The sequence below is a fragment of the Spirochaetota bacterium genome, from assembly GCA_035477215.1.
Classification (GTDB): Bacteria; Spirochaetota; UBA4802; order UBA4802; family UBA5368; genus MVZN01.
Genome location: DATIKU010000008.1, coordinates 1 through 57671, shown reverse-complemented (window position 1 = coordinate 57671; position 57671 = coordinate 1). Strand labels below are relative to the sequence as shown.

General features: G+C 57.1%; 53 protein-coding genes (1 of these 53 running past the window's edge). 38 read left to right on the top strand and 15 right to left on the bottom strand.

Annotated features, from left to right (window positions below; genetic code table 11):
• The 22 genes from VLM75_01225 to folD all read left to right on the top strand — a co-directional run.
• A protein-coding gene (locus VLM75_01225; protein ID HSV95534.1) for a VOC family protein crosses the window boundary here: on the top strand, window positions 1-181 show its end. 194 nt of this gene lie to the left of the window's left edge; the window shows 181 of its 375 coding nt (coding positions 195-375); its start codon lies beyond the left edge, outside the window; the stop codon is at window positions 179-181.
• A 10-nt stretch (window positions 182-191) separates the two neighbouring features.
• Entirely contained in the window at window positions 192-830 is a 639-nt protein-coding gene (locus VLM75_01220; GenBank protein ID HSV95533.1) for a bifunctional 4-hydroxy-2-oxoglutarate aldolase/2-dehydro-3-deoxy-phosphogluconate aldolase, read from the top strand.
• Between the two features lie 27 nt (window positions 831-857).
• Complete coding sequence (locus tag VLM75_01215) at window positions 858-1811, top strand: class I SAM-dependent methyltransferase (GenBank protein ID HSV95532.1); 954 nt, start codon at window positions 858-860, stop codon at window positions 1809-1811.
• A gap of 143 nt (window positions 1812-1954) precedes the next feature.
• Window positions 1955-2689 carry a hypothetical protein gene (locus tag VLM75_01210; GenBank protein HSV95531.1) on the top strand — a complete coding sequence of 245 codons (735 nt, stop codon included), beginning with the start codon at window positions 1955-1957 and terminating at the stop codon, window positions 2687-2689.
• Between the two features lie 2 nt (window positions 2690-2691).
• The gene (locus VLM75_01205; protein ID HSV95530.1) at window positions 2692-3690 is read left to right on the top strand and encodes a hypothetical protein; all 999 of its coding nucleotides are present in this window, start codon (window positions 2692-2694) and stop codon (window positions 3688-3690) included.
• Between the two features lie 415 nt (window positions 3691-4105).
• On the top strand, window positions 4106-5128 hold the full coding sequence (locus tag VLM75_01200; GenBank protein HSV95529.1) for a rod shape-determining protein: 1023 nt from the start codon (window positions 4106-4108) through the stop codon (window positions 5126-5128).
• 66 nt (window positions 5129-5194) lie between these two features.
• Window positions 5195-6061: a rod shape-determining protein MreC gene (mreC, locus tag VLM75_01195; GenBank protein HSV95528.1), complete on the top strand. Its 867-nt coding sequence runs from the start codon at window positions 5195-5197 to the stop codon at window positions 6059-6061.
• Complete coding sequence (gene mreD, locus VLM75_01190; GenBank protein HSV95527.1) at window positions 6058-6558, top strand: rod shape-determining protein MreD; 501 nt, start codon at window positions 6058-6060, stop codon at window positions 6556-6558. Before mreC ends, mreD begins: the two co-directional genes overlap by 4 nt.
• Before the next feature lie 3 nt (window positions 6559-6561).
• Complete coding sequence (gene mrdA / locus VLM75_01185; protein HSV95526.1) at window positions 6562-8388, top strand: penicillin-binding protein 2; 1827 nt, start codon at window positions 6562-6564, stop codon at window positions 8386-8388.
• A complete protein-coding gene (gene rodA / locus VLM75_01180) occupies window positions 8388-9704 on the top strand; it encodes a rod shape-determining protein RodA (GenBank protein HSV95525.1) in 1317 nt (438 codons plus the stop codon). Before mrdA ends, rodA begins: the two co-directional genes overlap by 1 nt.
• Window positions 9705-10065: 361 nt before the next feature.
• Window positions 10066-10524 (top strand): hypothetical protein, encoded by a 459-nt coding sequence (locus VLM75_01175; protein HSV95524.1) that lies wholly within the window; start codon window positions 10066-10068, stop codon window positions 10522-10524.
• Between the two features lie 153 nt (window positions 10525-10677).
• Entirely contained in the window at window positions 10678-10926 is a 249-nt protein-coding gene (locus tag VLM75_01170) for a hypothetical protein (GenBank protein ID HSV95523.1), read from the top strand.
• Window positions 10927-10936: 10 nt separating this feature from the next.
• Window positions 10937-11629, top strand: coding sequence for a 7-cyano-7-deazaguanine synthase QueC (gene queC, locus VLM75_01165; GenBank protein HSV95522.1), 693 nt, complete (start codon window positions 10937-10939; stop codon window positions 11627-11629).
• Window positions 11626-12363, top strand: coding sequence for a ComF family protein (locus VLM75_01160; protein ID HSV95521.1), 738 nt, complete (start codon window positions 11626-11628; stop codon window positions 12361-12363). The genes queC and VLM75_01160 overlap by 4 nt, the downstream gene beginning before the upstream one ends.
• 75 nt (window positions 12364-12438) lie before the next feature.
• Window positions 12439-12768, top strand: coding sequence for an STAS domain-containing protein (locus VLM75_01155; GenBank protein HSV95520.1), 330 nt, complete (start codon window positions 12439-12441; stop codon window positions 12766-12768).
• Between the two features lie 17 nt (window positions 12769-12785).
• Window positions 12786-13772, top strand: coding sequence for a polyprenyl synthetase family protein (locus VLM75_01150; GenBank protein HSV95519.1), 987 nt, complete (start codon window positions 12786-12788; stop codon window positions 13770-13772).
• Between the two features lie 77 nt (window positions 13773-13849).
• Window positions 13850-14071, top strand: coding sequence for a tetratricopeptide repeat protein (locus VLM75_01145; GenBank protein ID HSV95518.1), 222 nt, complete (start codon window positions 13850-13852; stop codon window positions 14069-14071).
• Window positions 14072-14084: 13 nt separating this feature from the next.
• The gene (locus tag VLM75_01140; protein ID HSV95517.1) at window positions 14085-14501 is read left to right on the top strand and encodes a polymer-forming cytoskeletal protein; all 417 of its coding nucleotides are present in this window, start codon (window positions 14085-14087) and stop codon (window positions 14499-14501) included.
• Between the two features lie 103 nt (window positions 14502-14604).
• Complete coding sequence (gene amrS, locus VLM75_01135; protein HSV95516.1) at window positions 14605-15600, top strand: AmmeMemoRadiSam system radical SAM enzyme; 996 nt, start codon at window positions 14605-14607, stop codon at window positions 15598-15600.
• 54 nt (window positions 15601-15654) lie between these two features.
• Window positions 15655-17109 (top strand): RtcB family protein, encoded by a 1455-nt coding sequence (locus VLM75_01130; GenBank protein HSV95515.1) that lies wholly within the window; start codon window positions 15655-15657, stop codon window positions 17107-17109.
• Window positions 17110-17114: 5 nt separating this feature from the next.
• Window positions 17115-17546 carry an archease gene (locus VLM75_01125; GenBank protein HSV95514.1) on the top strand — a complete coding sequence of 144 codons (432 nt, stop codon included), beginning with the start codon at window positions 17115-17117 and terminating at the stop codon, window positions 17544-17546.
• Window positions 17547-17661: 115 nt separating this feature from the next.
• Window positions 17662-18552, top strand: coding sequence for a bifunctional methylenetetrahydrofolate dehydrogenase/methenyltetrahydrofolate cyclohydrolase FolD (gene folD / locus VLM75_01120; protein HSV95513.1), 891 nt, complete (start codon window positions 17662-17664; stop codon window positions 18550-18552).
• A 364-nt stretch (window positions 18553-18916) separates the two neighbouring features.
• Here folD and nrfD read toward each other — a convergent pair whose 3' ends face one another.
• The 10 genes from nrfD to VLM75_01070 all read right to left on the bottom strand — a co-directional run bounded on the left by nrfD (window position 18917) and on the right by VLM75_01070 (window position 35075).
• Window positions 18917-20167, bottom strand: coding sequence for an NrfD/PsrC family molybdoenzyme membrane anchor subunit (gene nrfD, locus VLM75_01115; GenBank protein HSV95512.1), 1251 nt, complete (start codon window positions 20165-20167; stop codon window positions 18917-18919).
• Window positions 20168-20190: 23 nt separating this feature from the next.
• Entirely contained in the window at window positions 20191-21051 is an 861-nt protein-coding gene (locus VLM75_01110) for a 4Fe-4S dicluster domain-containing protein (GenBank protein ID HSV95511.1), read from the bottom strand.
• 14 nt (window positions 21052-21065) lie between these two features.
• The gene (locus tag VLM75_01105) at window positions 21066-23030 is read right to left on the bottom strand and encodes a molybdopterin-dependent oxidoreductase (GenBank protein ID HSV95510.1); all 1965 of its coding nucleotides are present in this window, start codon (window positions 23028-23030) and stop codon (window positions 21066-21068) included.
• Between the two features lie 48 nt (window positions 23031-23078).
• Window positions 23079-23597: a hypothetical protein gene (locus tag VLM75_01100; GenBank protein ID HSV95509.1), complete on the bottom strand. Its 519-nt coding sequence runs from the start codon at window positions 23595-23597 to the stop codon at window positions 23079-23081.
• A gap of 250 nt (window positions 23598-23847) precedes the next feature.
• A complete protein-coding gene (locus VLM75_01095; protein ID HSV95508.1) occupies window positions 23848-26268 on the bottom strand; it encodes a homocysteine S-methyltransferase family protein in 2421 nt (806 codons plus the stop codon).
• A gap of 99 nt (window positions 26269-26367) precedes the next feature.
• Window positions 26368-27942 (bottom strand): right-handed parallel beta-helix repeat-containing protein, encoded by a 1575-nt coding sequence (locus VLM75_01090; GenBank protein HSV95507.1) that lies wholly within the window; start codon window positions 27940-27942, stop codon window positions 26368-26370.
• A 19-nt stretch (window positions 27943-27961) separates the two neighbouring features.
• The gene (locus VLM75_01085) at window positions 27962-28651 is read right to left on the bottom strand and encodes a hypothetical protein (protein HSV95506.1); all 690 of its coding nucleotides are present in this window, start codon (window positions 28649-28651) and stop codon (window positions 27962-27964) included.
• Window positions 28652-28734: 83 nt separating this feature from the next.
• On the bottom strand, window positions 28735-30132 hold the full coding sequence (locus VLM75_01080) for a hypothetical protein (GenBank protein HSV95505.1): 1398 nt from the start codon (window positions 30130-30132) through the stop codon (window positions 28735-28737).
• Window positions 30122-32257 carry a FecR domain-containing protein gene (locus VLM75_01075; GenBank protein HSV95504.1) on the bottom strand — a complete coding sequence of 712 codons (2136 nt, stop codon included), beginning with the start codon at window positions 32255-32257 and terminating at the stop codon, window positions 30122-30124. The genes VLM75_01080 and VLM75_01075 overlap by 11 nt, the downstream gene beginning before the upstream one ends.
• Entirely contained in the window at window positions 32238-35075 is a 2838-nt protein-coding gene (locus VLM75_01070; protein ID HSV95503.1) for an adenylate/guanylate cyclase domain-containing protein, read from the bottom strand. The genes VLM75_01075 and VLM75_01070 overlap by 20 nt, the downstream gene beginning before the upstream one ends.
• Before the next feature lie 400 nt (window positions 35076-35475).
• On the opposite strand from VLM75_01070, the gene VLM75_01065 reads away from it, so the two are divergent.
• Window positions 35476-37029, top strand: a complete 1554-nt coding sequence (locus tag VLM75_01065) for a sigma 54-interacting transcriptional regulator (protein ID HSV95502.1) — start codon at window positions 35476-35478, stop codon at window positions 37027-37029.
• 13 nt (window positions 37030-37042) lie between these two features.
• Here VLM75_01065 and VLM75_01060 read toward each other — a convergent pair whose 3' ends face one another.
• Entirely contained in the window at window positions 37043-38077 is a 1035-nt protein-coding gene (locus VLM75_01060) for a hypothetical protein (protein ID HSV95501.1), read from the bottom strand.
• Window positions 38078-38335: 258 nt separating this feature from the next.
• On the opposite strand from VLM75_01060, the gene VLM75_01055 reads away from it, so the two are divergent.
• Together VLM75_01055 and VLM75_01050 are read left to right on the top strand one after the other, a co-directional pair.
• Window positions 38336-38707, top strand: coding sequence for a LysR family transcriptional regulator (locus VLM75_01055; protein ID HSV95500.1), 372 nt, complete (start codon window positions 38336-38338; stop codon window positions 38705-38707).
• A 33-nt stretch (window positions 38708-38740) separates the two neighbouring features.
• Window positions 38741-38980: a LysR substrate-binding domain-containing protein gene (locus tag VLM75_01050; GenBank protein ID HSV95499.1), complete on the top strand. Its 240-nt coding sequence runs from the start codon at window positions 38741-38743 to the stop codon at window positions 38978-38980.
• 131 nt (window positions 38981-39111) lie between these two features.
• On the opposite strand, the gene VLM75_01045 is transcribed toward VLM75_01050, so the two are convergent.
• Both VLM75_01045 and VLM75_01040 read right to left on the bottom strand, forming a co-directional pair.
• On the bottom strand, window positions 39112-39693 hold the full coding sequence (locus VLM75_01045) for a hypothetical protein (protein HSV95498.1): 582 nt from the start codon (window positions 39691-39693) through the stop codon (window positions 39112-39114).
• An 81-nt stretch (window positions 39694-39774) separates the two neighbouring features.
• Window positions 39775-41277: a sodium:proton antiporter gene (locus VLM75_01040; protein ID HSV95497.1), complete on the bottom strand. Its 1503-nt coding sequence runs from the start codon at window positions 41275-41277 to the stop codon at window positions 39775-39777.
• 921 nt (window positions 41278-42198) lie between these two features.
• Between VLM75_01040 and VLM75_01035 the strand changes: the two genes are divergently transcribed.
• The 7 genes from VLM75_01035 (at window position 42199) to VLM75_01005 (ending at window position 50794) form a co-directional block, all read left to right on the top strand.
• Window positions 42199-43047: a flagellin gene (locus tag VLM75_01035; protein HSV95496.1), complete on the top strand. Its 849-nt coding sequence runs from the start codon at window positions 42199-42201 to the stop codon at window positions 43045-43047.
• A gap of 318 nt (window positions 43048-43365) precedes the next feature.
• Window positions 43366-44208 (top strand): flagellin, encoded by an 843-nt coding sequence (locus VLM75_01030; protein ID HSV95495.1) that lies wholly within the window; start codon window positions 43366-43368, stop codon window positions 44206-44208.
• 165 nt (window positions 44209-44373) lie between these two features.
• A complete protein-coding gene (locus tag VLM75_01025) occupies window positions 44374-44718 on the top strand; it encodes a flagellar protein FlaG (GenBank protein HSV95494.1) in 345 nt (114 codons plus the stop codon).
• A 159-nt stretch (window positions 44719-44877) separates the two neighbouring features.
• Window positions 44878-46905 (top strand): flagellar filament capping protein FliD, encoded by a 2028-nt coding sequence (gene fliD, locus VLM75_01020; GenBank protein HSV95493.1) that lies wholly within the window; start codon window positions 44878-44880, stop codon window positions 46903-46905.
• Between the two features lie 28 nt (window positions 46906-46933).
• Window positions 46934-47935 carry a hypothetical protein gene (locus VLM75_01015; GenBank protein HSV95492.1) on the top strand — a complete coding sequence of 334 codons (1002 nt, stop codon included), beginning with the start codon at window positions 46934-46936 and terminating at the stop codon, window positions 47933-47935.
• A 758-nt stretch (window positions 47936-48693) separates the two neighbouring features.
• Window positions 48694-50106 (top strand): argininosuccinate lyase, encoded by a 1413-nt coding sequence (gene argH, locus VLM75_01010; GenBank protein ID HSV95491.1) that lies wholly within the window; start codon window positions 48694-48696, stop codon window positions 50104-50106.
• Window positions 50099-50794 (top strand): MgtC/SapB family protein, encoded by a 696-nt coding sequence (locus tag VLM75_01005; protein ID HSV95490.1) that lies wholly within the window; start codon window positions 50099-50101, stop codon window positions 50792-50794. The genes argH and VLM75_01005 overlap by 8 nt, the downstream gene beginning before the upstream one ends.
• Window positions 50795-50866: 72 nt before the next feature.
• Here the strand turns inward: VLM75_01005 and ispD are convergent, their stop codons facing one another.
• Complete coding sequence (gene ispD / locus VLM75_01000) at window positions 50867-51589, bottom strand: 2-C-methyl-D-erythritol 4-phosphate cytidylyltransferase (protein ID HSV95489.1); 723 nt, start codon at window positions 51587-51589, stop codon at window positions 50867-50869.
• Between the two features lie 344 nt (window positions 51590-51933).
• Here ispD and VLM75_00995 point away from each other — a divergent pair, with 344 nt between their 5' ends.
• Window positions 51934-52155, top strand: a complete 222-nt coding sequence (locus VLM75_00995) for a hypothetical protein (protein ID HSV95488.1) — start codon at window positions 51934-51936, stop codon at window positions 52153-52155.
• Entirely contained in the window at window positions 52152-52670 is a 519-nt protein-coding gene (locus VLM75_00990; GenBank protein HSV95487.1) for a nucleotidyl transferase AbiEii/AbiGii toxin family protein, read from the top strand. The genes VLM75_00995 and VLM75_00990 overlap by 4 nt, the downstream gene beginning before the upstream one ends.
• A gap of 33 nt (window positions 52671-52703) precedes the next feature.
• On the opposite strand, the gene VLM75_00985 is transcribed toward VLM75_00990, so the two are convergent.
• The gene (locus tag VLM75_00985; protein HSV95486.1) at window positions 52704-54188 is read right to left on the bottom strand and encodes a flippase; all 1485 of its coding nucleotides are present in this window, start codon (window positions 54186-54188) and stop codon (window positions 52704-52706) included.
• Between the two features lie 165 nt (window positions 54189-54353).
• Between VLM75_00985 and VLM75_00980 the strand changes: the two genes are divergently transcribed.
• From VLM75_00980 to gmd, 4 genes are all read left to right on the top strand, one after another.
• Window positions 54354-54548 (top strand): hypothetical protein, encoded by a 195-nt coding sequence (locus VLM75_00980; protein HSV95485.1) that lies wholly within the window; start codon window positions 54354-54356, stop codon window positions 54546-54548.
• Window positions 54549-54639: 91 nt separating this feature from the next.
• Complete coding sequence (locus tag VLM75_00975; GenBank protein ID HSV95484.1) at window positions 54640-55953, top strand: ATP-binding protein; 1314 nt, start codon at window positions 54640-54642, stop codon at window positions 55951-55953.
• Window positions 55954-56317: 364 nt separating this feature from the next.
• A complete protein-coding gene (locus VLM75_00970; GenBank protein HSV95483.1) occupies window positions 56318-56488 on the top strand; it encodes a hypothetical protein in 171 nt (56 codons plus the stop codon).
• A 234-nt stretch (window positions 56489-56722) separates the two neighbouring features.
• Window positions 56723-57671, top strand: a 949-nt coding sequence (gene gmd / locus VLM75_00965; GenBank protein HSV95482.1) for a GDP-mannose 4,6-dehydratase, incomplete at its 3' end; no start/stop codon positions are given.

Sequence of the window (57671 nt, the reverse complement as noted above, 5' to 3'; positions counted from 1 at the left end):
CAAGAATCATATCAGCCTCTTTCTCGACGAGGAGGATTTCGATGACGCGGTAGACGAACTGAGAGAAAACGATATAACCATCGTATTCGGCCCGGATAATCTTCGCGGGGGCAAGTCGGTGGTATTCCTGGATCCCGACGGCAATCAGGTCGAACTCTGTTACCCGCGGATGAACGTATAGGCGCGATAACATGGAAGCCCGGATAAGAGATTTATTCCAAAAGACGAAAATTATTCCGGTCGCCGTTTTCGGGGACACGGACGGCGCCCTGCGGGCGGTCGGGCTCCTCGAGGAGGCCGACATTCCCCTGGTGGAGGTGACGCTTCGCACCGAGGCCGCCTTCAGCTGTATCAAAGAGATCGTTAAGCGCCACCCTGGGGTAATGGTCGGGGCGGGAAGCGTACTGTCGGTGGAATCTTTAAAAAAGGCCGCGGATGTCGGAGCGGTCTTTTTTGTCGCGCCCTGTCTCGATTCCGAAGTGATCGAATACGCCTCGGCCCTCGCCCTCAGCTTTATTCCGGGAGTCGCCACCCCGTCGGAACTCAACCAGGCACTCAGGGCCGGATGCGATGTCGTCAAGATATTTCCAGCCGGGGTTCTCGGCGGTGTTAAATACATCGATGCGGTCACGGCGCCTTTTAAAACCCGGCGCTTCGGGCTCATACCCACCGGCGGCATCGACGATACGAATGTAGCGGAATACCTCAACAATCCCTTCGTTATCGCCTGCGGCGCCTCGTCGATAGTCGACCAGTCCCTGATCGGTAGCGGGGATTACGAGGCGCTTGCACGGAAGATCAGGAGCATGAAAATAGCCGTGGGCGCCTGAGCCGCTGACGTTTCCACCGAAATTAAAATGACCCTGCCCGAAACATTTAGTCGCGCTTTCGAGCGAAGGGACGGGTTGTACGGAAGCAAGGGCGACGACAGCTTCAGGCTTTTCAACGCCGCCGGCGACGGCATCGACGGGCTCACCGTCGACCGTTACGGCGATTATCTGCTGGTTCAGTTCTATTTCGATCATATATTCAACCGCGAGGCCGAGTTGCTGTCCGCCATGGAGACCGCGATTGCCCGGCTTCCGCGGCGTCCGCTGGGGCTCCTTGTCAAAGACAGGCGAAAAATCAATGACGGCGACGGTTATACCGCCCGGCGGTCGAGCGAAATCGCCTGGGGAGACGGTCCGCCCGCGGGATATGGTGTGCGTCATAACGGGGTTACGGTTATCGTCGATCTGGTGCACGGCCAGCATACGGGACTTTTCCTCGATATGCGCGAAATACGGCGGGCACTCGAACAGTATTATCCGGCGGTGGAGCGTCTGCTCAACCTCTTCTCGTATACGGCCGTTTTTTCCGTACACGCGCTGGCCCGGGGGGTCCGCTCGGCGGTGAACGTAGACCTTTCGGCGCCGGCGCTCGAGCGGGCGCGGGAAAACTACCGTGCCAACGGCCTTGACTGTGACGACAGGGACTTCGTACGCGGCGATTCGTTCGACTGGCTGAGGCGATTTAACAGGAAAAACAGACGTTTTGACCTCGTCATCCTCGATCCACCAACCTTCTCGCGAAAAAAACAGCGGAGCTTCTCGGTTAAAACGGATTATCGCGCCGCTCTCGAAGCCATAGGTTCGTGCGCGCCGGGAGGACTTGCACTCTCGACCGTCAACGCGTACTCGGTCTCCGAGGAGAAATACCGGTCCTTTCATCCCCCTGGCTGGAAGCTCGTTTATTATGCAAACGAATCTGCCGATTATGTTTATAAAACAAAGCCATATTTAAAAGCAGGGCTGTGGAGAATTCCATCCTGAATGCGACTGTTTCTCCGCCAAGGCCGGGGGAGCGTTAAACCCGAGCACAAACAAGGCGCGATCCGGGGCGAGGAAATAAAATTCTTGACATCGATGTTAATCACCATAGGATACAGCGATTAAAGTGGGGTAAGATTTAATCCATGTTCTATCTTTCGCTGATACTCATCGCTACCGGAATTTTCCTGGTCGTGTCCTCCATATTCTTTACGCAGGACGTGCAACGCGGCATTCATGTCAGCGACCGTTACATTCCCAACGAAGATTTCCAATCCGGCCCGAATCAGCGCCCCATGACCGGCCGGCGCGGACGGTCAAGCGGCGGCAAAAGTCCCCGGACCGCGCGGAGTGACGCCGACAAGGGTTTTGTTGAATCCACCGCAACCGGCCCGCTTGGGGACTTTCGCGGCGAGGATGAGGAGCCGGCGGAAGTTATTTCAACCGGACAGGCGGGAATTTTAGACGAACTTGACGCCAGTTTTAACGATAATAATAGTGATGGGGTCCGGGAGGTTGCGGGTGTTCCCCGGGAAGGACGCTCATCGGGCGATGCGGTGCTCTTTGAGGACGCGTCGGGCCTGGTGGATTATGAAGGCGGCGAAAGCAGCATAGACCCTTCGCTGCAGGCGTACAATAATCTGAAAAGAGTCGGAAGCGGTGATGTTGAAATAGCGAGTGAAGGCCTGATTATCAGGATGGGCAGAGCGACTCACCGGTTCGACTTCTACAAGGTGCAAGATTACCGGGTCGGCGATAATTATATCGCACTCTACCTCAAGGGCAGCCGCGCGGTGAGGCTCTTTCTCGTGGACGGCAACCCGGATCTCAGATTCAAAATACAGGCGGCCGTAGAGGATTATTTCCGCGGTGCGAGTTGATAATGTACTCCCATTATAAAACCAGAAAAAGAAACAGCGGTCTTTTCAGGATTATCGGTGTCGCGGTCGCGGCCGCCGCGGTCGTTTTTCTGTTTGTAAATTTAAAGCAGTATATATTCTTCTGGAAATACACCCAGCACCGGATTGCCCGCGAAATCTCCATTGCGGTGAATACACGCTCCCCGGAAGAACGCGAAAAACTTCTTAAAAACATCGCGTCCAATTGCGAGGACCTCGACGGGGACAATCAGCTTTCGGCGGAGGCGTTTTTCCTGGCGGGGGAGGCCCACTACCTGCTTGGCGAAGCGGTAATGGGCAGGTCGTTTTCCGAAGCGGTTATCTACAACGGTGTATCCACGGCGACGTGCGAGCCGGCACGGCCGCATTTCCTCTCGGCTATACGCTGCATAAACAAGGGTCGTGCGCTCTCCGGCGCCATGGAGCCCCGGCATACCCTCATCCTGGCGAAGGCCGCTTTTTACGCCGGCTATTACAGCGGGCAACAGCTTTTCTCCTTCGCCCGGGATATCGGCCCGGTATCCGCGCTGCGCACGGTCGACGACGTTCGTTTCTGCGCTCTCATGCATGTTCTGGCGGGGAAAAGCGAAGAGGGTTTCGAAATTCTTGCCGAACACGGCAAGACCTCCGATACGCTTGAGGGGAGGCTTTTTCAGGCGACGCTCCACGCCATTTCAAAACAGTATACCAGCGCCATCCTCAATTACCAGGAAGTTCTGCGAAAAACTTCAGACAGCGCCGTTCTCAAGCTGACGCATATTAACCTGGGCAAGCTCTACTACAACCGGTCACTGTTCAACGAATCTCTCGGACATTTCACGCGCGCCCTCGCAATCGATGAGCGCGACAACCAGCTCAAGATATGGATCGGGAAAAATTATTCGGCACTCGGGAACAAGGCGAAGGCCCGGGCCGTTTGGAGCGAGGTTCTGGTCATCGACGCAGGGAACGAAGAGGTGAAAAAGCTGTTAAATCCGATGTAGGGGCGTTTTAGGGCGGGTAAATTTTATTTTAAGATATTATCGCTTGACAAATAATTCCATTGTAATAAGTCAAAAGAGACGGACCTGCAGGTGTCGCGTTCGCGGATGTTGGATCCTGTAATACCGTAAAATAATCAATCCCTCGGGAGTCTTTACGGGAGTTATGGCCGTGAATAATGCGATTTTTCACAGATGATCAGCGGCATTGGCCCGCTTTCGGCGGAGACAAAAATGATCGAACTGTGCATTGCCGAATTATTCATGGTTGAACGCGACGGGCTGTTTCGAGGGGGCTTGCCGCAAACCGGAATAACGATGATTTTGCCCTCCGCATCCATGCAGGGGGCCCGCGGTAACGCCGGCATGCGTGACGCCATAATTTATTCGGGGTGACAGGGAAGAGGAGATCGGCGCTATGTTCAGTTCTATATATGGATTGTTTTCAAATGACATGGGGATCGACCTGGGGACGTCAAACACGCTCGTTCATGTAAAAGGTCAGGGAATCGTCCTGAGCGAGCCCTCGGTAGTGGCGGTCCAGAGCGGCACGGGCAAGGTGCTCGCCGTGGGGCACGAGGCCAAGCGTATGCTTGGAAGGACCCCGGGGGATATCGTGGCGATCAGGCCCATGAAGGACGGCGTTATTGCCGACTTCGAAACGGTTGAAAAGATGATCCGTTATTTCATCACCAGGGTCCACAAGCGCAGGACGCTGGTGAGGCCGCGGGTGGTCATAGGCGTCCCCTCCGGGATCACAGAGGTCGAGAAGCGTGCAGTGCGTGAGTCGGCCGAGCAGGCCGGGGCCCGCGAGATTTTTCTGATTGAGGAGGCCCTCGCTGCGGCGATAGGCGCCAATATACCCATTCATGAGCCGGCGGGTCACATGATTGTCGACATCGGCGGCGGGACGACGGAAATCGCCGTTATCTCTCTCGGCGGACTGGTCACCGCGGACTCCGTGCGCGTAGCCGGAGATGAATTCGACGAGGCGATCATCAAATACATGCGTACCCAGTACAACCTCGTGATAGGTGAACGCATGGCCGAAGAGGTTAAATTCAGGCTGGGCAACGCCTTCCCGGAAAAGAAGGCGGAGTCCATGGAGCTGAAAGGCCGCGACGCGATTTCGGGTCTGCCTCGTAACCTCGAAATAGACAACTCTGAGATACGCAAGGCGCTCAAAGAGCCGGTGGATCAGATTCTGGACGCAATCAAGCGTATCCTCGAAAAAACCCCGCCGGAGCTCGCGGCGGACATAATCGAGAGGGGTATCGTCATGACGGGAGGAGGCTCCCTTCTAAAGGGGCTCGACAAGTTTATAAGCAAGGAGACGGGGGTGCCGGTCATTCGGGCCGAGAATCCGCTGACATGCGTCGTGCTGGGGGCGGGAAAGTTTCTCGAAGAATTGAAGAACCTGTACCGATCAAACCTTAAATAACATCGAACAGCAACCGGCGGCCCGAAGGGGCCGCTCGTTAATTATGGGGACAGGTGAACGATCCCATTGGAATTTCTGGTCAGACATAAATCGATTATCGCGTTTTTAGCGTTTTCGCTCTTCTGTTTCGTTTCGTTATCGATCAGGTCTTCCGCGCTGACGTTCAGTTTTGAGGGGATTGGAAGTCTCGCGCTCACGCCCTTCCAGAAAGGTTATTACAGCGTACAGCGGGGGGTCCACATGCTCTGGGCCGGCTTCACGGAGCTCGGCGATGTGAGGGAGGAGCTTGTTCGGACAAGGGATAAGCTGCAGCATTACGAAGCCATGGCGGAAGAGCTGGGCGAGATAAAAAGGGAAAACGACAGGCTGCGTCAGCTTCTGGACATGCAGCAGCGTGTCGAATACCAGTCGATACCAGCAACCATCATCTCCAAGGACCCCGATAACTGGTTCAGGACAATAGTCATTAATCGCGGTTCGATCGACGGCATTAAAGTTAACATGCCGGTGATCGCGTTCAGGGGGGATGAGAAGGCGGTGGTGGGCAAGGTTATTGAGGTAAGGGGCAGGATATCGCGCATTCTTCCCATCATCTCAACCGATATGAAACTTGGCGCATTGTTCCAGGAGAACAGGTTCCCGGGGCTTTGCTTTGGGTACGCTCCCAGTTCGACCCTCGTGCTCATGGATTATATCAGCAAGTCCGCGACGATCAAGTTCGGCGATGTCATTATAACATCGGGACAGGGGGGCGTGTTTCCGCAGGGGCTCCTGGTCGGTAAGGTTATCAAGACACTGGTTACCGATACGAGCGCGTACCAGAAGGCTCTGGTGCGACCGATCATCGATTTCAACCAGGTCGAAATGGTCTACGTCATCAAGAAAGAACTGGATCCCGAGCTCTCCAAAATGCTCGAATCAGAGGAACCATGATCGTCACCTATATTCTGACCGCGGCGCTTGTGCTCGCTTCGCTTATTGTGCAGGGTCATTCCTCTTTTGAGATTCTGCGCATAGCGGGCTGCAAACCGGACATTGTATTCATCGTCGTAGTATATATGGCCTATAATTTCGGATCGTTTTATGGAGAGACAACAGGCTTTATCGCCGGTCTTTTTCATGACGCCATTTCCAACTCACCCCTGGGCCTGCTCGCCTTTCCCAAAATGATGCTCGGTTATGTGGTCGGGTTTTTCGGCAGGTCGGTATTCAGGCAGAATATTTTTACGATCACCCTGCTTATCTTCCTTTCGTCATTGCTGAAAGGAATAGTGACCCTCTTTCTCAGCTATCTCTTTCATACGGCTTCCGTCTCCTCGGTGATAAATGTAATTTTCCCCGAATCATTTTACAATGCGCTGCTGGCGCCGCCCCTCTTCTTTCTGTTTGACAAGCTTTTTGAAAAGGAACTGGCAGGGGAGGGGTACTGACCCATGTCCCAGACGTCTCTTCGAACCAGAATGCTGGAGGCGTTCAGGCGCCGGATGGTTTTCTTCATAGGTCTTATTTTATCGGTATTCGTAATCCTGCTCTTACAGACCATCAACCTGCAGTTGATCCAGGGGGAGACCTATAAGCAAAGGGCCCGGATGAACATGGAGAACTACATTCCCATACCAGCGTCGAGGGGGGAAATGTACGACCGCAATTTCAAGATAGGCGGGCGAAACATCGTTATCGTTTCAAACAGGCCGTCGTTTAATATCACCACAATCCCCGCCGGCTTCAAGAGCAAAGAGGAGATGGCGGCGGTGATCAGGCCGCTGTGCCGGCTGCTAAAGATTTCCTACGACGATGTAATGAGCGATATACGTTCCAGGAACCCATGGGAACGGATTGTGATTCGCGAGGACATCGGATTCGATACCATCGTCGTTATTGCGTCAAATCAGCATCTTTTTCCCAATATAGACTGGGAAGATGCGCCGGTACGGGTCTATAACTACGGGAATATGTTCTCGCACGCGGTGGGGTATATCGGGACGATCAGCCCTGCCGAGTACAAAAGACTGCGCGACTCGGGTTACCGCCATTACCAGAAGATCGGCAAGTCGGGGCTGGAGGGTGAGTACGACAGCCTCCTGCGCGGAGTGGACGGTCATTACCGGCGCGTTGTCGACGTGCGCAACCGCATCGAGGGCGAGGAAGTGGGTCTTCAGGCGGTCGCCGGTAACAATGTTGTTCTTTCAATCGATTTCGAGGTGCAAAAGGCCGCATGGGAAGCCATGCAGGACCTAAAGGGGAGCTGTGTAGTGGTGAAGCCCCATACCGGCGAGATTATCGCGCTGATGAGCAGGCCCGATTTCGATCCGAACCTGGTTATATCGAAGAACAATGCCAAAATCATTGAAGAGCTCAGTGCCGACAAAAACAAGCCTTTTCTCAACCGGGCCATTCAGTCGAAGTATCCGCCGGCATCGACATTCAAGATCGTCACATCGATTGCCGCGCTCGAGGAAGACAAGTGGAACCCCAATTTTACGTTCCACTGTCCGGGTAAATATACGCTTAAGGGCTTCATCGACAAGGATTTTTACTGTTATGAGACACACGGTACGCTTGACATGTACGGGGCGATTGCGAAATCGTGCAGTGTGTATTTCTACCAGCTCGGCTACAAGATCGGCCCGACGATTATTTTAAAGTACGCCGAGTATTTAGGGCTTTCCGACAAAACTGGGATCGACCTGCCGGGAGAAACGCAGGGCTTTCTACCAACGAAAAAGTGGAAACTCAAGACCTTCGACCAGCAATGGTTCGACGGCGACACGGTGAACCTTTCGATAGGGCAGGGATTCGTGAGCGTCACCCCCATCGAAATGGTGAACCTGGTCGCAGGTATAGTTAACAATGGTATAATCATGCAGCCCCATGTGGTTAATAAGGTCCTTTCTCCGGATAACAAAAAGGTGCTCATGAAGACCGAGCTCCGGAAGCTCAAGGAGATTCCCCTATCGCCGATGACGCTCGATACGCTGCGGCAGGGTATGCGGCTTGCGGTCAAGAGTGGTACATCCCGAAGGCTTTCCTACCTCAAGGTGCCGATTGCGGGTAAAACCGGCACCGCCCAGACGCGTTCCAGGAGAAAGGAGGACCATTCCCAGCATGCGTGGTTCGTCGGCTACGCCCCCTTCGACGGTCCGGTCGAAAATGCCGTTGCGGTCGTCGTTATGACAGAGTACGGAGTCGCCGGAGCGGTCGGCGCCGTGCCGATCGCCGAAAAGGTTTTTTCGAAGATGATCTCCCTGGGGTATTTCTGATGCTGAGAAAAAATGAGATTTATAGAATAGACTACGTGCTGGTGTCGGCGGTAATGGCGGTGATCATAATCGGCATCCTCATGATATACTCCGCCGGCTTTGACCCGATCGACCGCACGAATAGCGGGCTTTACAAGCGTCAGATCGTCTGGTTTTTAGTTGGCTTTATTCTCATGCTTATAATGACGTTCGTACGTTATAAATCGCTCGGCGACTATTGCCTGTACATCTATTTTTTTATACTGCTGTTTCTCATATTCGCAACGTTTTTCGGTACGCCGATCCGCAATACCCGAGCCTGGCTTAATTTCGGCTATTTCTCGATTCAACCGTCCGAGTTTATGAAACTTGCGGTGGTCATTGTACTCGCCAAGTACCTCGAGCTCCGGGAGCGCGACATCCGGCACCTCCGGGAACTTCTCGTGCCGACCGCGGCCGTGGCCGTTCCCGTTCTGTTCATACTCTTGCAGCCTGATTTCGGCACGGCGATGGTCTTTATACCGGTACTGTTCGCCATGCTCTTTGTCGGCGGCGCCGATGTCTCGCACCTCGTTGCGGTAATAAGCATCGCCGCCATCGCGCTGATCTTCCCGATGGCGCTCACCTACAGGGAATGGGTGGCCGCGCAGGACGAAAGCATCATCGCAAGCTTCTTCAAGGATTACAGTCTGCTGTTTTCAGTCGCCGGTTTCCTGTTGCTGGTGGCGATCATCACATATGTGCTCCACTTCTTCCTGATAAAAAAGATATTCCGGAAGATATACATTCCATCAATCGTCATGTCGCTCGGGCTTTTCTTCTCAGTGGTGATCATGCGTTTCATCAAAGATTACCAGAAGAAGAGGATACTCGTATTTCTGAATCCGGACCTCGATCCGCACGGATCGGGATATAACGTTATCCAGTCCAAGATCGCGATAGGATCGGGGGGATTTTTCGGGAAGGGGTTTCTCAACGGCTCTCAGGCCCAGCTCGGATTTTTGCCGGAAAAATCCTCCGATTTTATCTTTCCCGTTATCGCGGAGGAATGGGGCTTCGCCGGGGCTGTCATACTGCTTGGCCTCCTGTGCCTCATCGTTTTGCGCGGTGCGCAGATCGCCCTCGAAGCGAAAGATAAATTCGGCGCGCTCCTCGCCGCAGGCATATCATCGATATTCTTGTTCCACATACTCATCAACGTGGGGATGGTGCTGGGAATCATGCCGGTTACCGGTATCCCGCTCACCTTCGTATCCTATGGCGGATCGAACCTTCTCATGGGGATGGTTTCCGTCGGCATACTCATCAATATTCGCATGAACAAGTTCGTCTACTGAGAAGCGTCAACACCTCGCATCTGGTCAGGCTGCTCCTGTGCGCCTGAAGCCTGTCACTGTTCCGGTGCACTGTAATTGACATGTCGCCAGGATGGAAAACCCCGAGGTTCCTTTACTCCGCGCGCGGGTGAAATCATAGAGACCCCGGACTGCCGGGCGGCACCGGTGTGATACTTTAACATCGTACATGCCGCATGATTTAATGTAAAAAAGGATTGAAACTTCTCGAATTAACGTCATTATTAAAAAAATTTCGACAGGGATCGGAGAAAAGGGTCTTAGGCCGTATTGAGCCGGCCAGCAAATCGTATTATCCCGTTGTGGGAGCGGGCGCGCGCATTCTTCTACTAAAGGACGGGGCATGGTAATACGGATTATTTTATTGCTGTTGCAAATATCCTTCACCGCGCACATATATTTTCTTATTCAGTACGTGCTCAGGAGAGAAGGGAAGTCTCTGCGGCGCTTTATCAACACCGCCATAAGCAACATCGTGCTTGCCGGGGCACTGACTGTGGTGGCAATATTCCGCCCGGATTTTATCCGCAACGTGAACCTTCTGTTTCTTCTGTGGATGATGGCGGGCCTCATCATGGTAATCATGGTCATGATCAAAGTCACCATCCTCAGAAACATGTATCGCCGCTCCCAGGACCCTGCAAATTATCATTTTAATTTTTTCGGAAAAAAAGTGCTTCACGCGAAGGTCGTTTTGCAGGAGGAAATTTACATATTTCTTTTTACGATACCATTTTTTCTTTTCTGCGGTGCGTATTTTTTCGCGCGCCTGGTCAATCTGCTGATGTTCGGGCAGCTATGACGGTCCGGGTCGCGGATGAGCGGCGTGCTGCCGTTCCTTGCGGCGCGCGGAGCAAGAGAGGGTCGGTGGGTTAGCGCGGTGGCAAAATATTAGTGGATTTTTTCCCATGAACAAAATAGGTTGTATATAAAGTATACCACACGGAGGGTTGCCATGCCATTGATTACCGACAAAGTAAAGGAAAACGCCGAAAAGTGCAAGCGTTGTGCTTTTCTTAAGATTAGAAATATCAAGATCGACAGGAACAGCGTCCTTTTCGACGAAGCTGTAATTACCATGGAAGGGATTTATCGCGCGACCTGCACCATGTGTCCGTTCGTAAAGGATTTCGAAAAGGTGTTCGGGATGAAACCGTACGACTATTTCCCGATGAAGAACGTCGTAATCAAAGACCAGGCGTGACGGTCCATGATTGGATAATGAAAATGCCGTAATACTGCTTAGTGGCGGTCTCGACTCGGCGACCGCCGCCGCCGTGGCGGTAAGGGATTCCTCCGCCTGCTCGGCTATAACGTTCAGATACGGACAGCGCCACAAGGTTGAAGTGGAATCCGCACGGAAGCTATCGGCGTTTTTCGGCATCGGAAGGCATCTTATAATCGATATTCCCGTCGACGTTTTTCAGCGAAACGCGCTGAATCCGTCTTCGGGGATCGATGTGCCGAAAAACAGGGATTTGAGTCGAACGGATGCCGTTCCTGACACGTATGTGCCGGCACGGAACACCCTTTTCCTCGCCTACGCTCTCGCGTTCGCTGAGTCATCCGGAATCCGATTGATTTATATCGGAGTAAACGCTCTCGACTATAGCGGGTATCCAGACTGCAGGCCCGGGTATATAGCCGCCTTCGAGCGGATGGCCAACCTGGGGACAAGGGAGGGGGTGGAAGGAAGGGGCTTCTCCATCAGGGCTCCGCTGATATCGATGAGCAAATCGGACATTATTCGGCTGGGACGGGATCTCGGCGTGGATTATTCGCTTACACACAGCTGTTACGACCCCGGCGAGGACGGTGTGTCGTGCGGCGAATGCGACAGCTGCGTTTTGCGAAGGCGGGGATTCATTGAGGCGGGCGTGGCCGATCCAACCAGGTACAGGAAATGAGAAGGAGAGCGCTCTCCCTGCTCGGGGAGATTTTCCCGGCCGCGGTTGATGTACTCTTCCCATCTCACTGCGTTGCGTGCGGGGCGGTCGTCCCCTATTCAGCGCACCTTTTATGCGCGTGCTGCCGCGGAAGGATCGAACCGGTGCGGGACCGATGTCCGCGTTGTTCGGGCATTTTGGCCGGCGACGGGTGTACGCTGTGCGGCAACAGGCGGTTTTATCCCTCGCGGCACATAGCTGTCGCCGAATACGAGGGGTCGCTTGAGAAGGCGCTGCATGCCCTGAAGTTTATGGGCCGCCGGAGGCTTCACCGGCCGCTTGCCGGGCTTTTGCACGCCGCGCTGGCCGAAACCGCCTCGGGGGTGGAAATAGTCACCGCCGTGCCGATGAACCGGGATAAAAAATGGAAAAGGGGCTTCAACCAGTCCGAGCTGATGGCACGACTCCTCGCCCGACGGCTTGGCCGGCCGTATATCGCCCTTCTGGCGGAAAACCCGCGCTCGGCAACGCAAAGAAAGCTCCATTCGCGCGACCGATATCTCAATGTTCTGGGACGGTACAGTGTGATTAACCCGGCCGCAACATCCGGGAAGAGGGTGCTTCTGGTGGACGACGTGCTTACCACGGGGGCGACCATCAACGAGTGCGCCAGAATGCTTATCTCGTGCGGTGCGGCTGACGTAATCTCGGTTACGGTTGCGCGGGCGGGAATAAAAAAACTTGAAAACATCTGACTGTGGTATATTATAAGTGACCGCCACCGGCCCTCCGGCTGCGCCATTTTTTAATCAAAGAGGAGATATCCACCCATGAAGCGGATTTCACATGAGAGTGCGGAAATAATTGTCCTGGACGGAAGAATAGACCAGGACGCCTCGGAAGAGCTTGAAACGGCGTTGCAGGAATGCATAAAAAGCGGCGAATACAACATCTGCATCGACATGATAAATGTTAAGCACATATGCAGCTCGGCCCTTGGCGTGCTCGTGGCCGTCAAGAGGAAGATAAAGGACAAGGACGGAGACATCAAACTCGTCATTGTCAATGACAACCTGCTCAAACTTTTCCAAACAACAATGCTTGACAGGGTATTCGAGATATTCGAATCTCAGCGGGAGTGCATGAATGCCTTTGATTAATTGTTCCGGCCGGGGATATGCAGAAGCGACTTAAATCCGATCTTACGCGGATTCTTGAGCCAATCGAACCCTACCTAAAAAAGGTCGATGATCAGATCAGGGAAAAGTTGTCGACGGGCGTGCCGCTCATCGACGAAAGCGCGATGTATCTTTTCGAGGGGGGGGGAAAGAAGATTCGGGCCTCTCTGGTGATCCTCAGTTCCGGATTGAAGGCCGAGCCCTCGGACGATGCCATCGGTCTGGCGGCCGCCGCCGAAATTGTCCATTGTGCGAGTCTTATTCACGACGATATCATCGACCAGTCGCTGCTCCGCCGCGGCGTGCCGACGGTTTCCCGGAAGTGGGGAAGCAGGGTGGCCGTGCTGGTGGGGGATTACATGTACACCACGGCGCTACGGGTTGCGGTGGGCGAGGGAGCGCGAAGCATGTTCCCGGTCCTGGTGGCGGCCACAAGCGACATGGTGAAGGGCGAGCTCTATCAGCTCGAATACTCCGGGATAGACCGCATCGACAAGCGCCATTATTTCACCATTATCGAGCTTAAAACCGCGCGTTTTATGGCGGCCTGCATGAAGATGGGAGGAGTGAAAGGAGGTCTCTCCGATGATGAGAGCGATATTCTATATATCGCGGGCTTAAACCTGGGATTCGCCTTCCAAATCGTCGATGACGCGCTGGACGTAATTGACGACAGCGCCACGACCGGCAAGGACGGGGGAAACGACTTCCTTGAAGGCAAGGTGACGCTGCCCTTTCTGCACCTTCTGGAAAACGTGGACGGGGGTGAAAGGTCGAAGCTGACGGAATATGCGAAGAACCCGACTCCCGAGGGATGGGAGTATGTTAAGAGGCGGATACGGGAGGCGGGAGCGGTGGAGTATTCGATTGATGTAGCCCTGGGCTACAACCGTAAACTCGTTGAATCGATGGGCGCGTTTCCATCATCGCCCTGCCGGGATATTATTCTGGACCTTTCGAAATTTTTGGTTGAAAGAAATTACTGAGCCTGCGATCATTATCGGGACGGCGCGTGCCATGGGGCCGCCCGGTGCGTTGTTTACGGAACCCGGAGGGAGGGCGCATGATAACCAGGGAGAAGCGGGAAGTCCTGAACCATTATAACGCCGGGCTTGCGGCGTACAAGCAGCGCAAGTGGGACGAAGCCATCAGGGCCTTCGAGAAGGCATTGCAGTTCGATCCGAACGACGGTCCATCGGCGCTGTATCTCGACAGATCGAAGAAATACAAGGAAGTTCCTCCTCCCGCCGACTGGGATGGTGTTTTCATTATGACCACGAAGTAGAAGAAGGAAGGGTATGACGAAAAAGATCATCCAGGTCAACACAAACCCCGTCTATGAAAACGGGATGATCGGCACCGTGTTCGCAAAGGACACGGAATTCATCGGTGACCTCGTATTCAAGAAATCACTCCAGATCAACGGGTATTTCGAGGGCGAGATCGTATCGGAGGGTTTTCTCGTAGTGGGAGAGGGCGCCGTGGTAAAGGCGAACGTAAAGGCCCGTGCGGTGATAATACACGGAACGGTCCATGGAAACATCGAGGCCCTTGATCGGCTCGAAATACAGTCCAGCGGCAAGCTGTACGGCAATATCAGGACTTCAAAGCTTAAAATAGCCGACGGCGTCGTCTTCGAGGGAAAATGCGAGATGGTCAAGTCACCCACCGGGACCGCCCGGAAGGATGAAGATGTTAAGCTGGAGACGGCATAGCCATCCTTCCCCTCCATGTTCCCCGGGCGGCGACTGATAATCGCCGCCTTTTGACTTTTAAGGCCGGCAAGCGCCGTATCCGGCGTAAGGGAGGTGGTTGGTCGTGAAACGCACCGAAGCTCGGCATTATACTAAAGGGCGGGATGGCAGGCTCGAGTGTGCGCTCTGCCCGCACAACTGCTCGTTAACGGACGGAAAGAGCGGTATTTGTGGAGTTCGCACCAACATCGGCGGAACGCTCTTTTCGGACAACTACGCCCGGGTAAGCTCGATTGCCATGGACCCGATCGAGAAGAAGCCCCTGTATCATTTCCATCCCGGAAGCTCCATACTCTCCATCGGCACCGTCGGCTGCAATATGAAATGCTCCTACTGCCAGAACTGGCACATCTCACAAAACACCGCGGCGTCAACGTCGTATTACGAGCCTTCGGCGGTCGTGCGGAGCGCCGCGCGGCAAGGTTCTGTCGGCATCGCCTATACCTACTCCGAGCCCATCGTCTGGTTCGAGTACGTGATGGACTGCGCGAAGGAGGCCCGTAAGGCCGGGCTTAAAAACGTGCTGGTCACCAACGGCTTTATCAATCCCGGGCCGCTCGACGAGCTTCTCGGCCTGGTAGATGCCATGAACATCGACCTGAAGACCTTCCGGGACGAGACCTATAAAAAGTACCAGAGGGGAAGGCTCCAGCCCGTGCTCGACGCCATAACAGGCGCGCACGGGCGCTGCCACATCGAGCTTACGACGCTAATCGTTACCGGCATCAACGACGACATCGAGGAAATGCGCGACATCATGGACTGGATCGCCTCGGTAGACCGAAAAATGCCCTGGCACGTATCGAGGTACTATCCCAATTGCCGGCACGACGCCCCTGCGACCGGGGTCGGGTTCATCATGGACGTATGCGAGGAGGCCCGCCGGAAACTCGATTTCGTGTACTGCGGCAACATCCCCGGCGGCCGTAACGGTAGCGATACCCTGTGCCCCTCATGCGGCGGGATTGTCATCGGTCGCAACGGCTATTCGACGCGGATCATCGCGCTCGATGACGGCCGCTGCGGGCGATGCGGGGCCGACCTGGGGGTCCGGCATTAAAGTGACAGGACTGACCATCGAAAACGGCGGGAATGCGCCCCGTGGCGGATTACCATGAAACCAGAACAACTCCAAAATATTTCTGAGTACTGTTACGAAATACCGAAAAGCGCGCGCAAGGGAATGCGCGTACCGGCCCGCATCTACGCAAACGCCGAGCTCATCCGGTCCATGGACGACGCGGTGTTCGAGCAGTCGGTGAACGTGGCCATGCTTCCCGGTATCCGGAAGTACGCGCTCTGCATGCCCGACGGCCATTCCGGCTACGGCTTCCCGGTCGGCGGAGTCGCGGCTATCGATCCCGAGGATGGCGGTGTCATCTCGCCGGGGGGCATAGGGTTCGATATCAACTGCGGCATTCGCCTTATGGCCACCTCGCTTACGCTTGGCGAGGTGAGGGAGCACATCCAGCCGCTCGTGGACCGGCTCTTCGCGCGCGTGCCGTCGGGCGTCGGCGCCGCCGGGGAGATCGTGCTGAAGGGATCGAAGCTCGACGAGGCCATGGTAAAAGGGGCGCGCTGGGCCGTGCAGAACGGGTATGGCGATCAGGAGGACCTGGAATACTGCGAGGAAAACGGCTGCATGGACGGCGCCGACCCGCAGGCGGTGTCGCAGAAGGCCCGCGAGCGCGGAAAAAACCAGACCGGCACCCTGGGATCGGGCAACCATTTTCTCGAGATACAGGTCGCGAAGAAGGCGGGCATACACGACGAGAAAACAGCGCGGGCGTTCGGCGTCGACCGCGACGACCAGATACTGGTGATGATACACTCGGGCAGCCGTGCCACAGGGCACCAGATCGCCACGGATTATCTCCAGCGTTTTCTTTCTGTACAGCAGCGCTACGGGATAAGTCTGCCCGACCGCGAACTGGCCTGTGCGCCGCTTCATTCCGACGAGGGGCAAGCGTACTTCGGGGCCATGAACTGCGCCATCAACATCGCCTTTCTCAACCGCCAGCTCATCATGCACCGTGTGCGGGAGGTATTTGCCGATCATTTCAATAAGAGCCCGCGCGAGCTCGGGCTGCGGCTCATCTACGATGTATGCCACAATACCGCCAAGCTCGAAAACCATGAGATGGAGGGTAAAACGCTAAAGCTCCTGGTGCATCGCAAAGGCGCCACGCGCGCCTTCGCTCCCGGCATGAAGGGGGTGCCCGAACGCTACATGCCGTACGGCCAGCCGGTCATCGTCGGAGGCAGCATGGAGACGGGATCATATCTCTGTACCGGGACAGCCCCGGCACGGGAAAGCTTTTATTCAACGGTGCACGGAAGCGGAAGGCTCATGTCGCGGACCCAGGCGCGAAGGCGGTTTAACGGCCGCGACCTGCAGCGCTCCCTGAGCGAACGGGGGATACATATCCGTACGGCGTCGTTTTCGGGCCTCGCCGAGGAGGCCGGCGGCGCATACAAGGACATCGACGCGGTGGTCGGCGCGGCATTCGGCGCCGGGCTCTGCGCCCCCGTCGCGCGCCTTGTGCCTCTGGGCAGTGTAAAGGGGTAGGCCGCGTGCCCTTCGAAGAGTTAGAGGACGTAACCAGCGCCGACATCGCGCTCAGGATTTTCGGCGGCACGGTCGGTGAGCTTTTCGTCTCGGCGGGCGAGGCCCTGCGGGCGGTAATGCTCGGGGGCGCCGCTCGTCGCGCCGAAGGCATGGAAATATCATTCGAGCTGCGCGCCGAATCCATCGAGATGCTGCTTTTTTCCTTTCTCAATGAGCTCCTGTTTCATAAAGATTCGTCGGCCCTGCTCGTCAGCCCGACGGTAGTGGACGTGGATCATGGCCCCGGCGGTGCCTCATTGCGATGCGCCGCGGTCGCTGAGCGGATTGAACCCGCACTCCATGATTTTATCGTCGATATCAAGGCGGTCACCATGCATCGGTTTTCGGTATGCTACGAGAACGGCGCATGGACGGCGACGGTCGTCTTCGATGTGTAAGAGCGTACAAAGGATTGACAATCGCGCGGTATTTGCCTTGATGGTGGCCATACGGCCGGACCCTGTACGGTGTTGTGTGCGCGGTACGGCGAACCCCCGGTGAAGAGGAATATGCATGGCTCTGATAATTGACGGAAAGAAGATAGCGGCCGAGATTCGGGACGGGATACGCAAGGAAGTGATCGCCCTTAAGGAGCGCCATGGGGCGGTGCCGGGGCTTGCGGTGGTGCTGGTAGGCAATGATCCGGCCTCGTCGGTCTATGTCCGCAACAAGGGGGTGGCCTGCGAGGAGGCGGGTTTCATGTCGTTTCAATATACGATTCCCGAAACCACCGATCAAAAGGAGCTGGTTTCGCTGATCGACGAACTGAACGCCAGGAATGACGTTGATGGAATCCTCGTTCAGCTGCCGCTTCCGAAGCAGATCGACGAGACCGCAATCGTCAATCGCATAGATCCCCGGAAGGACGTGGATGCCTTCCATCCCGCCAACGTGGGAAAAATTCTGATAGGTGACGAAGACGGCTTTCTGCCCTGCACGCCGCACGGATGCAAGATCCTCATCAACAGGGCCGTGCCGAGCCTGAAGGGCAAGCACCTCGTGATGGTGGGACGGAGCAACATAGTGGGCAAGCCCATGGCCGCAATGATGGTACAGAAGAAAAAGGACGCCGACTGCATCGTAACCGTCTGTCATACCGCGGCCCCCGACATCTCGTATTATACGCGCCAGGCGGACGTGCTGGTGGTGGCGGCGGGAAGGGCGGAGATGATCACCGGCTCGATGGTGAAGGAAGGCGCCGTGGTCATCGACGTGGGTATGAACAGGATAACCCATCCCGACGATCCCTCAAAGACAAAGCTGGTGGGAGATGTCAAGTTCGACGAGGTCGAGAAGATCGCCTCGGCCATAACCCCGGTTCCGGGGGGCGTCGGCCCCATGACGATCACCATGCTGCTTTCCAACACGCTAAAGGCGTTCAAACTGCATCGTGGTGTACGGTGACGATTATTGATGTTGGAATTCACACCGGTGAACGGTGGGAGCAGTGTGCCAACTGGATCCCCCCGCCGACGGGCCGGCTAACGACGCGACCTCCTGTCGCAACGCCGGCAGTAGCGCATCCTGTGTGTTATAACCACATTTTGGTAATGGGCAGATCTATTCAAGGGCAAACCTGTTAAATTCCAAGCCGAAAGCCCATCGTGTGGGGGCCCTCTTCATAGAAGGGGGCGCGCCGGAGGCGGGGGGATTGTAAGCGGCATCATCAAGAAAAACGACCGTATTCTCGCCTGTTGTAATATCGAGTAGAGGCAAGAAAAAACCCCGCCTTTAAAGCGGGGTTTTTCGTCTGTACAAGCGATCCGTATCAGGTGTGCGCTTTGTTGTCCCCGTGTCCGCCCTTGTGCAGATGCGGAAAGAGCGGGAGATAGCGGGCAAACCACATGTAGACGAGCGTCATGATGGCGAGCGAGCCCAGGAATATGAACCACTCCTGTATTGTCGGGTTGTACACGGTGAATCCTTTCCACGGAAAGTTCGGCACAGAGAATCCATGAAGCACCGCCTCCACCTTGCTCATCGAGATGGCCGACACGCCGGCGATGAGTCCCGCCATGTAATACTTCTCCCGCTCGCGGAGCTTCGCGACGTTGAAGACCACGATCGGCACCAGGCAGAGCAAAAGCTCGGCGATGACGACCCACCAGCCATAGTACCCACCGAGGATATCGGCATAGCTGCGATCGGCGAGCGGCACGTATTTGACAGTCAGGCTGTACAGGTCGTACAACCTGAATATGAGGTAGAACACGAACATAACGCCCGAAATGCGCGCCAGCGTCATGAATGTTTCCTTTGGCGCCACTTCCTTCTTCATGATCTTTCCGGCGATCTTCGGGATGAGCATCATGAACGCGGTGCCTCCCGCGGTCGCCGCGACGATCGCCAGGAAGAAATAGTGCGGCCTGAACCATACGGGCTTTCCGTAGAGAACTCCCCACATGCCTCCACCGAGTGATCCCTGGTGGAAGAACGAAAGGAAGGTGCCCACCGCCGCCATGATCCACATGAGCTTGTGGAGGTAGTGCCCGAAATAACGAAAGAAGGGGATATTGTCCATGATCTTGTGCTTCAGCGGAATCGGAATGAGCTCGACGCAGAGCACGCAGAAATATAAGGTCAGACACCAGACGACCTCGGTCAGCATGGATATGGGCAGGAGGCCCGGGCCCCAGTTGGGATAGGCGTAGCCGAACCAGGCCCTGAGCGGCTGCCCGATGTCGAATACCAGAAGGATGAAGGTGAACAGGTAGCACATGAATCCCAGGAGCACGGTCGAGTTGATGAGCGGATTGAGCTTGTCCACCCTGAGGATGTACAGGAGGAAGCCGGTAAAGAAGGCCCCGCCGCCGAGCGCCACCAGTCCCAGGTCGCCGATGATCCACAGGCCCATGGCGAAATTGTTGTTCATGTCGGTGTATCCCAGCCCCCAGAACAGTATCTGGATGGCGAAGATTACGAAAAGCGCGGACAGCCCGAAGAGAACATACAGGGCGATCTGCGTGTTCTTCGAATAGCTGTTCCATTCGTTCCTTAACAGTTCAATAAAGTTCTTCACAGTCGGTCTCCTTCTCTGTCCTCTTAGGATTTCTCAAATACGCTCAGCTTCTTCCTGAGCCACTCGCTGCCGGTGAGATACCAGACCTTGGGGTTCGGAAATTGCTTGATCTTCATGCGACGATCGTATTCGGCCGGGTTGGTGTCCCTGAGCTCGTCGATGGAGTGCACGAGGCGGACCGCACGGGGGTCCCTGCGGAGTTTCTCTTCATAAACCGGCGACCTCGGATCTTTAAGATCGCCGAATTTCATTGCGCCGGTGGGGCAGGAGGAAACGCAAGAGGGCGTGTACTGTACCGCGTTGATGTCGGTGATGCCCTTGGCTATCATCCTGTCGCGCTCGCGTTTCCAGATGTGGCTGCAGAAGGTGCACTTTACCACGGCGCCGCGCGAGGAGACCGATACGTCCGGGTTGAGGCCCTCCTTAAAGCTCCCCTCGTATACGGGCTTCCACCAGTGGAATACGCGCGCCTCGTAGGGGCACGACGCCTGGCAGTACCGGCAGCCGATGCAGCGCGACCATATCTGGCTCACAACGCCGTCGTCGCCAATGTCGGTGGCCACCACCGGGCATACCGAGACGCAGGGAGGGTAGGGGTTATCCGGGTCGTTGCCCGCGCACTGCATGCACATCTTGGGCAGATACGCGACCTTCACATCGCCAAACTTCGCGCCCTTGTCCATTTCGTTCGTGACTTTCATCAGGTCGAGAAAGACCACGCGCTTGGGCAGGTCCGAATCGTCCTCGAATATCGGCATGTTGTTTTCCTGGCTGCACGCCACCTGGCACGCCCCGCATCCGGTGCATTTATCGAGATCTATGGACATTCCCCACAGTCGTTTCATGTCGCTTACTTTCTTCTTTGGCGCTTCTTGACCGCTCATTGTTCATCACCTCGTTAGCTGATTTTTACCCTGGTAAACCACCAGTCGGCGGCACCGGATATGGGATCTATATCGTCGGACATGATTTCCTTGGCGTTGACGCCCTTGTCCTCGGCGTACCGGGTGTAAAACTCGTGGCCGAACCCGATCGGAATGGCCACCGCACCGGGAGCGATTGTTTTGGTGATGTGCACCTTCACGCTGCCGATCTCGCCCCGTGCGGACTCGATATCGATCCTCGAGCCCTCGGAAACTCCTTCCCGCTTCGCCGTTTCGGGATTCATCATCACCCACAGCTTGGCGCCCGTGAGGGTCACCGAGTCGAGGCCCTTGAGCACGTAGGGGAGCGCGAGCCCGTCGCCGTCGCCTACCATGGGCGCCTCGATGGGAAGGAGTGCGAGCGGGTAGTTTTTGTCGCCGATTTTCTTCGAAAATTCGGCAAGGTAGGCCTTGAAGAGCTCGACCGGGAAGGTGAAGTTCCCCGCGGCCTTTACGTTCTGCCGGCCGATGAGCGAAAAAACGTCTTTACGGCCCGTCCACGGGAAGGCGCTCTCAAGCCCCTTCACCGCCTTCGCTATGGCGAGCAGCGCGTCGACCGGATGCATCGCCCTGAAGCGCGGCCCTACCGGTTCGCCCTCTATCGGCGAAATGGTCGGAAGCACGTAGTCGGCGTATGCCGCCGAGTCGTTGAGGAGCGGCAGCAATGCCACCACCATGGTGTCCTTTTTAAGCTTTTCGGCGAACGCCTTGCCGTACACGCTGCGGTGCACCGGGTTCGCCTCGTTTATGAAAATGAGGTCGGCCGCGCCGTTCTTGATGAAATCGTCGAGCCCCCTGGCGCCCGCCGCGTTGACCGCGACTTCGCCGAGGCCCGCGTAATCCACAAGCAACACGCCGCCCCTGCGGCCGAGACTTCCCGCCAGGCTGTTAAGCGCCTGTACGGCGGCAAACTCGACGGTTGAGGATGAGACGGCCGACGCGCCCCTGCCGGCGACGGCTATCGGGTTGCGCGCAGAGGCGAATTCCCTGGCGATCTCCCTGATGGCGTCCACGCCGACACCGGTGATTTCGGCGACCCTTTCGGGCGCATAGTCATTGATGACGATCTGCGACCACTGGGCGAAGTTGGCGCCGCCGGAGCGCCTGCCCATGGCGATGAGCTGGTTGGCGATGCCCAGCGCGAGGACCGTTTCGGTCCCGGCGTTGACCGGCACCCACCTGTCGGCCATCGAAGCGCTTCTGGTGCATGCCGTGTCGATCTGTACGTAGCGCGCCTTGCGCTCTTTCCAGCCCACGAGGGCCTTGTTCATCCTGCCCGGGTCTCCCCAGCCCTCGACGAGCCGCGCGCCGAAGCTCAGTATGAAATCGGCGTTCTCGAAGTCGTAGTAAATTGAGCCGGACTGACCCTGGGTGAGGCGGGTGGCCGCGGCCGACAGGGTGTTCAGACAGGGCTCGCTGTAGACATTGGGGCTTCCCGAGGCCCTGACGAGGCGCTTCAGTATCTCGCCGGAGGCGAAGGCGGCGGAGCCGCTCACGGCGGCGATCCGTGTGGCATTACCGCTCGACCGTAGTCCGTCGATTTTCGCGGCGATGTCCTTTATGGCCTCTTCCCAGCTTACCGGGGCGAACTTGCCCGAACCCTTTTTGCCGATCCTCTTGAGCGGGTTTTTAATGCGTTCGGGATGATAGAGCATCTGTATGGCAAGCTGTGGTTTGTAGCAGCCGGTATTGGCGGTTTCAACCTTCACGGCGCGGTTTCCGATCATCCGCACTAAAAGGGCGCAGGCGCTCGGGCAGAGCAGGCAGCGGCCCTGCAGGTATTTCTCTTCGCCGGGGGCGGGTACGAACTGGTCCTGCGTCCACTCGACAAGCCACTGCAGGCCGAGGAAGGGCGCGCCCGAAAAGAGCGTTCCAACGGTCGCGCCGGCGAGGGCGCCACCCGCCATCATTATAACTTCACGTCTCTCAAGCTTTTCCATGGATTGAATTACTCCTCATTCGATATTTGATCGTGGCGTGCCGTTCGCTTAATCGTGGCAGACCGCACAGGTGTTGCTGATCTTGAGCGCGGTGTGGCAGTCCATACACTGGCCCATCGGCATTTTGCCTGTTATCTTCGCACTCGTCATCGAATTGGCCTTGCCGCCGTGGCACGAGTCGCAGCGGGCCGTCTTGGTATTCTTCATCACCGCAATGTGGCTGAAATACACCAGGTCGGGCTGCTTAACCCAGGAAGTCCAGGGCTTGTCCGTGTCCTTGTAGCCTTTGAAGAGGGCCTTTTCCTTGATGGTATTCCCGTCGTGACACATCTTGCAGTCGCCAACCGTCGGGATCCCCTTAAACCTGCCGTTATCGTCGTAGCCGTGGCAGAGTTCGCAGTCCGACGCGTTGTACCTGGTGACATGGGAATTATGGTTGAACGGGAGGAGCTTTTCGGCCTGGACGCTCATTGCGCGGTCGCAGGCTGCCTGAAACACTATGAATGAACCGTAGGTAAAGACAACAAAGGGGAGGAAGAAAAGCAGTAATGATCGTAGCCGTTTCACACACTGTCTCCTTTATTCTTAAAAGATGATAAGGGGCCCCGGAGGCCGACTGCTCTATGTTGAATATGAAAAAGAACATGAATTATTAAAGAAAAATAGACCTTCAATCCTCGTTCCGATATTCGCGCCGGGGCGGGTTATGTCAACAAAAATATGGCGGGAAAAGAGCTAAAAATGGGATGGATATCACGGCATCGTGACCCCATGTACGGGTCAGTGGCGGTATTCCCGTAAGCGACCGGTCGGCCGCTCAGGCGCCCATAAGCTCCTTCGCTTTGGCCACGCCCGTCACTGCGTCGGCGGCGTAGTGCGCGCCGATGCGTTGGGCGTACTCTTCGGTGACCACCGCGCCGCCGATGAGGAGCTTCGCGCCAAGCCCATCTTCACGCACACGCTGTGCGATAACGCTCATCTCGTTCATCGTGGTGGTGAGGAGCGAGCTGAGGCAGATGAGGTCGGCGCCGGACTCCTTCGCCGCGGCGACCACCTCCTCGGAGGGCACGTCCTTGCCGAGGTCCATCACCTCGAATCCGTGGTTTTCGAGCATCATCGCCACGATGTTCTTTCCGATATCGTGCACGTCGCCCCGTACGGTGCAGATCACCACTTTGCCGAGCTTCCGCGAGGCGGTCCTTGAAAGGAGCGGTTTCAGTACGGTGAAACCCTTTTTCATGGCGTTCGCCGAGGCGATCATCTGCGGGAGGAAGTACTCGCCGCCGGAGTACAGCTCGCCCACGCGCTCGAGGCCCTTTATCAGCCCGGAGTTCATAATCTCATCGGGGGTATGCGCGGCGAGTGCCGATTCCACGGTCACCGCGATGGCGTCGTTGTCGCCGTCCAGCACCATGGCGAGGATGGTTTCTATGGGCCCCGAGGCTGTGCGTGCGGCCGGTTTGGAACCGGCATCGGCATCTTTCCCGCTCATGAAGGCGATGTAGCGGGATGCGCCGGGGTCGGAACCGGTGAGAAAGTCGAGCGCGTGGCGCTCCTCCGCCGAGTATCCGGAGATTTCGCGCACCCCCGAGGGGTTGATGATGGCCGCGGTAAGTCCCTTTTGGCGTGCCAGGTGCAGAAAGACGGTGTTGATGTGCCTGCGCGCCGGCAGGCCGAACGATATATTGCTGAGCCCGAGGCTCGTCTTGATCCCCCTTTCCGCGAAATGCCCGATGACCTTGAGCGTCTCCATGGCCGCGCCGGGCTCGGCGCTCTCGGCGAGCATGAGCGGGTCGATGAAGACGCGCTGTGGTCCGATGCCCCGACGCCCAAGCTCCGCGAGGATGCGCTCGCCGATGGCGATGCGCTTTTCGGCCTCGCGGTGAATTCCGCCCTCGTCCATGCAGAGCGCCACGGTGAAGAAGCCGTAGCGAGCAACAAGCGGGGCGACCGTTTCCAGACTCTTCCCCTTGCCGCTTATGGAATTGACGATGCCCGAGCCGGGATAGAGCGCAAGCGCCGCCTCGAGCACCGCCGGATTGTCCGAGTCGATCATGAGGGGCGTCCTGACGCCCGTTGAAAGAATGCGCAGGCATTCGCGCATGGCGGCCGGTTCGTCGATGCCGGGGACGCCCACGTTGATGTCGAGCACATGCGCGCCCTCGTCCACCTGCCTGCGCGATTCCTCGCGGAGAAAGGCGAACAGCCCGGTCTTAAGCTCTTCGGCGAACTTTTTGCGGGCGGTCGGGTTAAGTCGCTCGCCGATGACGACGAGCCCCTCGTGTTTTCTCGTGTCGATCGCGGTGAAGCGGCCGGTGATATATGAAAAGCTCCTTTTCCCGCGCAGTGCGCTTCCGGAAACATCTTTAAGACGGTCTTTCAGCGCGCGGATGTGCTCGGGCGTGGTGCCGCAGCAGCCGCCGATGACCTTTATGCCCAGGTCGGCGAAGATCATCGAAAGCCCGGCGAAACGCTCCGGCGAGAGCGAGTAGAAGGTCTTTCCGTCCTGGATTTCAGGAAGCCCGGCGTTCGCCCACACACTGAGCGGCACACCGATTTCACTGAGAAGACCGATGTGCGATTTGTACAGGCCGACGAGCCCGTCGGGCCCCATGCTGCAGTTGGCGCCGACCGCGTCCGCGCCCGCCTGCGCGAGCGATGCGAGCGCAGCGAGCATGCCGGTGCCGCTGATGGTCTTTCCGTTCTCCTCGAAGGTCATGCTGGCGATGACGGGCAGGTCGGTGATGTCTTTAACCGCTCGCAGGGCCGTCTTTGCCTCCAGGAGGTCGCTCATGGTCTCGATGATGAAGAGGTCAACACCGCCCTCGGCGAGCCCGCGCGCCTGCTCGGCGAAGGACTCGTAGAGCTCGTCCACGCGCGTCTCGCCGAGCGGCTCGGCGAGACTGCCGGAGGGGCCGATGGAGCCCGCCACGTACACGCCCCGCGGCGCGGCCGTGGCGCGAGCGAGAGCGGCCGCCGCGCGGTTGATCTCGCGGCAGCGTCCGCTAAGCCCGTACTCGGCGAGCTTGAGCCGGCTTCCGCCGAAGGTGTTGGTTTCGATGATATCGGCCCCGCACGAGACATAGGCGCCGTACACGCGCTCTATGACGTCGGGCCGCTCCAGGTTCAGCATCTCCACGCAGCCCCGGTAGTCGGGAAGGTGGCGGAATATCTCGGTGCCCATGGCGCCGTCGAGCACCAGGGGATCGGCGTTGTGGAGTCGGTCGATAAAGTTCATCGCGTGGCGTTCCGGTTAAATGAAATTTCCCGCGCTCGGCCGCGGGAGGGGAGGCAGTATGCGCCATGCGGGCGCGTGAGGTCAATTATTTTATCGGGTTCAGTCGTACTCGTACGCGCCGATGGACCAGGGGACGGTGCGCGGGTTCTCGTCCTTGTCGTCATCCAGAAATCCGGTAAGATCGGCTCCACCTTCCCATACAACCAGAGGCGGGGCGAGTATCCGGAAATCGGCGTCGAGGGTAAGTGGCACCGATATATTGAATTGGGCCGGCCCCCCCTGTGTTGTGTTCAGGGGATCATTAAGCTGGTTCCAGTCGACAATGTCGTCAACGATACCGGCCGGGTCATCGTCGTGGTATAGGATGGGACAGTCGAAGATGTTATTGTTTGTAAAAAAAACAGGATCTGAGTTAGAGGGGTTACCCTCCACAATTCCCACTCTTTGAGGCGCCGAACCGGATATGAAGATGATGTTGTTCCGTATCAGCGGGGCGGCGTTGAATATGCGGATGCCGTACGAGCCGGTATCGGCCGTGCCGCCGTCGATCGTGTTGTTGAAAATGCTGGCGTCCGAATTCGCCGCAAGCCGTATGCCGAAGGAGTAGTCGGTCGTTGCCCCCCCGCCTGCACGAACGGCGTTGTTCAGGATCCAGATTGGCGAATTGCTGCAGTAAACACCGACAGAGGAAGCCGATCCGTTTCCGGGGAAAATATCGTTGCCGTTCAGCACGACATTGATGCAGTCCTCGTTATGGATGGCGTAGCTGGCGGTGGCGGAATCGCTCGCTATCCGGTTTCCGATGATTACCGGTTCGGCGCCGTTTGTGTTGTAGATTCCGCGTGAAGTGTTGGCGGCTGGACCGCCGTATATGGTGTTGCCTGCGATTATTGGATCGGTTGAAGCGTTCGTATTGCATACGCCGTTCGCGGTGTCCGAACTGGTCACCAGGGATCCATAAATGGTATTTGCGGTGATGGTCGGTGTCGCGCCGGTGGAATTATAGATGCCATAGGCATTGACCGCGATGAAGGAGGCGCCGATTATGATATTAAACTGAATGTTCGGGGACGAATTCAGATTGTGAATGCCGTAACTGGTCCCGATGTCGGTGCCGACGATCGTGTTATTAGATATTCTTGGATTGGAGTTGTTCTCGTTGGAAAACGCGGTCGGGCCGAAAATTACGAATCCTTCTACGACAGTTGCCGAGGATATCGGCCCGGTGCCGCGGATTGCCGGTGCGGCGGTGTATATAATTTCGGTGCAGTATGGACTTCCCGTATCGCGCGCCGCGGGCGTTACGCTGCGGTCGTTCCAGTCGCCCGGGCGGAAACCTCCGTACAGGGAAATCCCCTCGATAAGCGTTATCTCCGCTGGAATCGAATAGGTGCCGGCCTCCACGAAGACCGCGTGAAGTCCATTAGAAGCCGCCTGTGTTGTCCCGTTCTGAATGGTCGCATAGGGATTGTCCGGGCTTCCGTCACCGGTTACATCGCTTCCGGTGGTGCTCACGTACATGCCGACGGGGAAGGAGGGCGGAAGCGTACCCGAGGACGATCCGCCTTTGAGCTCGCTCCAGTAATTCTCGCCGCCGCAGGAGCCTGTCGTCACCGCCGTCGCGAAAGCGAGGAGAAGGAAGGTGCGTTTATATTGTGCAATGAGTTTCATCATGGTTTCCTGCCGGTGCGCCTTACGGAAAGTCAGGTACGGTCGCCGTGAGCGTTCTTGGATATCCCGCCGGTGAACCGCTTTGCAGTGTCGTCAGGTCGCCCGTAAAGTGAATGAAGTCGCAATCGATGTCGGCCCTGACGTGAAGTTCGTTGGTTGGATCGAGGTCGTCCGGATCATTAACGAATGCGAGCACCTTGTCGGAATCGATCGTGTCCACCAAACTATCACCGGAAAGCACATCGCCCATGAAACGGGCAAAGACGCGCTGGCTGAGCTCGACCCCGTTCTCGTTCTTTAGCCGTATCCGGTAGCGTGCGATATCGGTAAGGCCGAACACGGTAACGCGCACCTGCGTATGCGCCGCGTCCATGCTGACGGAAAACGGCGGGTCGCACACCGCGGCGGCGTTGGTGCGGCCGATGAAGTCGATATTCGCCGGGCCGATCGACGCCGGGTCGACGGGCTCGGGGAGCACGGCGACGATGGTGATCATGTTCGCGTTCCGCGGCTCGGTGAACGATCCGTCCGCGGCGATCTCGAGCGGCAGTGAAACGCCCGCGTGCTGCGTCACGGAGTACCAGCGGATCTCCCCGTCGGCGGCCTCGAGGATCTCCCCGAAATCCTGCACCTCGCACGACAACAGCGTCGCGACGAGAAGGAGCGGCGGTAGATACAGCAGGCGATTGGGGAACAGTCGTATCGATTTCATCGTTTCCGGTAATACCGTGTAATCGTCGGCTCAATGCAAATAATTATTATCAAGGCATGTAAATATACAATGAACAGCGCCACTTACAGCCGCACCCCGGCCCGCAGGGTCATCTTCAGGGCGTTGACGCCGCCTCCCTGATCAATATAATAATAACCGGCCAGCGCTTCGACAAATAAACCGGCGTACACGCGCAATTCCAGACCGCCCCCGGCGGTATAGTAGGTATCCTCGGTCCAGATTGTTTTCGGCGATAAAGTAAAGGGATCTTCATACTCAAGCTTCGATGCCGCGATGCCTCCGCCGGCTTTCAGTAGAAGATTGACCGGGAAGGCGAAGTCGGTGGTGAAAAGAAGGCTCGCCCCGTTCAGATACGAGGTCATGCCTTCGGCTCTTCCTTTGCCCTCGAATTCCGCGTACACGAAATCGAAGGAGAGGCCCGCGAAGCGCATAAGGCCGCGCATTCCCTGCAGGGCGAGGCTCGCGTCGATCCCGTTGAGGGTCTCACGCTTCACGTACCCGAAGTCGCCAAGGAGCGTTACGTACGGAATCCCGGCCGAAATCCGAACGGCCACGGGAAGCACCGCCGACGATGTCTGCGTGATGGCGCCCTTGCGCGTTTCGACCGCCTCCCAGTTGAAAAGCATGCCGCCCGAAAGGAACGCATCGACGCTCGCAAGGGCCTTTCGCGAGAGCATGATGTTTTGGTACTCGACGCCGCCTTCAATGAAAAATCCCAGTGGCAGGGAATACTCCAGCGCGAGCCCCGCCCCCCAGTACGGCCTCCCCGACCAGGAGACCGTTTCCTGGCCGGAGGCATCATCGTAAAGCAGGCGCGAAAAGGCCATGCCGCCGCCGCCGCGGACTAAAAGCGCCGTCGAAGTTCCGAGCGGCATGCGCGCGTACGCGCCGAGGCCCGCCATGAGCGGTATCAACGAGGAGGCCGCGCCGGAGCCGCGGTAGCCGAGCGCGCGCAGATCGGCCTCGATCCCGCCGTAGCGGCGAAGGCCGCTCGTGCCGGTAAGGCCGACGCGAAGCGACGCGCCAAGTGCGGGGTTGAGGAATTCGTCCCAGGGCGCCAGCGGAATCGAAAAGTGCAGTCCGGCCGCCATGCGCATGAGCGTGCCTTCGGTCACCTGGCGGTACGAGGGCCTCTTTGCGATCTCGAAATCCTCCCGTCCGGATTCTGAATGAGGCTTGTTGAATTTGTTGATGGCGATGATGTTGATCGAATACTTCCCCGGCGCCAGCGAGAAACTCACCCGGTTGGTCTCCACTGTCTCTTTTAAAACAATCGAGCCCTTTTCGTCGCGGATCATCACTTCATAGCGTATCGCGCCCTCCACGGCCTCCCAGGCGATAGAGGCTTTGCCGGCGGAGGCTGGGCTTTCAGCGGCGTGGGTCTTTGCATTGAACGATGCGATCAGGCATATGCAGAGGACAAAGGCGGCCGGCCATGACTGGATCGGTCTATTCGACATAGATCTTCCGTGGCGATTGTATTTCCGGTTTCCGGGCCGCGCCGCCGAGCGTTATGCTGAAGCGCGAGCGCACCTCGGGGCTCCGGCGCGCGACGGTACGGCCCCCGCTGACCTCCAGCGCCTGCAGCGTCCAGTAGAAGTCGCCCACGTCGAGTCTTTCAAGCTCGGTCATGGCGATCGCGGTATCGCGGGTCTCTTTGGTGAGAATATTGTTATGTATTCCTTTCTTCACGTGGTACAGCCCTATCCGGTACTGCGTGGCGTCCTTTACCGGCCTCCAGCGGAAATTGAGCGCATCGCTGTCGCGCATGTCCACAATATTTCCGTCCGCGGGCGAGAGTACTTCGGGCCGGGGCAGGGGCCGGCGGACGCCCAGAAGGCGCGGCGCGCTTCTCATCAGCTCGTTGCCTTCATCGTCGAGGAGCAGCACGCGCCATGCGTAATCCCCGGGCTCGATGTCGTCCAGTGTGACTACGGTGCCGTCGATTGTGCGCTCGCGATAACCGGCGGCGAACGACGCATCGCGTGCCACCTGGAGCCGGTAGCGACCGGCAATTCCGCTCCGCCTCCACGCAAAATCGACCGATGCGTTTTCCGCCGGCGCCTCGGGCGCGACAATGGCACCTTCGGCCGGGCCGACAAGCGTGATGTCCCCGGTCTCGACGACGCGAAACCCGCGCGAGGCCGACGGAGGCGTGGAGGTCTTTTCGTCTATTATGCCGACGGCCCGCCAGTAGTACGCGCCCGGCTCGAACGCCCGTGCGAAACGCATAACGTTGCCGCGCGCATCGCCGGTATGGACGATTTGCGCAAACGCCCGGTCGCGGGCGATCTCGACGCGCGTGAGAGGGTGGTCGGTGTTCTTCTTCCAGGTGAACGCCGCGGCCTCGCGTTCCAGCGCGAGGCGGTTGACGGCCGCCCCCTCGACGGGATAGACGAGTTCCGGCGCCACCGGCGTATCGCTTCGTTCGACCACGAGACGGCGCAAAGCGCCGGTATCCTTAATCTGTTTGCCCCCGGCCGATATGGTCCTTTCGACCCGCCAGAAATAGGTGCCCAGGGCGAGATCGTCGACCGCGATGGACGTTCCGGCAATGCTTACCGATTTGATTTGGTTTTCCATCTTCGCGTCGCGAAAGACCGAAAGGGTTGACATGCCCCCCGCGGCGTTTTCGGACCATCGGAACAGGATGATGGGTGCGTTCAGCGTATACCGGACAACCGCCCCGTCGGACGGGGTTATCGGCACGAGCGGTTCTCTTTTCAGTAACACCAGGCGGCGGCTTTCGCTTACCTCGATCTTGCCGGTCGCACGATCGGCGGTGCGCACGCGCCAGTAGGATATGCCTTCGGGCAGCGCCAGCGTCGCGGCTTTTCCGGCAACGGGCCGGGCGCCGGTGATGGACGCGAACGACTGGTCAGCGGCCGTTTCGAGCCAGGCCTGACCCGCGCCCAGGGCCGGTTCCCATGAGAACGCGATCGTCGCTTTACCGGCGGGCGTGAAGAAGTATTCGTTTGGTCCCGGCGAGGACAGCCGTATCGTAAGATTGAAGACGCGCACGTCGTCCGCAACCACGATGCGCTGGTCGGTCGCCACGTCTTTTTCGCTCTCGCCCAATTTGACCCGGGCGCTTCCCCTGTTCAGAGTAAGGTCGAGCCCCTCGCCCCTGCCGCGCGACAGGTTCAGCGCGCCTTCACCGAGCGCGACGACGGCGCCTCCCGCAGTGATGTTGAGCTTTTTGTCCGCATTGTCACGGTTGGCCGCGATCGAGCCGCGCGTGAAGTCGACGCTTACGTCGTCCTTCGTCATGGCGAGCAGAATCATGCTGTTCTCGTTTAACGCGATCTCAGTGCCGTCCTTGAGCTTTATGACGGCCTCGGACATGTCGGAAGTGCGGATGGAGTCGTAATTGTAGACCGGGATGTTCTGGGCGAGATCGTCCCAGACGACCTGCGACGCGTACTTGCGCTGGGCTGTCTGCCGTTTGAACGTGATGGTGCCGATCTCTTCGTTATGCGCGACGCCCTTTCCTCCCCTCATGTCGAGGTACAGGAGGAGGGAAAAGACGGCGATGATGACGGCGCCCGCGGCCGGAACGAGTACGTTAGTGTTCAACGATCTCATATTTCAATTCGCTCCCCGCCGGCAACTCCTCGAGGGCCTGCCCGGCGGTTTCGGGCGGCGTAATTATTCCGGCATGCGCGCGGAGCTCTTCGACCGAGGCGGGCCTGCCCGGATCGTCGAGCCTTCCCATCACGGCGTATATCCGCTGAGGCTTTTCCTTGCCCTTTACTTTTATGGCCTGCATGGGGACGACGGAAAAGACGCCCTTCACCAGCTCGTACGAGTCCTCGCTTATCAGGATGTCGGTGCCGAGGGGCCTGGTGAGCGACTCGATGCGCGAGGCGAGGTTCACCGCGTCGCCGATGATGGTGTACTCCATGCGGTCGTCCGAACCGATCTGGCCGGCGAGCACGAGACCGGTGTTAACGCCGCAGCCGATGTTGATGACCGGTTTCCCCGGGCTGCCGCGGTCGCTATTGAATTCGACAAGCGATTTCCGCATCAAAAGCGCGCTATTGATGGCGTCCTCGGTGTCATTGCCCCTTGAAACGGGCGTTCCCCATACCGCCATGATCGCGTCGCCGATAAACTTGTCGACGACGCCGTTGGTGAGGTTGACGCACTCGACCATGCGCGTCAAATACTGGTTAAGGAACTCTACCACCTCCTCCGGCTGGAGCTTCTCGGAAATGGAGGTGAATGAGCGGATATCCGTGAACAGTATCGCCACCGTCTTGCGCTCGCCTCCGAGGGCGAGCGAGCCGCGCATGGCGGCTTCCGCGATATCCTTGTTCACGAACTTGCCGAAAGCTGACTTGATCTTCTCGCGCTCCTCCAGGCCCCGGCCCATTTCGATGAACGAGGCGGTGAGCTCGCCGATCTCGTCGCGCGTGGTTGGCAGGATGTCGACCCGGTAGTCACCCTCCTTTATTTTCTTTGTCGCCCATACAAGGTCTATGATTGGCGTGGTGATGGTGTTGCCGAAATAGAAGATTATCAAAACGACGACAGTAAGGACGATCACCATGATGTAGATATTGCGCCGCTGGATATTATAGACTTCCTCGAAGGCCTTCCGTTCCTCGACGGTGGCGATGACGCCAAGGCCTCCTGTGGATACCTTCCTGAACGAGCCGATGTGGAATACCCTTTTCTCATCGCGATAGCGCGTCTGGCCGTTGTCAATCTTGCTCGTCATCATCATCTTCACGATGGGAAGCTCGATGAAGTTGCCGCCGGAGACGACGATGCTCGTATCCGGGTGCGCGATGACGTCGCCGGCCTCGTTTATCATGAAAACGGTGGTTATACCGCCGCGCGACTGGAATGCCTTCATGAGGTTTTCCGGGCTTACCAGGCAGGCGAGCACCGAGCCCACCCTGCCGGAGGCGTCCCGCTCGAGCGGGACGCCGAGCGCCAGGAGGGGAAGGTTGACCAGCGGCGACACGTTCTGAATGACGGTCTCCCCGTTGAACGATCGGACGATGTTTCCCCCGGTTCCCTTCAGCGCCGTTTCGAGAGACTCCGCGGTCAGTTGCAGCCTGCCCATGAGGGCCGTGTTGCGCGCGGTCCCGGCGAATACGAACGCGGGACCGCCCTGTCCCCGCCGGGCGATTGCGGCGTGGATGATGTAGGGCTCGCCCGCCAGTGCGGCCGCGGCCGGAGCGCCGGCGATTTTTCCGGCGACGAGTTCGGCCCGCTTTATAAGCGTTTCAATGTCACCCTGGGCCTTGAGCGCGACGACCTCGGAGATCTTGTGGTTGTTCTCCTCGACCCTGAGCTTGTTGTCTTCCTTGAAGAAGTAGGTGGCGAGGAAGATCATCCCTGACAGGGAGAGTGTTATGACCAGCGAGATGATCGATATCAGTTTAAAGCGCAGCGATGCGTAGAACGAGCCCGTCTGCGCAACGGCTTTACCGCCCGCTCCGGCGCGGGCCCGACGCCCGGGACGCGGGAGCGTTTCCTCCCCGGACACAGCTTCCGCGGACATCTCCGGTATCGTCTCGGGCGCACCCGCGCGGGGTGCGGCTTCGGCCGCGCCTTCGGACGGTATCCGTTCTTCCGTAGCGAGCGTTTCAGGCTCCGGAAGGGCGGGTTGCTCAACGATGAACGCCTCATCGTACAGCGTGGACTCGGCGGAGATTTCCGGGTATGCCGCGCGGTCTTCATCGATGAATCGTTCGAGCTGAAATTCATAAGGGTCCGGCAGCTCGGTGACCAGCGGTTTCGAGGGCGCATCGTCCCCGGTTTCCGGCCGACTGGTGCCGGCGTCTGCCTGCGGGCCGCGTACCGCGATGGCGTCGAGGATGGCCGGGCCCGACAGGCCCTCGATTTTTGGCAGGCCTTGGGCGAGGGGTTTCAGTTCAATCGAATAATCGGTGCGAAAACGTTCGTACTCCGCGGGGAAGTCCGCTTTTCGCCCCGGCATTTTCTGAAATTCGAGAAGAAAAGAGAGGTCTTCGTCGAGGAACAGCGGATCGTTTCGGGTTTCCCTTACGGTATGGATTGCGTCTTCGAGCGGCAGACCGGTTTTCAGCAGATGGCACAGCAGCACCGTGAGCGCGTGGCTTTCGCCGAATGAAACCACGAGGCAGTCGCCCAGGGTAAGAGCGGCGTTTATATCGCGGACCGCCGCGCGTACCGGGCCGAGCGCGTGCGGGTCCGTGTTCTCAATGTGGTGCGAGACGACCGTAAGCCCTCTGGATTCGAGCCGGCGTACGAGTGCGTTATACTGGCCTGCCTTCACCGGTTTGGACGAGAATATCAACGCAACCGCAATGCCGCCGAAGTCGGCGTCGAACGGAATATCCTTCGCGCCGGAGCCATCGACCGTTTCGAGGTAAATCGTTTTCTTGATAAGGGGCAGTGTGGTATTCATAGTACAATTCGCGGGTGATGGAGAACCCACTGTCTCTATTTTCGATCAATTGGATTCATTACTATACCATTATCGCGGTTATCGAACGCAATTATTTTTAGATCGAACGACCCGACCCCGCCCATCTCTTCGGAAAAGAGACGAGGGATTTGGCAATGATTCCGATGCCGGGATTACCCCGCCCTTTCGTATCAAAGAGCGGGGTCAGGGGGCGTGGTTGCCGGGCCGGCCGTCACAATCCGGCTCATCTCGTCGCGTTTGGTATTTTACGTCCATGTAAAATTGCGGTCATACGGGCCCATTCAATGAAAAAGAGTACGGTCCGGTAATCGTATTCGGTGTATACTGGTTCCGTGCCCGGCCAGCGCTGATGATTGAGTGCCGGACGGAGGCTTTTTAAATGGAAAATCACGTCCTCGCCACTACGCCCGTATCAAACGGGCCGGCCGCCGAAACCCGCTTCCTTTACCAGATGGGAAGGATATTCACCTCGTTTACCCGGATAGAGGACCTCCTCGACGGAGTACTCGGGCTTCTTCGCGCGCACCTTTCAGTCCGGCGCGGCATGATCAGCATCCGCGACCGTACAACCGACGACATTTTCGTCGACGCCTCGGTCGGCTATTCCGACGAGGAGATACGAAGGGGCGTGTACAAACCGGGTGAGGGGATCACCGGCAGGGTGGTCGCCACTGGCGAACCGATCGTGGTTCCGTCAATAGGAAATGAGCCGCTCTTTCTTAACAGGACGCTCGCGCGAACTCCGGGCGATTCGGACTCCATGGCGTTCATATGCGTACCGATTAAAATCGACGTAGACACGGTGGGCACCATTTCCATCGACAAGACGCCCGGGGACGATCCGTCCTTCGCTCGCGACCTGAGCGTGCTTACCACCACGGCCATCATGATCGCGCACGCCGTTCGCAGCCGCGGCGAGCTGCGCCGGCGCGAATCCCAGCTGGAGCAGGAAAATAAGCTCCTCGAGCTCAGGCTGTCGGAGCGGAGGCGTCCGGCGAACATCATCGGCAACTCGGCGGCGATGCACGAGCTCTGCGAAAAGATATTGATGGTTGCGCCGACGGCCTCGACGGTACTGGTTTGCGGAGAAAGCGGCACCGGCAAGGAGCTCGTCGCCAACGCCATACACGAAAACAGCCCGAGGAAGAAAGGGCCGTACGTGCGCATCAACGTCGCGGCTCTCCCCGAAAGCCTGATCGAAAGCGAGCTCTTCGGCCACGAAAAGGGGGCCTTTACCGGCGCAGCCGCGCTCAAGAAGGGGCGCTTCGAGCTCGCCCATGGCGGCACCATCTTTCTCGACGAGATCGGCGACCTGGCCCGGCATCTCCAGGTGAAGCTTTTACGCGCCATCCAGGAAAAGAGCATTGAGCGCCTCGGCGGCGAGAAGACCATTCCCCTCGACGTGCGCATCATCGCGGCCACTCACCGCAACCTCGAGGAGAAGATGGCCCGGGGCGAGTTTCGAGAGGACCTGTATTACCGGTTGAACGTGTTCCCGCTTTACGTTCCGCCGCTGCGCGAACGCAAGGCCGACGTCATCCTGCTGGCCGACCATTTTCTGGAGCGCTTTTCGCGCGGGCACGGAAAGACGATCGGGAGGATAAGCAGCGAGGCCATCGACATGCTTGCCGCGTACCACTGGCCGGGAAACGTGCGCGAGCTCGAGAACTGCGTCGAGCGCGCCGTGATCATGAGCGGAGAGGACGTTATCCGAAGCTATCACCTCCCGCCGTCGCTCCAGATGGCCAGTCCGCCCGCCGCGCCGGTAACGCTCGAGGATATGGTCGACCGATACCGCAGGGAGATCATCATCGACCACCTCAAGATGTCGCGGGGAAATATAACCAGGGCCGCCGAAATGCTCGGCACCACCAAGCGCATCCTCACCTATACCATACACAGCCTCGAGATCGATTACGCGCGCTACAGGTAGCGCGCGTAATCGTTCAGCGCGCGAGCCCGGCCCCGATGGCGCGGGACAGATCGATCGAGCGTTTTTTCAGGTCGGCCGTTTCCGCTCCCGAAAAGCCTTTATCGCGCGAAACGCTTACGGCGCCCACAAGGGCGCCACGATGCATGAGTGGAATGATGAGCTTCCTGCTGCGGTTGAGCACCAGCGTCGAGTCCAGTTTCAGCTCCTCTCCGATTTCGTCGGTGGCGTCGATGGCGTCCACGGCCGCTCCGATGGGCGAATGCGAACCGCCGGCAAATTCGAGGTGCTTCTCGAGAGAGGACATCGATTCATTTATAATGTAAAGCGATACGACCGCATCGGCATAGCGCGATGAGATGGCGGCCAGGGACTCGGCCGCGGGACCGCCAGGGCCGGGGCTTTCGACCGTTTCGGGCCTTTTACCGGCAGGTGTATCCGCCGCGTGCCGCGCGGCCTCCGCCCGGGGCCGGAAAGCGGGCCCCTCGCGCCGCACAAGATAAAGATACAGCGCCGTGGTGAACACCACCGCGAGGATGACGATGAGCGCGATCTCGAGGAGAAGCTTCACCATGAGTTTGCCGCGCAGTTTATACGGAAAGGCGATAAGAAGCCTGCCCGACGGTGTTTCCTTTACGAATATATAGAACTTCGTCTGCTCGAAGTATCGCACCGTGTAGCCGGCGCTTTTCCGGTGAACGAAATCTCCACGGGTGAAGGCGCCGGTTATTTCGTCGAAGAGGTTTCGGTCGCCTATGTAGCGGTCGCTTTTCCCGCCGGCGAGCACCCTGTTCGAGTCGTCGGCCACGGCGAGAAGGGCTACGTTTGCGTGTTCGCGGTTGGTCTCCGCCAGGAACCGGTTGAGGTTGCGGGCGGCGCGGGCTTTTTCCTTTTCGAAGCCGGCGAATGCGATCGCTATGCGGTCGCTCTGCGCCACCAGGGTTTTAACGTACTCGCCTTCAATGGTCCCCGAGCGAAGCGATACATACGCGAAGAGCAGTACGGTGGTCGTAATGATCCCCGCGACTGCCACTTTCGTCTTAATACTCATGGGTGCTCTTCCTGTTGGTTCGGTCGATGCGGCCGGCGGCCGTCTGATGCCTTAATATCATGATCGGGGAATTGCCGCAAGTCGTTTTAGAATAATTTGTGTGGTGGCGGAGATATCCCCCGCAAGACGGCCCCCCATATCCCCAAAGGGGGACAATGACATGTATATGCAGCGTGCCTGATCCTGAGGTCTTTCTGCGGGGATTAAGGAAGCGCTGTAAGAGCCCGCGACTCGATAATCAAAAATTGATATGCCGGCATGGAACATATACGGATGGAAATACACTGCCATGAAAAAGCTCAATTTCGACCTCAAACAGCTCCGCCAATTCTGGTCGTTGTTGAACACCGCAGCTTTACGCTCGCGTCGCGCGCGCTCAGGGTGGGACAGGCGGCCATGAGCAACCGCGTCTCCGCGCTCGAGGAGACGCCCGGCATCGAACTCATACGGCGAAGCAGCAGGGTACTCGCGCTCACCCCGCAGGGCGGGATATTCAAGACTTTCTGCGAGAGGCATTTCGATGAAATCGGGCCGCTTCGAAAGGAGATATCGGACGCGGTCGCGGCGGGGGTGACGGTCGTTGCTTCCAGCATCATCCCTTCCGCCTATGTACTTCCCGCGCTCATATAACGCGGCGTTTCTCCGGCCGACCTTCCGGTTGCGCTGGAATGCACCGCCTCGGAAGGCGTGCGCGAGGCCGTCGCGGCCGGTCTCGGTGTCGGTTTTATCTCCCGCCTCGCGCTCCCCGCGGTGATGATTTCCGAAAAGCTGAAAATCCTGAAGATCAAGGGCTTCACCATACGGCGCGATATTTTCCTCGTATACCGGCATGGAAAAACCCTCTCGCGTCCGGCGGCGCTGCTCGCAGATGAACTGCGGAGATTGTCGCGGAAGAAAGCCTGAATACCCGGCCGGGGCGGCCCCCGCACCGGAGTAATTCAACGCGACCGTATCGGGAAATAAAGCGAAGGCCCTTCCGAGCCCGGCGGCGGGAAAACGCCGCCCGCGATGGATCGCGGGCGGTCGGGGCGCACTCAGAACTCCAGATCTATCACGGTGACATCGACGAGAGGATGGTCATCCAGCACCTTGCGGAATGCGATCACCTCATCGACAGGGCCGGAGATGACTCCCGTTCCCTCAAAGGTGTATTCGTGAACGGGGGAATAGCGCTCGACGCCCTTTGCGTCCTTGTCGACCTTTTCTACCGGCGAGTAATCCTTCAATGAAAGGCCTCCCGGAAGTTTTTCGAGGAGTTTTTTGATGTCCTCGCCGTATTTCCTGCCGTAGGTGATGAACTTGAGCCTGAACGACGCCGCTTTTATCGGCTTTACCGATTTGATGGAACCTTTGTTGAGGCTTTCGCTGTCGTTGAGCCGCTCGACGGACTTTCGGATCTTTTCGAGGAGGTCCGACTCCATCACAATATGGTGAATCTTGTTGCTCAGGCTGATCCATTCCTTCAGAATATCCGACATCGTTTCAGCCTTTACGCCGACCCTGTCGCTGAAAAAGAACGAGGCCTCCTTTCCGCTTCCGGCGACGAATCCCTCGATAAACCCGCGAATAATGCCGTGATGGCCCTCAAAGACCACCTCGCTGTATTGTTTTGCCATGAGTGTTCTCCTTTGCATCATTGATCATTGCGAATTATCGGGACCGCCGCGAATGGGCGGCGGCGCCGAATAATAAAGGCGTCAGAAAAACAGCAGTGTGAGTAAGATGAAAATCGGAATCAGTACCGGAATCGAATACTTGAACATGTAACCGAAGAAGCTCGGCATGGCTATTCCCGACTCTTCCGCGATCGCCTTGACCATGAAGTTGGGCGCGTTTCCGATATAGGTGTTGGCCCCCATGAAGACCGCGGCTGACGAAACCGCCGCCAGATAGGGTACCTGCTCTACGACAAGTTTCGAAACGGCGACCGCCTCCGGCATGCCCGGATAGAACTTGCCGAGCAGGCTGTTAAAGAAGGAAAGGTAGGTCGGGGCGTTGTCGAGGAAGCTCGACAGAATGCCGGTCGCCCAGAAATAATGAGCGGGAGTTTCCACTGCCTTTGTCAGCCATGCGAGCGCGCCCTGTTCGCCAGCCTTGAGGATGGCGAGCGCCGGGATGATCGTCATGAATATGCCGGCGAAGAGATAGGCGACCTCCTTGATCGGGAACCAGCTGAACTCGTTAGCGGAGCGGACCGCTTTTTTCGTTATCCAGAGAGAGAGAAATGCCATGAGCACGAGGATGAAGTCCTTGATGAGGTTGGCAATGCTCTGGTGCACCCCGAGGATGTTAACTTGGCCGAGCTTCGCCTGGTAGACGCCGCTGAACAGTACGCCGCCGATTACGCCGGCGAGGAAAAGGAAGTTTATTCCGCCTTCAATGCTGATGGCCTCTTTCTCGGTGGTCATCGCGGATTTGTCCTCTTTCTTATACAAGTAAGAATCCATCGCGAAGTAGACCGCCATCAGAATGGTCACAATAACGAGCATCTCGGGCAGTATCTTGAAGGTCCAGAAGAAGGGGACCCCTTGCAGAAAGCCGAGGAAGAGCGGGGGGTCGCCCAGAGGTGTGAGGGTGCCGCCGATGTTGCTGACCAGAAAGATGAAAAACACGATGGTATGCGCCTTGTGCTTTCTCCACATGTTCGAGCGTATGATCGGCCTGATGAGGAGCATCGACGCGCCGGTGGTGCCGATCCAGGACGCGAGCGCGGTGCCGATCAGGATGATGAGCGCGTTGACGGCCGGGCTTCCCTTGAGCGTGCCCTTCACGTAGATGCCCCCCGATATGACGAAGAGCGACCACAAAAGGATGATGAAGGGTATGTAGTCGGCGATGTAGATGTGAAGGATCTCGTACATCGCGTCGCCCCTGTAAACGAAGACGAAGGGCACGGCGAACGCAAGAGCCCATGCCGCCGAAATCTTTGGAAAGTGACGGTGCCAGAAATGCGGCGCTACGAGCGGGAAGAGGGCTATGGAAAGCAGGATTCCGGCAAAGGGCAGGGCCGACCAGAGCGGGAGATCTTTACCTAAATTGCTTTCGTGCGCGGCGGCCACCTCCGGGGCGGCAGTCGCATGGGCGCCGGGGTTTTCAACACCCGCGGCGCCATGCCCCGCCGCCAGGCCGATCGATACGGCCGCGGGCGCCAGGTACAACACCGCCACGAGAGCGAGAAAAACAACGAGGACTCTTTTCATGCAATGACTCCTTTCTCCTTTGATAATTCTGTGCCGCCGGTGGGTCATCGGGGATGCCGTGGACCCGCGCCGCCGATTCCGAACGCGGGATGACGCCGGGACGAATCTCCGGCAGCGGTTCTATATATGGTAACGAGTCGTTAAAACGACGGTCCACGTTAAAACCATGCCCGTTTGTATGTCAACTGAGTATTTCGTTTATAACGCACCGTTTAATGGGGTGGTGATATTCATCAAAACGACAAATGCTACAGGAGGCTCCCGGGAATTTCAATCAATATTTACAGGGATTATGGAATGATCCGAGGGGTGTGACGAAATCCCGGGGGTAAATCGTCATCGCGAGGAGCGCAGCGACGCGGGCGATCTCAAAAGGCGGGAAGTTAATCAATAAAGCTCGGTAGAAAAAGAGATTGCCACGCCCCGGTGAGACAGGGGCTCGTGATGACAGACTATCCCCCGAAAACTAATTTACACGCGATTGCACAGAGCCGGGGCTTACGGTAAAACGTACCCGATCAATGAAAATAAAAGACATTTTTTGACAAAAACACAAGTATAGGTCATATCTAATGAAAAACATCCATAATCTCATATAAACGCCTTTAATCATCACCATAAAACTCCAGTGCGGGTAAACTCTCATGCCGAAGGGGCCGAAGGTACGAACAGGGAGTAGTTTCGACTCTCCCGTTCGTTCTTTGAAAACGCTGGGGCTTACACACCATGGTGATGATCTGATGATCGTTAAGCTCCTTTGTATTGCGTTCCAGTCTTTTATTCGCCCATTTATAAGCCTGGAATGGGAATATCCCGGCTGTTATCGTAAAGCCGGTCTGTTATTCCTGGAAAAGCCGCGTCCCGCCGCCCGGGACGGGGCCCGGCAGGGAAGCCGGAAAACCAAATACAAAGGAGTGTAAAATGATCATCAACAACAACATGGGTGCGATCAATGCGAACAGGACGCTGAAGTTTACGCATTGGGACGTGGACAAGAGTATGCAGAAGCTCTCCTCCGGCATTCGTATCAACAAGGCGGGAGACGATGCTTCGGGGCTGGCTGTTTCCGAGAAGATGCGGACCCAGATCCAGGGACTCAGGCAGGCCGAGCGGAACACCGAGGACGGGATGTCGTTCGTACAGACCGCCGAGGGGTATCTCAATCAGTCCGCCCAGATCATCCAGAGGATCAGGGTGCTGTCCGTGCAGGCGGCGAACGGCATCTATTCGAACGAAGACCGTCAGCTCATTCAGGTGGAGGTTTCCGCGCTCGTGGACGAGGTCGACAGGATCGCGTCGCAGGCGGAATTCAACCGTTTCAAGGTGCTCACCGGAGAATTTTCGAAGGTGAACCCGAAGGCGTCTATGTGGTTGCATATGGGTGCGAACGCGAATCAGCGCGAGCGCATTTACATCGGTACGATGACGGCCCAGTCCTTCCGCTTGAGGGACGGCACGGGCAAGGTTGTCGTATCGCTCTCATCGCCCGGGGGCGCGAACAACGCGATAGGCCTGATGGACATGGCGCTGCAGCGGCTTTCCAAGCAGCGCGCCGATCTCGGCGCGTATTACAACAGGCTTGAGATGACCGCGAAGGGCCTTATGTCCGCCTATGAGAACACCCAGGCGGCGGAATCACGTATCAGAGACGCCGATATGGCCGAAGAGATGGTGAACTTCACCAGGAGCACCATCCTTGTCCATACAGGCACTGCGATGCTTGCGCAGGCAAACCTGCAGCCCCAGTCGATTTTACGGTTGCTTGGATAAGCAAACCGTAAAATCACGTTTTCCCGGTTCTTTGAAAACTCACCAGGATTCTCGTACGTTCTCCTGCTGTTCCCAGACTGTCCTCCACCCGGCTGCTCCGTCAGCCGGTGATGCGGGGGAGGGCATCACCGGCTGACGGAGCGTTCCGTCGGCCGGTGTCGTCTGGACATGGGCAGTCCGGGCTTCATTGCCGGGGAGAAAACCCCTGATCCGTTCGGGTGGATCCGGTTTCCGCATGACGCGGGGGCCGACAAATCCGCGACGGTCCCAAAAAAACCACAGGCGGCCGTCCCGAAACACAACAAGGGAGGGAGTCGTATGAGAATCAATCACAACATGAGCGCCATTTTCGCTAACAGGCAGCTCCAGGCGGTTTCCGAAAGGATGGATAAGTCCATTGAAAAGCTTGCATCGGGCGAGCGTATCAACCGGGCTGGTGACGACGCTTCGGGTCTGGCCGTGTCTGAAAAGATGCGCACCCAGATCAACGGCCTGCTCCAGGCTGAAAAGAATTCCCAGAACGGGCTTTCTTTTATTCAGGTCGCCGAAGGGTCTCTCCAGCAGATCAACGACATTTTGCAGCGGGTCCGGATGCTCGCGGTGCAGTCGGCCAACGGGATTTATTCAAACGCGGACAGGATGCAGATCCAGGTCGAGGTTTCGCAGTTGATCGAGGAAGTGGACCGTATAACCACCTCCGCCGAATTCAACAGGATGAAGATGCTTACCGGCATGTACGGACGCAACAGCAAAACCGGCAGCATGTTCTTCCATGTGGGACCCAACCAGGGCCAGAGGATGAGGGCTTATATCGGCACGATGAGCGCCAGGGCCCTCAACCTGGTGGACGGGGCGAGAAAACGCTCCATCTCCACGGTTGGACTGGCCAATTCCATGATTGGGTACATCGATTTGGCTTTGGACAAGCTGAATCGCCAGAGGGCGGATCTGGGGGCTTACTACAACAGGATGGAGAACACCATCAGCGCCCTGTCGCGGAATTACGAAAACATGCTCGCTGCCGATTCCCGGATACGGGACGCGGACATGGCCTCGGAAATGGTTGAGTTCACAAAGAACCAGATCCTCGTGAAGAGTGGTACTGCGATGCTGGCTCAGGCGAATCAAAAGCCTCAGCTTATACTGCAACTGCTCCAGTGAGGGTCCTTATTAAAACTGAGACGGGCTACGCAGTGCAGTCTGTTTCATCCCGCTCCGGTTGGGAGGCCGGAGCAGGTTCCCTTTTTCGCCCTAACAGGGAGGTAGGACGGGGGAAAATGGCCGCGGCCCGCTTTTCAAGCGGCGAGCCATATCAAGGAGGAAACGATGGATATTAACAGAGTCATGCCGGTAAACACCGGACAAACAAAGATAGCCGGACTGAAGGAACAGGCCGGCCAGGCGCACAATAAGGTGCGGGAAGACGACGGGGGCAGCCCCCCTCTCAGCAGGGAAAACGCCGACAGCCTGGCTTCCATGCTCAATTCGGCGACCAGATCCATGGACAGGAAGATCGCCTTCTCGGTGGACGATGACACACAGCGGATCGTGATGAAGATCCAGGACAGCCGGACCAACGAGACGGTGCGGGAGATCCCGCCCAGGGAGCTTAGGCAGCTTCTCAAACACATGCACGATTTCATCGGCATGTTCGTTGACGAATCGCGGTAGCGGGATTTATGACCGGCGGCAATGGTATAATGTTATGTCGCGTTTATGCCGATAATATATTGAATGATTATACCATTTCCGGTACCTTTGTAGAGTCGCTTATTACTGCGGGCGGCCCGTGCATCCTCGGGGGGGCGGGCGGTCCGGACGAGGTAGTATATGCCGGTCACTTTTGGGGGCATGGCCTCCGGTCTCAATACCGACGATATAATAAAAAAGCTTGTAGAGGTGGAAGCCCGTCCCATACGTCAGTGGGAGGACGAGAAGACCACCTTTAGCAGGCGCAAAGAGGCCCTGGAGGAGCTCAAGGCCAGGGTGAATGCCGTTAACGCGGCCGCAAGGGATCTTTACGGCCACAGGGCGTCCTATGCCGACAAGTTGGCGCTGTCATCCAATCCGGGCGTTATCGACGCCACGGCCAACAGGTACGCCGAAAAGGGAGTGCGAAGGCTCGAGGTGCTCGAGCTGGCCTCGACACACCGGCTTTCCACCGATTCCATAGCGGACGACCAGCGGTTTCCCGAAGGGAAATTCAAGATAGAGATCAACGGCGTGTCCAAAATCGTGCGGTTCCGGGGCGGTACGCTCAAGGCGCTGCAGGAGCAGATCGACGAGGCCGCATCCGACATCGTCTCCACCTCGTACATCAATACCACTGAAAACAGGCATGTGCTCACGCTCGAATCCAAAACCTCGGGCAAAAAGGGCGAGATAAACCTGTCGGAGGGCAAGGACTTCCTCTATGCCATAGGACTGGTAAAGGGCGAAAAAGGAGAGGAAAAGCAGAAGACCGCGCTGGTGTTCGACAACAAGTATTTCGTGCCCTACGCGGGCAAAGAGCCCAGGAAAGACGACGGCAGTATCGAGGTCGACAAGGACGGCAAAAAAATCTCAATCAACGGCGCCCTGTGGCGCGAATATGTGCTGCCCGCCGGTGTGGGGGCGAAAAAGAACACGGTAATCGAGTTTAACGTAAACCATACGCCTCCCGACCAGGAAAAGGACGACAATCTCCCCTACCGTCTCGAGATCGGCCCGGACGAGAAGACCGTCATAAAGGGGATCGAGCTTCATGGCTATAACGTGTCGCGCATCCGCCCGCTCAAAAAGAAGGAGCCGAAGGAGGAGATTTCAGATGTGCTGGGGGTCGGCGTGGTGTCCCAGGTGGGGGACAAACGCGAGGAGAAGCTGTATCCGGTCGATAAAAAGTTCAGCGGAAAGATGGAGATCCCCGTTGGCGCGGACTTCGACGGCAAAACCATTTCAAAAGTGATATTTTACGGCAACGAGGGCGCTTCGGTCTTCTCCGACGCGGCCATCTTTACCCCGCTTGACGGCAGGGGGCTTCTGGATCCCAAACACGAAGTGGCGAAAGCCGCTGACGCGCGGGTGAAGGTAGACGGCCTGGAGGTTCAGCGCGATAAAAACGAGGGACTCACGGACATCGTTAAGGGACTTACGCTCGAGCTGCGTTCCAAATCGGACGGTGTGGTGACCGTCAAGGTGGAGCCGAACGTCGAAAAGGCTGTCGAGAAGATAAAGGCCTTTGTTTTGGCGTACAACAATTATCTGGAATTAAACAGGCTGCTCATCAAGACCGAGAAGAGCGAGAAGCCCGGCGACTATAAATCGAACAAGTATAAAAGCGGCCTCTTCGTGGGCGATATGACCATACTTCGCCTGGAGAACACCCTCAAGGAGACGGTCAGCAACGCCTATCCCAGCCGCGCCGAAAAGCCCATAAGGCTCATCACTCAGATGGGCGTCTCCACCGGCGCCATCAACGCCTCGTGGGAGAGCATCCGAGAGGGTAAGCTCGTCGTCGACGAAGGATTGCTTCTATCGACACTGAAGGACAATCCGGAAGGCGTTGAGGAGTTTTACGGTTCGGATAATGACGGAGATAACCGCATCGACGGCGGCATGGCCTTTCGGGTTGAAACGGTCCTTCGCCCGTATGTTTCGTCGGGGAAGAACATCATCGCCAATAAGATGGACCTCGAGGACACCAATATTCAGGCGACCAACAGCCGGATCGAGCGCCACCAGGAACACCTGAAAAAGTACGAAGACAAGCTCCGCAAGAAGTTCTCGACCATGGAAAAGTCCATCTCGGGCGCCAAGTCGCAGGGTGACTGGATGAAGAACCAGATGAAGGGTCTGCAGGGCGGAAGCGAAGAAAAATAAAAAACAATCACTCTTGCGAGGTAAAGCAGTGGACATCCGGATCAACAGCCTTCCCATAAATTTCAGCCTCGAGAGAGAGAAAAGCGTGGCCGAAGTGATCGCTTCCGTGTCCGGCTGGGCGCGGGAGCGGGAACTCGTGTTTACCGAGGCGCGTATAAACGATGAGCCTTACATGATCGAAAGCCTGCCCGATATGCCGCTGGACTCGGTGCGTTCGATCGACTGCATCGTCCAGTCCCGGGCCGATGTCGTGATCGCATCCCTGGAGGAGGGCGACGCCTACTGCGACAGGGCCGATTCGTTCGTTCGCCGTTCGCTCGAGAAACGCGCCGTTGAGCCCGGCGCGGCGGAATCGCTTGCGGGAGGCGCCGCATGGCTGGGCGAGGTCCTCATTTCCACGCTCGCGCTCCTGGGGGTCGCGCCCGAAGAGGTGAGTTGCCGCGACGCCACGGTGAGGGACTACCTGGAGCGCCTGGCCGATTTTTCCGAATCGGTGCGCGCGGCCGGGGATGGCGAAGGTCTGCTCGCGGTTTTCGAACGGAGGGGCGATGTTTTCCCCGCGATCAAGGAGATTTTGCGGATGATGCTGATGAGCGAGAACCTGCGCCGCCTCGTGGTGCTGAGCCTGGAGTCGCCCGACGTGCTCATGGAATCGCTGCATCGTGTAAGGGAGGAAATCGGCGCCCAGTCGGGCGCGCTCGCGGAAACGGTCCGGCTCTACCAGGAGGGCAGGGACGCCGACGCATCGGGGCATTTCCGCTCGTTCGTTGAATTCATCTACGCGTATACCCGCGCCTGCTACCAGTGCGCGCCGGTGTTCCGGGTGGACCCGTCGCGCATCGTGATCGACGGCGTTTCCCTGGAGGAGCGCAACCGCGCATTGAACGATCTGCTTTCGCAGATACTCTCCTCGCTCGAGAACAACGACATCATCAGCCTCTCCGACATCCTCGAGTACGAGATGCGCCCGCAGATAGAGACGATCGGCGCGTACGTCGACGCCCTGGTGGCGGAGATTCAGGCGGGTTAACTCACCCCCTAACCTCCTCTCTTTAAACGAAAGAGAGGGGGGATCCCGGGAAGGAGTTCGCTGCTGATGCTCCCCCTTCTCTTTTCCGAAGAGAAGGGGGCCGGGGGGATGAGTTGATACAATTTCCCGGTGAATCAAACCGCTTAATGAAGTTTATTCAGTTTGCAAATGAAGCCGGGGACGTGCATGCTGAATTGTTATTAATTGAATCAGGAGCGGGCTAACTCACCCCCTAACCCCCTCTCTTTAAACGAAAGAGAGGGGGGATCCCGGGAATGAGTTCGCTGCTGATGCTCCCCCTTCTCTTTTCCGAAGAGAAGGGGGCCGGGGGGATGAGTTGATACCATTTCCCGGTGAATCAAACCGCTTAATGAAATTTATTCAGTTTGCAAATGAAGCAGGGGACGTGCATACTGAATTGTTGTTAATTGAATCAGGAGCGGGTTAACTCACCCCCTAACCTCCTCTCTTTAAACGAAAGAGAGGGGGGATCCCGGGAAGGAGTTCGCTGCTGATGCTCCCCCTTCTCTTTTCCGAAGAGAAGGGGGCCGGGGGGATGAGTTGATACAATTTCCTGGTGAATCAAACCGCTTAATGAAATTTATTCAGTTTGCAAATGAAGCCGAAGATGTGCATACTGAATTGTTGTTAATTGAATCAGGAGCGGGCTAACTCACCCCCTAACCCCCTCTCTTTGAACGAAAGAGAGGGGGGATCCCGGGAATGGGCCGGGGGGATGAGTTAGCCGGAAACAATCGATGAAAAAGAAAACCGACACCAAAACAAAAAAACTCTGGGGCGGGCGCTTCGCCGGGACCTCCTCCGACATCACCGAGCGCATGTCCGCTTCGATCCAGTACGATGCGCGGCTCTACCGGCAGGATATACGGGGCTCGATCGCCCACGCGCGCATGCTCAGGAAAACCGGAATCCTGTCGGTGGCGGAGCTCGGTGCGATCGAGAAGGGGCTTCGCGAAATCGAACGCGAAATCGAGGAGGGCCGCTTCGAGTTTTCCGCCTCCCTCGAGGATATTCACATGAACATCGAGGCCGCCCTCACCGGGCGGATCGGCGACGCGGGGCGCAAGCTCCACACGGCGCGCTCCCGTAACGACCAGATCGCGCTTGACCTCCGGCTGTATCTCCGCGACGAAGCCGCGCAGATCGACCGGCTGATTGCGGGGCTCGTATCGGTCCTTGCCGCGCTTGCAGAAAAACATATCGACGTCGTCATGCCCGGCTACACCCATTTGCAGGTGGCCCAGCCCATACGTTTCTCGCAGCATGTGCTGGCGCACGCATGGGCCCTGCTCCGCGACCGCGGGCGGCTCTCCGGCGCGGCGCGGGCCTGTTCGGTCTCGCCCCTCGGCGCGGGCGCCATGGCCGGGGTGAACTACCCGACCGACCGCGCCTTTACGGCGGCCGAGCTCGGCCTCGACGGCATCACGGCGAACTCCATGGACTCCGTAAGCGATCGCGACTTCGCGCTCGATTTCGTCTACTTCGCCGCGGTGCTGGGGCTGCACCTCTCGCGCTTCTGCGAGGAGCTGGTGCTGTGGTCCTCGGCCGAGTTCGGCTTCATCCGCCTCTCCGACGAGGTTACCACCGGTTCGTCGATCATGCCGCAGAAACGCAATCCGGACCTCGCCGAGATCGTCCGCGGCAAGACGGGCAGGCTCTACGGAAATCTCGTCTCGCTCCTTACCATGCTCAAGGGCCTCCCGCTCACCTACAACCGCGACCTCCAGGAGGACAAGGAGCGCGTCTTCGACTCGGTCGACACGGTGAAGCTGTCCCTCGAGGGCATGATCGCCATGCTCTCGGGCATGCGGCTTAACACGGAGGCCATGAAGGCCGCCCTGTACCGCAATTTTTCCACGGCCACCGACCTCGCAGATTACCTCGCCCGCAAGGGGATGCCATTCCGAAAGGCGCACGAGATCGTCGGCGGCCTTGTGCGGCACTGCGAGGAGAGCGGCGCGGATTTCTTCAACCTTCCGCTCGAGACGCTGCGCGGCTTTTCCGAGCATTTCGGCGGGGACATCCGCGAAGTACTGAATCCCGAGAGCTCGCCCGAGCGCAAGCTCTCGGCCGGAAGCACCGCGCGCGGCGAGATCGAAAAGCAGCTCGCGGCCATAAAAAAAATCCTGGATGGAAACGCCGATGATTGACGCCATCACCGGCCTCGACTTCTCGCACCCGGCGAGCGTCATCGTGCGGCTCTTCATCGCCATGTTCGCCGGGTTTGTGGTGGGCTTCGAGCGCGAACAGCACTACCAGCCCGCGGGCCTGCGCACGCACATGGTGCTCTGTCTTGGCGCGTGCCTGGTCATGCTCATCTCCATATACATCCCGGTCGAGTTCATGAAGGAAAGCCGTAATGCCGATCCGGGAAGGCTCTCGGCGCAGGTCATCAGCGGCATCGGTTTTTTGGGGGCGGGCGCCATCTTCCGGTACGGCTTCAGCGTAAAGGGACTCACCACCGCCGCGTCGATATGGACCGTGTCCGCCATCGGACTCGCCATCGGCGCCGGATTCTATTTTCTGGGGCTCGCCTCCACGGCGCTTCTGGTGGTAATTCTGCAATTGTTCGAACACGTGGAGAACCGATTATTCGAGCGGAAAGACCAGCGCGTGCTCACGGTGGTGATCAACTCCGCGAAGCTCGGCCCCAAGCTGATCATCGAAACCGTCAAGGGCTTCGACATCATCCTCAAGCAGGTCTCCATCACCGAAAACGTCGAGACCCAGAGCACCGAGGTCGTAATCAACTGCCGCGTCAACGAGGGCGCGAGCATCCGACAGCTTTTCGACGCCATCAAGAAGCTCGGCAATATCAAGACGCTGCGGATCGAGTGAGGCGGTTATTATCGCGTCGGCGGGCTCCAGGACCCGGCACCGCCGTATAATTTGCTGATTCCCCGCGTTTCTCTACGATCGATAATCACGACGACCGTCATTTCCGATACCACGCTCCGCGTAAAACCGCGCAGCCTCCAGGTCGAAAGCCGTGGTGATCTTCATGTTGCCCGCGTCGCCCGAAACTATTCTGACCCGGTGTCCCGCATCGAGCGCCAGGCGGACGTCGTCGGTGGACGAATCGATCCCCTCCGCGCGCGCCCGCTCGTGGGCCCCGCGTATGAGCGCATAGCGGAAGCACTGCGGCGTCTGGGCGTAGTAAAGGCATTCACGTGATGGGATGGCGCGCACGAAACCGTCCGCGCCCTCGGCGACGGTGTCGGTCGCGCGGACATATACGGCCGCAGCGCCGTGGACCCGCGCCGCGCCGACGCATTCGAGTATCGTCGCGGGCGTAATGAACGGGCGCGCCGCGTCGTGGATGAGGACGATGTCGTCCCCGTCGAACGGAAGCGCCATAAGCCCGTTCCACGACGAGCCCTGGCGTGTCGCGCCGCCGGGCACGACCGCGCGCACCAGGCCGCGCCCGTGCGCCGCGGCGATGGACTCCATGCGCGCGAGGCGGCCGTCCGGGCCGACGAGCACCATGCCGGCAAGGCCGCCCGCCGCGGCGAAGGCCTCCATGGACCAGGCGAGGACGGGCATTCCGGCGAGATCCAGAAACTGCTTGGGTTCTTCTGAGCCCAGGCGTTCCCCCCGGCCCCCGGCGAGGATGATGGCGTAGAGTGAGTTCATGGATTAAAGATTAAAAGTGCTATTGCTTTACTGAGTGTCATTGCGAGTCCCGGTCGTATCGGGGCGTGGCAATCTCTCTATGCACAGAGTTTCATGAATCAACGTGTTGCCTTTAGAGATCGCCACGTCGCTGCGCTCCTCGCGATGACATTTTTTATTAATTATGCACCAAGTCTGAAGATTAAATTAGCGGCTGGGTAATAATTTCAATCTAAAATTTCTAATCTTTATTTTTTTAATCTTTAATCTTTAATCTTCTATCTTCTAATCCTCAATCCTGAATATGAACGCCCTCCGTTTGAAAACGGGTTGACGTTCACCGGGGATCCCGGTATTTTTATTCAATGACTGAGGAAATGTTTCGAAACCTCGAACGGACCCTTGAGCTTGCGGAGCTGGCGAAGGACCTCGCCGTCGCGTCGATTATGAGAGATAATCCCGGTGTTTCAACGGACGAAGCCGAGCGGCTTTTCTGGCACAGGGTATGTGAAGTTAAAAATGCCTCGCTGTACGGTGCGGATACCGGGTTACGCTCCCCGGGTAAGCCTATGGAAGACCTTCCATGATCCTGGAAGAGAGGCTGATCGCCGTCATTACATCACTGGGTGACGCGAATCTCCCGTGCGCACTGGCCGGCGGGTTCGCGTACGGCATTCATATCATTCCCCGGGCGACCACCGATATCGATTTAATCGTGGTATCCACCGCGGAAGTGGAGCGGATTGAAGGCGCATTGCATCGCGCTTTCGAAAAGCTTATCCCTCATCGCGAATCCGTGGCCGCCGGAAGTGTGAGCATACGGCGTTTTGTGGGGTTCGATGACGGACAGGAAACCATTGTCGACTTCATTATTCCTTCAAATCACGATTTCGGCGTAAATATTCTTCAACGATCGGTACCGCTGCCTTTCGGTGGTGTCGATATTCCCGTTGTGTCGCTGGAAGACCTTTACCTTCTTAAAAAGCTTTCGATGCGGCTCCAGGACCTGTCCGATTGTGAAATGATGCTGAGAATAAAAGGGTCTGATATGGACTGGCAATATATAGACGAGTGGAGGAAGAAATTGGGGATTGAAGATTAAAAGATTAAAGTAGCGGCTTCATAATTTTCAATCTTAAATCTTCCGATCTTCAATACTTACCCACTTAGCTCCCACCGTCTCGCGAATGACCCGGATATCGTCCTTCGTGATCAGAAACAGCGCCGCCGCGGCCGCGTAGAGCGCGCTTGTGATCAGGAACGAGCACACGGAAAAGAGCGTTGAGAATATCGTGGCATACAGGGCGTACAATGCGAGTGCGATGAGGACGAGTTTAACGTACACGAAAAAGGTGCGGTAGAGCCGCACGGAATGCCTTCGGTAGAGAAAAAAGTACATCGAGAAAAAGAGCAGGGCATTGGTGAGCACCACCGCGCCGGCCGCGCCTTCGGAGCCGAACAGGCGAATGCATACGACGCAGACGATGATATTGAACGCCGCGGCCATACCCTGCAGGCGCGCGAGCGTCCGTTGAAGGTCGAGCGCCTGGATGAGCGCGCCGGCCACGGTGAAGACAAAGGGCACGCCGAAGGCGCTGACGCGCAGCACATCGATCGACGCCGCGTAGCGCTCGCCGAAGACGATGAGTATGAATTCCCGCGAGTAAAAGAAAAGCACAATGAATACGTAAAACGATATGAGGGCGTAGAGCTTCGCGTAGATATCGTGGGCGAACTGGAATTTTTCCTTCTCTTCCGGGTATGAGCACCGATACAGGTAAGGCAACAGCACCCGATTGAGGTTGGAGGGGATGAAAAAGAGCGAGGACAGAAAGAGATAGCCGTTGGTGAATATGCCCGCCGGCGTGGTGCCGTGCAAAAGCGAGAGGATGGGGACGGCGGCGTTCTGGCTGATACTGCCGAAGAGCGAACTAAGGCCGAAGGGGACCGCGCTTTCGAGAAACCCCCGCAAAAGACCCGGCTTCCACAGCGGACGGAAATAATACAGAGTCAGCGCGCCGACGACCGCGATATACGCGACGACGATCCACGCTCGCACCCACGCCAGGGCGAAATAATCGCCTCGTAAAAGCACCACGAATATCGTGCCCGCAAGTACCGAGAGCGAGAATGACGAGTTGAAGAAAGAGGAGAGAAAAAAACGCTCTTTCGCGTCGTAGAGCGCGTAAAACCCGGCAAGAAAGACGTTCCCCGCGCGCGCCACGCCGAGAACGAGCGCGAGATATACGGTGTTGCGGTTGAAGCCGGAGAAGTACAGCGCGACCGCCAGCGCGCCGTACGCGCAGATCGAAAAAAGGAGCTTTGCCTTCAGCGCGCTCGCAAAATGCGCTCGTTCGAGCTCCCGCTGGAGGCTGACGGCACGCACCAGCGCGGAGCCGGCGCCCAGGTCCGCGAAGATCGAAAAAAACGTGGCGAAGGCGAGCGCCGAGGCGTATTCGCCGAACTGTTCGAGGCCGAGGTAGCGCGCCGTGATTACGCTCAGGGCGAAGAACGCCAGCTTGTCGAACACGGTGGCGGCGTTCGCGGCCATGGAATGGAGGAATATCCGCGCCTTGGGCGCGGAAGGCTTTTTGATCGAAAGGCGGTCTTTGAGTGTCATGGGGCGATATACCTGAAGCGCAGGATAGCAGGCGGGAGGTAAAAAAATCAAGATAAAGCGGCGATTCCGGTAGAGTGAACATGCCCGTTGACAGCATCGCGATGCGCGCGGCGAAGTATCCATATCGAAGATTCATGATTGACGGGGCCCGCCGGGTATGCTACGGTGAAAACACGATCGCCCATGCGGGCGGTCGCGACGCATGACCCGGTGAGCGAGGTGGCAGGGGTGCTTCCGAAAGAAATAGCCGATCGAATAATCGAGGCGCTCAAGCCGGTCGATCCGCACAGGGTGATACTGTTCGGCAGTTACGCGTGGGGCGTGCCGGGAATGGGTGGAGAGGTGAATCGTGTTATTTGAAAATCTCAATCGCCGCTCAATGAGGCAGGGCTAAAGTGCTTGACAATTTTGTTATGCTATCGCAACCTGTGTTACCGTAACGGAGGTTGCGTTGAATAAATTCTACAATCGGTGCTCTGAATTAAATGAATTAAAGAAGCTCAATAGTACGGAAGGCAGTTCCCGCATGGTGGTTTTAACAGGCAGAAGGCGGGTGGGTAAAACCGCCCTTGCCCTGGAATTCGCGCGGAATTTGAAGCATGTGTATCTCTTTGTCGCGAAAAAAGCTGAAACCATGCTCTGTGAGGAATACCTGAACGAAATAAAAGGGCGGTTCCCGGAGCTTCCGGTAATCGGAGAGATACATTATTTCAGGGACATTTTTGAGCTTCTGCTTCGCCTGTCTCAAAAAGAAAAATTCACGGTTGTTATTGATGAGTTCCAGGAATTTTATTATATAAACCCCTCAGTGTATTCCGATATACAGAAGCTCTGGGACCTGAATAAAAACAGGTGCGAACTAACGGTTGTTTTCATCGGCTCCGTATATTCATTGATGTATAAAATATTTCAAAACTCGAGAGAGCCGTTATTCAATCGCGCCGACAGGATAATGCATCTTAAGCCATTTACTGTCGGCACTATCGCTGAAATTCTCGCCGATAATAAGGCCCCGCGGAAACTATTATTTGATTATTACCTTTTTACAGGGGGGAGTCCGAAATATATTGAAATACTCGTGGATAACCGGGCGTTTACCTTTGATAAAATTATTGATGTTATTACGTCAACCGATTCTCCGTTTATCAATGAAGGCAAAAATTTGTTAATCGAAGAATTTGGTAAAGAATATGGCGTTTACTTCTCGATTTTAGAATTGATCTCGTCGGGTAAAACGGGGAGAAGCGAGATAGAGTCTATTCTCGAAACGAATATCGGCGGCTATCTTGACAGGCTCGAAAAAGATTACGGAATTATTGGAAGAATCAGACCGATAAACGCAAAGCCGAATTCACGTAAAATGAAATACGCCATTCTTGATAATTTTCTCAATTTCTGGTTCAGATTTCTTTACAGGAACCGTTCGGCGGTTGAAATCGGCAACTTTGAATATATCAAAAATATTATTAAACGTGACTATGATACCTATGCCGGCAAAATTCTTGAGAAATTCTTTAAAGATATCCTGGGAGAATCAAAAAAGTATAACCGGATAGGTTCGTACTGGGAGAGGGACGGCGGCAATGAAATAGATATTGTCGCCGTGAATGACGCCGAGAAAAAGGTATTAATCGGTGATGTTAAACTAAGCGCCAAAAAGCTTGATCTTGTTTCGCTTCAAAGAAAAGCGGCCGGCCTTGTGGATTATTTCAAAGGGTATGATATCGAATACCGGGGTTTCAGCGGTGATGATGCCATGGTATGATGATACCGGTTCCATATAAATGGTGGTAGCCGGGTTATATTTGAAAAGTTTTACCTCCCCTCCGGGAGAAACCCGTACGTTAATAACCGCCGTTATGTCATCAACTGCGACAGGCTGAAGAACAATCTGGGCCGGCGGCAGAGCGTCGATTTCGACGGCGGGCTGGATAAGACCGTCCGGTGGTATCTTGATAACGGCGAGTGGACCGAGCGGATCCAAAGCGGGGAGTACAGGGAATGGGTGGAGGTAAGAGAAGAAAGTCGAAAGTCGAAAGAATTATGATGCAAACTTTTAACTTTAGGCTTTTAACTCATTTTAGACTTTAAACCTATTGCTGTTCTCCGAGCTTATCGCGTACGGAGAGGTGATCAAGAAGTCTTCCGTGGTCTTCGACGAGAACAACAGAATCCGGGTGATCGATGGCCCGCTCAGGCGCCTTGAGGGTAACATCGTAAAGGTCGACCGGCGCAAGGGCAGGGCAAAAGTGGCGTTAAGCTTTCATGGCAGGACGATTGTGGCGGATCTCAAGAGGTAACAAGTTTTTTACTAAAAAACAAAATGCTTTGTGAGATTGCCACGCCCCGATAAGGCCGGGGCTCGCAATGTACTTAGTAAAGCAACAACTATAAAAACCATTACCGCTTCCTCGGCGAATTATCCTTTATCATGGTATAGTTTGTCGCCGATGGCATAATCGGTTGACAAATTCCTCCATCCATAAGTATACCCTTCATATATCAATAAGTAGACCTAAAAAGGTTTAATTTATATGCCAAAAACGGCATTCATCACCGGCATCACCGGCCAGGACGGCGCGTACCTGGCGAAATTCCTATTACAGAAGGGCTACACCGTATACGGAGGCTACCGCCGCACCTCAAGCCCCAATTTCTGGCGGCTCGAGGAGATGGGAGTCTTCGACGACGTCCGCCTCCTCGAAGTCGACATTCAGGACACCGGGAACCTCATCCGTGCGTTCGAGAAACACCGTCCGGACGAGGTTTACAATCTGGCGGCGCAGAGCTTTGTCGCCGTCTCCTTCGAGAAGCCGATACTTACCGGCGAGATAACGGCCCTCGGGGTTACGCGCATGCTTGATGCCGTACGCATCGTAAATCCCCGCATACGGTTTTACCAGGCCTCGAGCAGCGAGATGTTCGGGAAGGTCCAGGAGTCGCCGCAAAGGGAAAGCACGCCGTTCTATCCTCGAAGCCCCTACGCCGCGGCCAAGCTCTACGGCCACTGGATGACGATCAACTACCGCGAGTCATACGACATCTTCGGCTGTTCGGGCATCCTCTTCAATCACGAGTCGCCGCTACGGGGCCTCGAGTTCGTCACCCGCAAGATAACCGACGCGGTGGCGAAAATCAAGCATGGAAGACAGGACTATTTCGAGATCGGCAGCCTCGACGCCATGCGCGACTGGGGATACGCGGCCGAATTCGTTGAAGGTATGTGGATGATGCTTCAGCGGAAAAGCCCGGACGATTACGTGCTGGCCACCGGAGAGAGCCATTCGGTGCGCGAGTTCATCGAGCACGCTTTCGCGCACATCGCTATCGACATCGTGTGGAAGGGCAAAGGAGCGAAAGAGATTGGCAGGGATAAGAAAACCGGAAAGACGCTGGTGCGGGTAAACCCGAAATTCTATCGCCCCGCCGAGGTCGACATCCTCACCGGCGATTATTCGAAAGCGAAGCGCGATCTGGGCTGGG

What these genes read in the sequence shown, in the direction of transcription:
- VLM75_01220 (HSV95533.1), top strand. Translation starts at nt 192, where the DNA reads ATGGAAGCCCGGATAAGAGATTTATTCCAAAAGACGAAAATTATTCCG.
- VLM75_01215 (HSV95532.1), top strand. Translation starts at nt 858, where the DNA reads ATGACCCTGCCCGAAACATTTAGTCGCGCTTTCGAGCGAAGGGACGGG.
- VLM75_01210 (HSV95531.1), top strand. Translation starts at nt 1,955, where the DNA reads ATGTTCTATCTTTCGCTGATACTCATCGCTACCGGAATTTTCCTGGTC.
- VLM75_01205 (HSV95530.1), top strand. Translation starts at nt 2,692, where the DNA reads ATGTACTCCCATTATAAAACCAGAAAAAGAAACAGCGGTCTTTTCAGG.
- VLM75_01200 (HSV95529.1), top strand. Translation starts at nt 4,106, where the DNA reads ATGTTCAGTTCTATATATGGATTGTTTTCAAATGACATGGGGATCGAC.
- mreD (HSV95527.1), top strand. Translation starts at nt 6,058, where the DNA reads ATGATCGTCACCTATATTCTGACCGCGGCGCTTGTGCTCGCTTCGCTT.
- mrdA (HSV95526.1), top strand. Translation starts at nt 6,562, where the DNA reads ATGTCCCAGACGTCTCTTCGAACCAGAATGCTGGAGGCGTTCAGGCGC.
- rodA (HSV95525.1), top strand. Translation starts at nt 8,388, where the DNA reads ATGCTGAGAAAAAATGAGATTTATAGAATAGACTACGTGCTGGTGTCG.
- VLM75_01175 (HSV95524.1), top strand. Translation starts at nt 10,066, where the DNA reads ATGGTAATACGGATTATTTTATTGCTGTTGCAAATATCCTTCACCGCG.
- VLM75_01170 (HSV95523.1), top strand. Translation starts at nt 10,678, where the DNA reads ATGCCATTGATTACCGACAAAGTAAAGGAAAACGCCGAAAAGTGCAAG.
- VLM75_01160 (HSV95521.1), top strand. Translation starts at nt 11,626, where the DNA reads ATGAGAAGGAGAGCGCTCTCCCTGCTCGGGGAGATTTTCCCGGCCGCG.
- VLM75_01155 (HSV95520.1), top strand. Translation starts at nt 12,439, where the DNA reads ATGAAGCGGATTTCACATGAGAGTGCGGAAATAATTGTCCTGGACGGA.
- VLM75_01150 (HSV95519.1), top strand. Translation starts at nt 12,786, where the DNA reads ATGCAGAAGCGACTTAAATCCGATCTTACGCGGATTCTTGAGCCAATC.
- VLM75_01145 (HSV95518.1), top strand. Translation starts at nt 13,850, where the DNA reads ATGATAACCAGGGAGAAGCGGGAAGTCCTGAACCATTATAACGCCGGG.
- VLM75_01140 (HSV95517.1), top strand. Translation starts at nt 14,085, where the DNA reads ATGACGAAAAAGATCATCCAGGTCAACACAAACCCCGTCTATGAAAAC.
- VLM75_01130 (HSV95515.1), top strand. Translation starts at nt 15,655, where the DNA reads ATGAAACCAGAACAACTCCAAAATATTTCTGAGTACTGTTACGAAATA.
- folD (HSV95513.1), top strand. Translation starts at nt 17,662, where the DNA reads ATGGCTCTGATAATTGACGGAAAGAAGATAGCGGCCGAGATTCGGGAC.
- VLM75_01110 (HSV95511.1), bottom strand. Translation starts at nt 21,051, where the DNA reads ATGAGCGGTCAAGAAGCGCCAAAGAAGAAAGTAAGCGACATGAAACGA.
- VLM75_01105 (HSV95510.1), bottom strand. Translation starts at nt 23,030, where the DNA reads ATGGAAAAGCTTGAGAGACGTGAAGTTATAATGATGGCGGGTGGCGCC.
- VLM75_01095 (HSV95508.1), bottom strand. Translation starts at nt 26,268, where the DNA reads ATGAACTTTATCGACCGACTCCACAACGCCGATCCCCTGGTGCTCGAC.
- VLM75_01090 (HSV95507.1), bottom strand. Translation starts at nt 27,942, where the DNA reads ATGATGAAACTCATTGCACAATATAAACGCACCTTCCTTCTCCTCGCT.
- VLM75_01085 (HSV95506.1), bottom strand. Translation starts at nt 28,651, where the DNA reads ATGAAATCGATACGACTGTTCCCCAATCGCCTGCTGTATCTACCGCCG.
- VLM75_01080 (HSV95505.1), bottom strand. Translation starts at nt 30,132, where the DNA reads ATGTCGAATAGACCGATCCAGTCATGGCCGGCCGCCTTTGTCCTCTGC.
- VLM75_01075 (HSV95504.1), bottom strand. Translation starts at nt 32,257, where the DNA reads ATGAGATCGTTGAACACTAACGTACTCGTTCCGGCCGCGGGCGCCGTC.
- VLM75_01070 (HSV95503.1), bottom strand. Translation starts at nt 35,075, where the DNA reads ATGAATACCACACTGCCCCTTATCAAGAAAACGATTTACCTCGAAACG.
- VLM75_01065 (HSV95502.1), top strand. Translation starts at nt 35,476, where the DNA reads ATGGAAAATCACGTCCTCGCCACTACGCCCGTATCAAACGGGCCGGCC.
- VLM75_01060 (HSV95501.1), bottom strand. Translation starts at nt 38,077, where the DNA reads ATGAGTATTAAGACGAAAGTGGCAGTCGCGGGGATCATTACGACCACC.
- VLM75_01055 (HSV95500.1), top strand. Translation starts at nt 38,336, where the DNA reads ATGGAACATATACGGATGGAAATACACTGCCATGAAAAAGCTCAATTT.
- VLM75_01045 (HSV95498.1), bottom strand. Translation starts at nt 39,693, where the DNA reads ATGGCAAAACAATACAGCGAGGTGGTCTTTGAGGGCCATCACGGCATT.
- VLM75_01040 (HSV95497.1), bottom strand. Translation starts at nt 41,277, where the DNA reads ATGAAAAGAGTCCTCGTTGTTTTTCTCGCTCTCGTGGCGGTGTTGTAC.
- VLM75_01035 (HSV95496.1), top strand. Translation starts at nt 42,199, where the DNA reads ATGATCATCAACAACAACATGGGTGCGATCAATGCGAACAGGACGCTG.
- VLM75_01030 (HSV95495.1), top strand. Translation starts at nt 43,366, where the DNA reads ATGAGAATCAATCACAACATGAGCGCCATTTTCGCTAACAGGCAGCTC.
- VLM75_01025 (HSV95494.1), top strand. Translation starts at nt 44,374, where the DNA reads ATGGATATTAACAGAGTCATGCCGGTAAACACCGGACAAACAAAGATA.
- fliD (HSV95493.1), top strand. Translation starts at nt 44,878, where the DNA reads ATGCCGGTCACTTTTGGGGGCATGGCCTCCGGTCTCAATACCGACGAT.
- argH (HSV95491.1), top strand. Translation starts at nt 48,694, where the DNA reads ATGAAAAAGAAAACCGACACCAAAACAAAAAAACTCTGGGGCGGGCGC.
- VLM75_01005 (HSV95490.1), top strand. Translation starts at nt 50,099, where the DNA reads ATGATTGACGCCATCACCGGCCTCGACTTCTCGCACCCGGCGAGCGTC.
- ispD (HSV95489.1), bottom strand. Translation starts at nt 51,589, where the DNA reads ATGAACTCACTCTACGCCATCATCCTCGCCGGGGGCCGGGGGGAACGC.
- VLM75_00995 (HSV95488.1), top strand. Translation starts at nt 51,934, where the DNA reads ATGACTGAGGAAATGTTTCGAAACCTCGAACGGACCCTTGAGCTTGCG.
- VLM75_00990 (HSV95487.1), top strand. Translation starts at nt 52,152, where the DNA reads ATGATCCTGGAAGAGAGGCTGATCGCCGTCATTACATCACTGGGTGAC.
- VLM75_00985 (HSV95486.1), bottom strand. Translation starts at nt 54,188, where the DNA reads ATGACACTCAAAGACCGCCTTTCGATCAAAAAGCCTTCCGCGCCCAAG.